The 57,671-nt window shown below is 56.7% G+C and carries 42 protein-coding genes (1 of these 42 running past the window's edge); 14 read left to right on the forward strand and 28 right to left on the reverse strand.

The features are described 5' to 3' along the window. The first annotated feature begins 147 nt into the window (after positions 1 to 147). From VFX97_07080 to VFX97_07090, 3 genes are read left to right on the forward strand one after another with little or no spacing between them, the layout of a single operon-like run. The gene (locus VFX97_07080) at positions 148 to 849 is read left to right on the forward strand and encodes a nucleotidyltransferase family protein (GenBank protein HEX5702945.1); all 702 of its coding nucleotides are present in this window, start codon (positions 148 to 150) and stop codon (positions 847 to 849) included. A gap of 40 nt (positions 850 to 889) precedes the next feature. Then, positions 890 to 1,405 carry a TlpA disulfide reductase family protein gene (locus VFX97_07085; GenBank protein HEX5702946.1) on the forward strand — a complete coding sequence of 172 codons (516 nt, stop codon included), beginning with the start codon at positions 890 to 892 and terminating at the stop codon, positions 1,403 to 1,405. Positions 1,406 to 1,439: 34 nt separating this feature from the next. Further along, positions 1,440 to 2,843, forward strand: coding sequence for a pitrilysin family protein (locus tag VFX97_07090; protein HEX5702947.1), 1,404 nt, complete (start codon positions 1,440 to 1,442; stop codon positions 2,841 to 2,843). Positions 2,844 to 2,955: 112 nt separating this feature from the next. On the opposite strand, the gene VFX97_07095 is transcribed toward VFX97_07090, so the two are convergent. From VFX97_07095 to VFX97_07150, 12 genes are all read right to left on the reverse strand, one after another. Next, positions 2,956 to 5,139 carry a bifunctional (p)ppGpp synthetase/guanosine-3',5'-bis(diphosphate) 3'-pyrophosphohydrolase gene (locus VFX97_07095; protein HEX5702948.1) on the reverse strand — a complete coding sequence of 728 codons (2,184 nt, stop codon included), beginning with the start codon at positions 5,137 to 5,139 and terminating at the stop codon, positions 2,956 to 2,958. Positions 5,140 to 5,307: 168 nt separating this feature from the next. Beyond that, complete coding sequence (locus tag VFX97_07100; GenBank protein ID HEX5702949.1) at positions 5,308 to 6,147, reverse strand: hypothetical protein; 840 nt, start codon at positions 6,145 to 6,147, stop codon at positions 5,308 to 5,310. Positions 6,148 to 6,241: 94 nt separating this feature from the next. Next, positions 6,242 to 6,733 (reverse strand): biopolymer transporter ExbD, encoded by a 492-nt coding sequence (locus VFX97_07105; protein ID HEX5702950.1) that lies wholly within the window; start codon positions 6,731 to 6,733, stop codon positions 6,242 to 6,244. Positions 6,734 to 6,765: 32 nt separating this feature from the next. Next, positions 6,766 to 7,242: a biopolymer transporter ExbD gene (locus tag VFX97_07110; GenBank protein HEX5702951.1), complete on the reverse strand. Its 477-nt coding sequence runs from the start codon at positions 7,240 to 7,242 to the stop codon at positions 6,766 to 6,768. Between the two features lie 86 nt (positions 7,243 to 7,328). Next, a complete protein-coding gene (locus tag VFX97_07115; protein ID HEX5702952.1) occupies positions 7,329 to 8,102 on the reverse strand; it encodes a MotA/TolQ/ExbB proton channel family protein in 774 nt (257 codons plus the stop codon). A 92-nt stretch (positions 8,103 to 8,194) separates the two neighbouring features. Continuing rightward, the gene (locus VFX97_07120; GenBank protein HEX5702953.1) at positions 8,195 to 8,983 is read right to left on the reverse strand and encodes a TonB family protein; all 789 of its coding nucleotides are present in this window, start codon (positions 8,981 to 8,983) and stop codon (positions 8,195 to 8,197) included. A 405-nt stretch (positions 8,984 to 9,388) separates the two neighbouring features. Beyond that, entirely contained in the window at positions 9,389 to 10,435 is a 1,047-nt protein-coding gene (secF, locus tag VFX97_07125) for a protein translocase subunit SecF (GenBank protein ID HEX5702954.1), read from the reverse strand. 17 nt (positions 10,436 to 10,452) lie between these two features. After that, on the reverse strand, positions 10,453 to 12,153 hold the full coding sequence (gene secD / locus VFX97_07130; GenBank protein HEX5702955.1) for a protein translocase subunit SecD: 1,701 nt from the start codon (positions 12,151 to 12,153) through the stop codon (positions 10,453 to 10,455). Between the two features lie 15 nt (positions 12,154 to 12,168). Continuing rightward, a complete protein-coding gene (gene yajC / locus VFX97_07135) occupies positions 12,169 to 12,462 on the reverse strand; it encodes a preprotein translocase subunit YajC (protein ID HEX5702956.1) in 294 nt (97 codons plus the stop codon). 94 nt (positions 12,463 to 12,556) lie between these two features. Further along, on the reverse strand, positions 12,557 to 13,732 hold the full coding sequence (tgt, locus tag VFX97_07140; GenBank protein ID HEX5702957.1) for a tRNA guanosine(34) transglycosylase Tgt: 1,176 nt from the start codon (positions 13,730 to 13,732) through the stop codon (positions 12,557 to 12,559). Then, positions 13,729 to 15,162 carry a ribosome biogenesis GTPase Der gene (der, locus tag VFX97_07145; protein ID HEX5702958.1) on the reverse strand — a complete coding sequence of 478 codons (1,434 nt, stop codon included), beginning with the start codon at positions 15,160 to 15,162 and terminating at the stop codon, positions 13,729 to 13,731. Before der ends, tgt begins: the two co-directional genes overlap by 4 nt. Positions 15,163 to 15,304: 142 nt before the next feature. Further along, positions 15,305 to 15,955: a hypothetical protein gene (locus VFX97_07150; GenBank protein HEX5702959.1), complete on the reverse strand. Its 651-nt coding sequence runs from the start codon at positions 15,953 to 15,955 to the stop codon at positions 15,305 to 15,307. Positions 15,956 to 16,202: 247 nt separating this feature from the next. On the opposite strand from VFX97_07150, the gene pdxH reads away from it, so the two are divergent. Together pdxH and VFX97_07160 are read left to right on the forward strand one after the other, a co-directional pair. Next, the gene (gene pdxH, locus VFX97_07155; GenBank protein ID HEX5702960.1) at positions 16,203 to 16,820 is read left to right on the forward strand and encodes a pyridoxamine 5'-phosphate oxidase; all 618 of its coding nucleotides are present in this window, start codon (positions 16,203 to 16,205) and stop codon (positions 16,818 to 16,820) included. Between the two features lie 62 nt (positions 16,821 to 16,882). Beyond that, positions 16,883 to 17,086, forward strand: a complete 204-nt coding sequence (locus VFX97_07160; GenBank protein ID HEX5702961.1) for a hypothetical protein — start codon at positions 16,883 to 16,885, stop codon at positions 17,084 to 17,086. Positions 17,087 to 17,294: 208 nt separating this feature from the next. Here VFX97_07160 and VFX97_07165 read toward each other — a convergent pair whose 3' ends face one another. Next, positions 17,295 to 18,365, reverse strand: coding sequence for an SDR family oxidoreductase (locus tag VFX97_07165; GenBank protein HEX5702962.1), 1,071 nt, complete (start codon positions 18,363 to 18,365; stop codon positions 17,295 to 17,297). A 245-nt stretch (positions 18,366 to 18,610) separates the two neighbouring features. Here VFX97_07165 and VFX97_07170 point away from each other — a divergent pair, with 245 nt between their 5' ends. Together VFX97_07170 and VFX97_07175 are read left to right on the forward strand one after the other, a co-directional pair. Beyond that, complete coding sequence (locus VFX97_07170) at positions 18,611 to 20,185, forward strand: 5'-nucleotidase C-terminal domain-containing protein (GenBank protein HEX5702963.1); 1,575 nt, start codon at positions 18,611 to 18,613, stop codon at positions 20,183 to 20,185. 2 nt (positions 20,186 to 20,187) lie between these two features. Next, entirely contained in the window at positions 20,188 to 20,841 is a 654-nt protein-coding gene (locus VFX97_07175) for a hypothetical protein (GenBank protein ID HEX5702964.1), read from the forward strand. 9 nt (positions 20,842 to 20,850) lie between these two features. Here the strand turns inward: VFX97_07175 and VFX97_07180 are convergent, their stop codons facing one another. From VFX97_07180 to VFX97_07195, 4 genes are all read right to left on the reverse strand, one after another. Continuing rightward, positions 20,851 to 22,635, reverse strand: coding sequence for a hypothetical protein (locus VFX97_07180; protein ID HEX5702965.1), 1,785 nt, complete (start codon positions 22,633 to 22,635; stop codon positions 20,851 to 20,853). A gap of 85 nt (positions 22,636 to 22,720) precedes the next feature. Then, entirely contained in the window at positions 22,721 to 23,083 is a 363-nt protein-coding gene (locus VFX97_07185; GenBank protein HEX5702966.1) for a hypothetical protein, read from the reverse strand. 236 nt (positions 23,084 to 23,319) lie between these two features. Further along, positions 23,320 to 23,529: a hypothetical protein gene (locus VFX97_07190; protein HEX5702967.1), complete on the reverse strand. Its 210-nt coding sequence runs from the start codon at positions 23,527 to 23,529 to the stop codon at positions 23,320 to 23,322. 185 nt (positions 23,530 to 23,714) lie between these two features. Then, entirely contained in the window at positions 23,715 to 25,061 is a 1,347-nt protein-coding gene (locus VFX97_07195) for a matrixin family metalloprotease (protein HEX5702968.1), read from the reverse strand. Positions 25,062 to 25,312: 251 nt separating this feature from the next. Between VFX97_07195 and VFX97_07200 the strand changes: the two genes are divergently transcribed. The 3 genes from VFX97_07200 to VFX97_07210 all read left to right on the forward strand — a co-directional run bounded on the left by VFX97_07200 (position 25,313) and on the right by VFX97_07210 (position 32,518). Further along, positions 25,313 to 26,449, forward strand: coding sequence for a glycosyltransferase family 1 protein (locus VFX97_07200; protein ID HEX5702969.1), 1,137 nt, complete (start codon positions 25,313 to 25,315; stop codon positions 26,447 to 26,449). 359 nt (positions 26,450 to 26,808) lie between these two features. After that, positions 26,809 to 30,057 carry a Calx-beta domain-containing protein gene (locus VFX97_07205; protein HEX5702970.1) on the forward strand — a complete coding sequence of 1,083 codons (3,249 nt, stop codon included), beginning with the start codon at positions 26,809 to 26,811 and terminating at the stop codon, positions 30,055 to 30,057. Positions 30,058 to 30,145: 88 nt separating this feature from the next. After that, entirely contained in the window at positions 30,146 to 32,518 is a 2,373-nt protein-coding gene (locus VFX97_07210; GenBank protein ID HEX5702971.1) for a M12 family metallo-peptidase, read from the forward strand. Between the two features lie 96 nt (positions 32,519 to 32,614). On the opposite strand, the gene VFX97_07215 is transcribed toward VFX97_07210, so the two are convergent. The 3 genes from VFX97_07215 to VFX97_07225 form a co-directional block, all read right to left on the reverse strand. Then, a complete protein-coding gene (locus VFX97_07215; protein ID HEX5702972.1) occupies positions 32,615 to 34,807 on the reverse strand; it encodes a PA domain-containing protein in 2,193 nt (730 codons plus the stop codon). Position 34,808: 1 nt separating this feature from the next. Then, positions 34,809 to 35,318 (reverse strand): hypothetical protein, encoded by a 510-nt coding sequence (locus VFX97_07220; protein HEX5702973.1) that lies wholly within the window; start codon positions 35,316 to 35,318, stop codon positions 34,809 to 34,811. A gap of 613 nt (positions 35,319 to 35,931) precedes the next feature. Further along, positions 35,932 to 39,489 carry a choice-of-anchor Q domain-containing protein gene (locus VFX97_07225; GenBank protein ID HEX5702974.1) on the reverse strand — a complete coding sequence of 1,186 codons (3,558 nt, stop codon included), beginning with the start codon at positions 39,487 to 39,489 and terminating at the stop codon, positions 35,932 to 35,934. A 285-nt stretch (positions 39,490 to 39,774) separates the two neighbouring features. Between VFX97_07225 and VFX97_07230 the strand changes: the two genes are divergently transcribed. Further along, positions 39,775 to 40,749 carry a hypothetical protein gene (locus tag VFX97_07230; protein HEX5702975.1) on the forward strand — a complete coding sequence of 325 codons (975 nt, stop codon included), beginning with the start codon at positions 39,775 to 39,777 and terminating at the stop codon, positions 40,747 to 40,749. A 57-nt stretch (positions 40,750 to 40,806) separates the two neighbouring features. On the opposite strand, the gene VFX97_07235 is transcribed toward VFX97_07230, so the two are convergent. The 3 genes from VFX97_07235 to VFX97_07245 all read right to left on the reverse strand — a co-directional run bounded on the left by VFX97_07235 (position 40,807) and on the right by VFX97_07245 (position 45,360). Then, positions 40,807 to 41,508, reverse strand: coding sequence for a polyprenol monophosphomannose synthase (locus VFX97_07235; protein HEX5702976.1), 702 nt, complete (start codon positions 41,506 to 41,508; stop codon positions 40,807 to 40,809). A 149-nt stretch (positions 41,509 to 41,657) separates the two neighbouring features. Next, a complete protein-coding gene (locus VFX97_07240) occupies positions 41,658 to 43,571 on the reverse strand; it encodes a hypothetical protein (protein HEX5702977.1) in 1,914 nt (637 codons plus the stop codon). Between the two features lie 13 nt (positions 43,572 to 43,584). After that, positions 43,585 to 45,360 carry a glycosyltransferase family 39 protein gene (locus VFX97_07245; protein HEX5702978.1) on the reverse strand — a complete coding sequence of 592 codons (1,776 nt, stop codon included), beginning with the start codon at positions 45,358 to 45,360 and terminating at the stop codon, positions 43,585 to 43,587. Between VFX97_07245 and VFX97_07250 the strand changes: the two genes are divergently transcribed. The 3 genes from VFX97_07250 to VFX97_07260 all read left to right on the forward strand — a co-directional run bounded on the left by VFX97_07250 (position 45,360) and on the right by VFX97_07260 (position 50,487). Next, complete coding sequence (locus tag VFX97_07250; protein HEX5702979.1) at positions 45,360 to 48,323, forward strand: YfhO family protein; 2,964 nt, start codon at positions 45,360 to 45,362, stop codon at positions 48,321 to 48,323. The genes VFX97_07245 and VFX97_07250 overlap by 1 nt on opposite strands. A gap of 8 nt (positions 48,324 to 48,331) precedes the next feature. Further along, positions 48,332 to 49,714: a hypothetical protein gene (locus VFX97_07255; GenBank protein ID HEX5702980.1), complete on the forward strand. Its 1,383-nt coding sequence runs from the start codon at positions 48,332 to 48,334 to the stop codon at positions 49,712 to 49,714. Between the two features lie 74 nt (positions 49,715 to 49,788). Continuing rightward, positions 49,789 to 50,487 (forward strand): methyltransferase domain-containing protein, encoded by a 699-nt coding sequence (locus VFX97_07260; protein ID HEX5702981.1) that lies wholly within the window; start codon positions 49,789 to 49,791, stop codon positions 50,485 to 50,487. Positions 50,488 to 50,490: 3 nt separating this feature from the next. Here VFX97_07260 and VFX97_07265 read toward each other — a convergent pair whose 3' ends face one another. The 5 genes from VFX97_07265 to VFX97_07285 form a co-directional block, all read right to left on the reverse strand. After that, positions 50,491 to 51,612: a DUF1698 domain-containing protein gene (locus VFX97_07265; GenBank protein HEX5702982.1), complete on the reverse strand. Its 1,122-nt coding sequence runs from the start codon at positions 51,610 to 51,612 to the stop codon at positions 50,491 to 50,493. A gap of 8 nt (positions 51,613 to 51,620) precedes the next feature. Continuing rightward, entirely contained in the window at positions 51,621 to 54,245 is a 2,625-nt protein-coding gene (locus VFX97_07270) for a methyltransferase domain-containing protein (GenBank protein HEX5702983.1), read from the reverse strand. Between the two features lie 132 nt (positions 54,246 to 54,377). Next, positions 54,378 to 54,914, reverse strand: coding sequence for a hypothetical protein (locus VFX97_07275; protein HEX5702984.1), 537 nt, complete (start codon positions 54,912 to 54,914; stop codon positions 54,378 to 54,380). A gap of 28 nt (positions 54,915 to 54,942) precedes the next feature. Beyond that, positions 54,943 to 57,189, reverse strand: a complete 2,247-nt coding sequence (locus VFX97_07280; GenBank protein ID HEX5702985.1) for a hypothetical protein — start codon at positions 57,187 to 57,189, stop codon at positions 54,943 to 54,945. After that, positions 57,186 to 57,671, reverse strand: partial view of a glycosyltransferase gene (locus VFX97_07285; GenBank protein ID HEX5702986.1) — the 3' portion only. The gene runs 453 nt beyond the window's last position; the window shows 486 of its 939 coding nt (coding positions 454-939); the start codon falls outside the window, past its right edge; its stop codon occupies positions 57,186 to 57,188. Before VFX97_07285 ends, VFX97_07280 begins: the two co-directional genes overlap by 4 nt.

Here is a 57,671-nt window from a genome sequence, read left to right on the forward strand (position 1 = left end):
TTAGGTCTTAGGTCTTAGGTCTTAGGTCTTAGGTCTTAGGTCTTAGGTCTTAGGTCTTAGGTCTTAGGTCTTAGGTCTTAGGTCTTAGGTCTTAGGTCTTAGGTCTTAGGTCTTAGGTCTTAGGTCTTAGGTCTTATATTGGCAGACATGGAAGACCGGTCAACCAAAATCAAAGACCAAAGTCCAAAGTCCAAAGACCGAATTGCAGCCATCATTCTGGCCGCCGGCCGCTCGCGCCGGATGGGCAAATTCAAACCGCTTCTTCCTTTTGGCCACCAGACTGTAATTGAGTCCTGCGTCAGCAACCTGCGCGCAGCAAGCGTCGCTGAGATCGTTGTCGTGCTTGGACATTCCGCTGAAGCGGTGCGTTATCAACTTAGCGCGGCTTCAGTGGCGTTCGTCACCAATCCGAATCCCGACAGTGAAATGAGTGCTTCGATTGTGCTCGGCGTCGATGCCCTCTCCGACATGGCGCGAGCCGTGTTGATTACGCCGGCTGACCATCCTGCCATTCATCCCGACACGATCAGACTGTTGATGGAAAAATGGCGCGGCGGCGCCCAGCTCATCCAGCCTGAGTTCCAGGGGAAAGGCGGACATCCGGTGTTAATCGACCTCAGCTATCGCGACGAACTGAAGCGCCTTGATTCCGGCGCCGGCCTGCGCGGCTTCTTCAACAAACATCGAGCGGACGTGCTTCGGCTGCCCGTCGATTCGCCCTTTGTTGCGCGGGACATGGACACGTGGGAAGATTACTCCGCCTTGCACACGGACTTTTTTGGCCGAAAGCCTGAGGAAATCACGGACCTTAATGAGCCAACCAACGGCAAACCGAAACGCCTCATCTAAGTCCCTGTCAGCCGTCCCGGGCGACGGCGGAGGAAAGAAGATGTTAACCATCACCCGAAAGGCCACCGCTATTGCGGTGTTTATTTTTGCGCTGAGTTTCGCGCCGGCAACCGTCGCGCAGGGCGGCGTCGAGTTTTCGATGCGGGCCATTGACGGCGAGTCCGTCACCTCCCAGAGCTTGCGCGGCGAAGTCGCGGTCCTGGCCTTCGGCGCCTCATGGTTGCCTTTGACTCGCACACAACTGGAAGGCGTGAAGAAGCTTGCGGATCAATACGCCGGAAAAGGCGTCGCCGTTTATTGGGTGAGTGTTGATTCGGACAATCCCAAATCAAAGAACTACGTTCCCGATGACCAACTGCGCGATCTCGCGCGCAAATACAAAGTCACAATCCTGCGCGATCCCGACGGCGTCGCCTCGCGAAAAATGAACGTCGATCAGCTGCCGTCGGTCGTCATTCTCGACAAACAAGGAAACGTGGCGGCCTCAATGGGCGGCATGGATCCTAATGCCAACTTGACAACACAACTCGCGGCGCGGTTGGATAAGATTCTATAGTAATCAAATCCAATTAAAGTCGTGAGTTGATTCCGTGCAAACTGCTTCCGAAATTCTTAACGCCGATCAGTCTTCAGAAACATTCCGTCGTCACAGTCCGCCGCCGCTCCAGTCGCGTCCACTGAACATTCCCGCGCCGGTCGAACTAACGCTCGATAATGAACTCCGCGTCGCCGTCGTAAGCGATAACCGTCTGCCGATCGTCAGCTTTCGTTTGGCATTTGTCGGTGGGGACTCGAATGATCCGCCCGAGCTCGCCGGCCTGAGCGACATGATGTCGCACCTGATGAGCGAAGGGACCACGAGCCGGACAAGCGTGCAAATTGCCGAAGAGGTTGAGCGACTCGGCGCTACCTTAAGCGTTAACTCCGGTTCGGACTTTGTGACCGTGGGAGCATCTGCGCTCTCACTTTACGTCGATGAGATCCTCGAGTTGATGGCCGACGTAACTCTGCGTCCTTCGTTTCCGCAAAACGAAATCGATCTGGCGCGCGAGAACACGAAGCAGATGCTCATCCAGCAGCGGGCCCAACCAAACTTCCTCGCGTCCGAACGGACCGCGAAAGTGATGTTTGGCAATCATCCTTACGCGCGCATCTCGCCGACCTCGGCATCCCTGGACGCCATGAACCGGGACATGTTCGTTGACTTTCACCGCACGCGGCTCGTGCCAAACAACGCAGTGATGCTGGTGGTCGGAGACATTGAAGTTGATGAGATCGTCGCGAAAATCGAAAAGCTGTTTGGTGCCTGGAAACGCGAGACCCTGGCGCAATCAAACTTTCCTGCGTTGCCGCAACTCTCCGCGCGGAAGGCGTTTTTGGTAGACCGGCCGGGCTCAGCCCAGTCGAACATCGTCATCGCGAATGCCGGCATCACCCGCACCAGTCCGGATTACTTCCCAATGCTGGTGATGCATACAGTACTGGGCGCCAACGCCTCGTCGCGGCTCTTCATGAACCTGCGCGAAGAAAAAGGCTACACCTACGGCGCGTATTCAAATGTTGATGCGCGCCGTCTGGCCGGCACCTTCCGCGTTTCCGCCGAAGTACGCACGCCCGTTACGGGCGCGTCGCTGCATGAGTTTTTTGTTGAACTCGAACGCATTCGCAACGAGCGTGTTCCGGATGAAGAACTGGGGAATGCGAAATCCTATCTGGCCGGGGTTTTTCCGATTCGCATCGAAACGCAGGATGGCTTAATCGATCAACTTACCGGAGTGAGGATGTATGACTTGCCATCCGATTACCTGCACACGTATCGCGATAAGGTTAATGCCGTAACCGCAGAGGAAGTTCAGCGCGTCGCCCAGCAACATGTGACGCCTGACCGCGCGGTGATTGTCGTGGTGGGCGATGCGGCCGAAGTTGAAAGCCAGCTGCGCGACTATGCGGATCAGATTGAGTTTTACGACACAGAAGGAAACAAAACGAGGTAGGACGCAAAACGGTAGGAGCCAAGAGGTAGGTGCAATGGAGTAAAGCTCTCGGCTCTTAGCTCTTACGTCTTCGCTCTTGCCTCTTTGCGCTTGCCTCTTTGCTTCTATCCGCCTACACCGCTCCCTGAAGACGCTCGACATCAAGCACGCCGGGAACGCTCTTGATTGAACTTGTCACCTTGTCCAGGTGCTTCACGTCGAAGACTTCCACAGTCACTTCGATACGGCCCTTCTGATCAGGCCCAATGGATGCGCGGGCGTCGCGGATGCCCGTTCTCATGTCCGAAATCGCGCCCGTGATACCGGCAATCATGCCGGTCCGATTCTCCGTCGTCGCCAATAGTTTCACCGCATAGGCCGTCTTTTCGGGCCGCGAAGCCCATTCAACGTTCACGATTCGTTCAGGGTTAATCATGAGTTGTTGCACGTTCTTGCAACGCTTGGTATGCACCGCCACGCCCTTGCCGCGGGTGATGTAGCCGATGATGTCCTCGCCATGGAGCGGATTACAACAGCGGGCGCGGTTTACCATCAAATCCTCAACGCCACGCACGACGATCGCGCCATCGCCGCCGAGCAACCGCCGCACCGCGCGCACGCCGCTCCGCAGTTTTGATTCTTTCTGTTGGGCCAGCGCCTCGAATTTTTCAGGCCCAAGATACTTCGCAATGATGTTCCGCGGCACGATCTTTCCATAACCCATCGCCGCCAGCAGATCGTCCGTGCGCCCGTAACCGTATTCGCCGGCGATCCGCTTCAGGTCGCCGTTACTGTCCGCCAAGAGTTTCTTAAAGGGGATTTGGAACCGACTCGCCTCTTTTTCAAATAGCTTGCGGCCGATTTCGATCGACTCAGCGCGTTGCTGATCCGCGACCCAGTGCCGGACGCGGTTGCGTGCGCGGGAGGTGACGACGAAATTCAGCCAGTCGCGCGACGGGTGAGCGTTCGGACTAGTCAGAATCTCAACCACGTCGCCGTTCTGAATTTGCGTTCGCAGGGGCACCATCCGCGTGTTGATGCGCGCGCCGGAAGTGGTATTTCCGACCTCCGAGTGAATCATGTAAGCGAAATCGAGAGTGGTCGCGCCGCGCGGCAATTGGATGACTTTGCCCATCGGCGTGAAGGCATAGACGTCTTTCGGATAAAGATCCAGCTTCAGCGCGTCCATGAACTCGCGCGAGTCTTTCACTTCCTGCGTCCACTCAATCAGCGAGCGCAATAGCGTCATGGCTTCGTCGTCGTCACGCGCGCCGCGCTTCCCTTCCTTGTATTTCCAGTGCGCGGCCACGCCTTCTTCGGCCACCAGGTGCATTTGTTCAGTCCGAATCTGGACTTCGAACGGTTGCACTTTAGAGCCGATGACAGACGTGTGCAGCGACTGATACAGATTGTCGCGCGGTGTCGCGATCCAATCCTTGAATCGACCCGGCACCGGTTTCCACGAGTGATGAATCACGCCCAGCGCGGCATAGCAGTGGCGAATTTCGTTCGGCGTAATCACGCGCGCCGCCACCAGATCGTAAACTTGATCCAAATCAATGGCCTGGGCCTGAAGTTTTTTCCAGATTGAGTAGATGCGCTTCACGCGCCCTTCAATGCGCACGAAGGGAACATCGGCTTCGCGCATTTGCTGCTCGATCGTCGCGGTCACGTCGTTCAGGAACGCTTCGTTAGCCGCGCGCCGTTTCTCTAACTGCACAGTGATTTCCCGGTAGTCCTCAGGATGCAGATTGCGGAACGCGAGATCCTCAAGCTCGCCGCGCAATTTACCCATACCGAGCCGATGCGCAATCGGCGCGTAAATGTCCATCGTCTCCTGGGCGATGCGGCGGCGTTTTTCGGGGCTGAGAAACTCGAGCGTCCGCATGTTGTGCAGGCGATCGGCCAGTTTGACCAGCACCACGCGCACATCATCGACCATCGCGAGCAGCATCTTGCGCACATTCTCTGCCTGCTGCTCTTCCCGCGAGACGCTGCTGATGTGCGCAATTTTTGTGAGGCCTTCAACCAGATGAGCGACTTCTTCACCGAAGTATTCGCGAATCGTTTTGGGATCGGCGAGCGTGTCTTCCACCACGTCGTGCAGCAGACCGGTCGAGACGGAAACCGCATCCATGCGCATGTCGGCGAGGATATTCGCCACTTCCAGCGGATGAACGAGGTAGGCTTCGCCCGAAGCGCGCTTCTGGCCCTTGTGCTCGCGGGCCGAGAAAAGATAGGCGCGCCGCAGCAGATTAAGGTCCGCCTGCGGATGGTTACGCCGTACCTTCTCAACGATTTCTTCGATGCGAACCATAAAAAAAACAAAAACGTCAGTCGTCAGGTGTCAGTGGTCAGTTGATTAAAAGCAGAGGGCAACTGACAACTGACAGCGGACTACTGACGCCCGATGCATTATAGCAAGAGGTGACGTTCGACTCGAACGAGTCTTACGTCACCTCTTTGGTTTCAGATGAAATAGGAACTATGGAGTCGGCGAGGCCGCAGCCGCTTCGGCTGCTTCTTCCTTCTTCCGCCGTTCGTCAGCGAGCTGCGACGCGCGTTTCTGCGCCGTTTCCGCCTGACGTTCGTATTGTGACGCAGCGGTCGAGTCGCTGTTCATCTTGGCGATCTTGGCGGCTTCAATCAGCAGATTGGTCTTGTAAGACCACGCTGATTCGCTGTTCGGATCGTATTTGATGGCCGTCTCAGCCTGTTCCAGACCCCGGGTCACGCACTGTTGGATCTTGTCGAAGTCCTTCGGGTCTTTCGGCTTCTGATAGTTGGACTTGCCCTCCGCGATAACCTTCACGTCCGGCAACTCGGTAATCTTGAACGAGCAATCCCAATCCTTGCCGGCCAGGATCGCGTACGCCTCGGCCCGCTTTTCATTCGTCTGGGTCGTGTCGTTAGCGCGCTTCAGAATCCAGTCGCGCAGGTTTGTCTCGTCCTTAATTGCCGAATACAAAACCGAGATTGCCTTGTAAGCCTCGTCGTTGTTCGGATCGTTTTGCAGGAGGTGCTTGTAAGCCTCGATCGCGTCGCGGGCGCGCTGCACGTTCTCAGGTGAATCAACGCCTGGCTTGTACTGTTGGTGGATGATGCGCGCAATAAAGATCGGGGCAGTCTTGTTGCTGGGATCGAGCGCCAGCGCGCGTTTGGCATGTTGTTCCGCCTGATCGAAGTGGCCTTCTTTATAAGCTTTGGCCGCTTCGTTCAGTTCGTTCTTCGCCCGAACTTTGGCGATAAGGTTGCAGCCCGATCCGACGCTGACGAGCAAAACCAGGATCGCGATAGCGCAGATCCTGGATTGAGACAATCTCATTTCAGTTCGCTCCATTTGTGCAAACGTGACGGCGCTTGAGTGCGAGCGAGCCAGGCGAGCGGAAAATTACGGCGCTGGACGTCACGTCGCGTGATTATGGTAAATCGTCAACCTGCAAGCCGACTGGATTTGCGCCCGCGCCCTTAATCGCATCAATCACCTTCACCACGTCGCCGTACTTCAGGGACCGGGGGGCTTTCACAAACACAGTCTTCTCAATCTTCTGATCTTCGGGAAGGTTCGAAGTCTCCATGCCGACTTTGTATGCGCGCATTGATTTGCGCAAGTCAAAAGTCTGTTGCAGCTTCGCCGACAGCGCGCTCGGGTCATTCACTGAACCCATCACGTCCTGATTCAGTTTGAGCTGCAAATCCTGACCGATGGTCACGACCAGCGTCAGCGGATTCGGTTTCAACTGGCTAACATCCTCGTTCGGATCCCGTTGGGTTGGAATGTCAGCTTTGAAGCGGCTGGGCTTCAACGGCGTCACGACCATGAAGATGATCAGCAACACCAACAGAACGTCGATCAGCGGCGTCACGTTGATATATGGTTCCGCTTGACCCTTGGCAGTTTGCATTGACATAGCGTTACCCTCTAATTACCTCAACCGGCGTCTTAGGTCGCCGCGCCTTTCTTCTTCTTGTCCGCGACCAGCCCAATCTTGTCTATGCCTTTTTCGCGGACCGCGTTGATGACCTTGACTACCTCGCCGTAGCTCACGTTGACGCCGCTCTTGACGTAAACGATCCGGTCTTCTTCCTTCTTGGTCTGCAGCGCTTTTTCGACCTGCGTCTTCAGGTCATCCATGTTTACCTTCTTCTTGCCCAGGTAAACCTCAGTCGCTTCCGGCGTACACTGCGGACTGTCCGGCGGCCGGCAAACCACCGACACGATCACGGACGTCTCTTTATTGATTGCCTGATCCTCGTCAGGGTTCTTCAGGTCGCGCGGAATCGGGACCGTAATGCCCTGTTGCAAGAACGGCGTCACCACCATGAAGATGATCAGAAGCACCAACATGATGTCGACCATCGGCGTGACGTTAATCTCGGATTGAAATCCGCTCTTGTCGCCTCCAGCCTGCATGCTCATGGTAAATCTCCTTTCGCCGCGAACGTCGCGCGGCGCAAAGGCCAGCCCGGCCGACGCCGCGCTGACCAGCTTCCTTCAGACTTCAACTACGGATTGAGTTGCTTGGTGCGGTTCTTGATGAAATAGTCCACCAGCTCAGAAGCTGAGTTGTCCATCTCGACCACGAAACCATCAACCTTGCCGGTGAAGTAGTTAAACAGCCACACCGCCGGCACCGCGACTACCAGACCAAGCGCCGTCGTAAACAACGCTTCCGAAATTCCACCCGCGACGGCCGCGATACCGGCCGATTCGGCGTTCTTCATGCCGCGGAACGCGTTGATGATTCCGAACACCGTGCCGAACAGACCGACGAACGGCGCCGTCGAACCGATGGTCGCGAGGCCCGACAAGCCACGCCGGAACTCTGCGGTCTTGATGGCAATCGCCCGCTGTAAAGCGCGCTTCGAAGCCTCGATCTCATCGCCCGAAATCTCAGACGACTGCTCGTGGGCGCGGAACTCCTGCAGGCCGCTGTTGACGACCATCGCCAGGTGCGACTTGCGATGCTTGTCGCTGATGTTGATGGCTTCTTCGATGCGGTTATTCTTCAGCGCCTGGGCCACGCGCGGAGCAAATTCCCGCGATTGCTTCTTTGCGGCCGTGTAGGTCAGATAACGCTCGACCATGATGGCAATCGAATACACCGACATAATTAAAAGAATAACCACGACGACGATCGCGACGGCTCCCATGTTCTTGACCATTTCAGTTAGCGTGAAGTGGTCAACTGCGGGCGCCGACGGCGCCGGAGTGGCTTGCCAAAGAACGAAAAGGAAGCTGAGCGCTTTCGTTCCGAGGATGCTTGTTAGAATAGTCACGGTAGATCCTCCAAGGAAATTAGGTTCAAAACTGAATCTTTTTTACAGCAGGTCGTGGCCGCCGCCAGGGTTACCGGCAGCGACCGCGATTATTACTGCGCCACGAAGTTATAGATGATGACGCCGGAAACTTTAACCGGCATGCCTGACAGCTTCGTAGGCGTAAACTTCGACGCCCGCGCCGCTGCGACGGCCGCGCCTTGCAGAAGCGGATGGCCCGAAACCGGCGCCGCGGAAACCACGTTGCCGTTTTCATCGATGACGATTTGCACCCTCACCTGACCGGCCGCCCGCGCGCTGCGCGCAATCGCCGGGTAAGGCGGCTGCACCAGTCGCACTGCTTTGCCGTTAAGCACGCCGCCGGAGATCGGAGCTTTCGGCGGTGTTGGTTTCGGTGGCGGCGGCGGCGGCGCATCCGCAACGTCAACCTTTGTAGGTCCAGTCGAAATGACGCTGCCGGTTCCAGAGCCCGGCGCGACCGGCGCAATCGCGTTAGTGTTTCCACTGCCCAGCATCGTTACCACGCCCTTGCGAACGGGCGGAACGTCGCTGGCTTTAGCAGAAACTTCTTTCGGCACCAGGTCAGCGCGCGAGACGTCGGCGATCAATTCCCTGCGAACGTCAACGTTCTTGCTCACGTCCATCTTTTCAGGCTTCGCCTCTTGCTTCTGCTCCTGTTGCTGTTGCTGCACCGGGACCGGTGCAATCAACGCGGTCAGCTCTAACGTTTGCTGATCGATGAAGGCCGGCGCCCACAAAATACCGGCAATCAATCCGGCGATGATCAGCACGACGTAAATTGCCGTGAAGCCCAGCAGAAACGAACCCTTGCGTTTAATGTCTTCCGAGTGCGAACCCGACTCGACTAAATGTTCGAACATCTTCAGTCCTCCCTACGTGGTGCCAAAAGGGTCAGATCCAAGATCTATTCGAGAGCGATTCAAAAAGGAAACTATTGCAAATCAATAACACAAAGTAAGCGAATTCCTTTTGACCGCGGAAAAGAAAGGAAGCCGCCGCGTGCGTTGCGGCCAGTTCGAGAGACAAAATAAACTGGCCGCTTAACGTACTACCATCGTGCTTTCCGCAACTACCCTGACGCAAAGGCACGATCAAAAACGTATTTAATTGGCCAGCAACGGGTGCAGTCTATGCCGCGAATACGCGCAAAGTCAAGAGCAAACAAAGCCGTGTTTTCACGTGTTTGCGACACTTCACGCCCCATCACCTGCAACAACACGCTCAGTTAGAAACCGAGCCGGAGGATTATGTTCCCGCCGATTACGCTACGCTGCGCGTGAAGGCTTCCCGACATTCTTGCGCCCTGCGTCAGTGCGCTTTGGTTGGAAACCTGAACGCGCACTAGCGGTCGTTGCAAGCTTGTTAGCAGCTTCAATCTTCCGCTCCCACCAAACCATGATGGGGCTGGCGATCGCAATTGAAGAATAGGTGCCGACGATGGTTCCGATGAGCAGCGCAAGTGAGAAAGCGCGCAGAACCTCGCCTCCGAAAATGACCATCGCGAGAACTGAAAGAACGATTAGGCCCTGGGTAATGACCGTTCGCGATAGCGTCTGATTGATCGAGTCGTTGGTAATTTTGTAAAGCGATTCACGCCGATGCAGTTTCCGATTCTCGCGCACGCGGTCGAACACCACAATGGTGTCGTTAACCGACGCGCCGACGAGCGTCAGAAACGCCGCGATGACCGTGAGGTTCACTTCCCATTGGAAAATTGAAAAGAAGCCCAGCGTCACGAGCACGTCGTGGAACACCGCGATCACGGCCGCGGCCCCGTATGTCCATTCGAAACGGAACGCGATGTAGACAAGCATCCCCACCAGCGCCGCGAGCGTGACCGCGATGGCCTTGTTTCTCAGCTCGGCGCCGGCGACCGCCCCGACAGCATCCGTGCCGATGATTTCGTACGCGGATCCTTCGGGACCGATGGAGTTGAGCGCCGTGCGAACTTTGGTTCGACCCAACTCGACGTCCGAATCCGATTCGGTGGAGCCGGCTCCCGCAAGCGGAAGTTTGATGAGAAACGTATCAGGTCGATCAACCACCGGTTGAATGACCGCTTCGTTAAGACCCTGCGCGCCGAGCGTGGCGCGGATCTGTTCAGCCGTCGCCGCCTGCTTGAAGCGCGCGGTGACTACGGTACCGCCCCGAAAATCAACGCCGAGGTTAAAAGCGTTCGTTCCGTTCGGATGCTTCCACTCGCGGAAAATCGCCGAGCCGAGACCGGCAACCATCAGCAGGACTGAAATTCCAATAAAGATCCGTCGCCACTTCAGCCAATCAAAATTAACTGCTTTGAAGATTTGAAACATTCGTCAAGTATCGTTAACTAAACGCTCAGTGTCTGGGCGCGACGCTTCCGCCGCAGCAGCCACATGAAAATGGTCCGCGAAACGTAAACCGCCGAGAACAGATTAATTACCAGACCGAGAATAAGAGTCACCGCAAAACCGCGGAGCGGGCCGGTGCCAAAAACAAACAGGAACAAGGACGACACCACAGTGGTCACGTGCGTGTCGATAATCGTCACGATCGCGCGATCAAAGCCCTGATCGACCGCTGAGGGGACAGTTTTCCCGGCTCGTAACTCCTCCCGAATGCGCTCAAAGATCAGCACGTTCGAATCGACGGCCATACCGATCGTAAGAATCATGCCGGCGATGCCCGGCAGAGTCAGCGTCGCGCCAAAAACAATCACGCCCGCCAGCATCAGGATCATGTTGAGCAAGAGCGCGATGACGGCGTTGATGCCTGAGCCCCGGTAGTAGAAAAGCATGAAGGCGACTACGAACAGTAAGCCGTACAGCGAAGCCTTGACGCCGGAACGAATTGAGTCGGCTCCCAGGCTCGGGCCCACCGTGCGCTCTTCCTGATATTCGATGTCGGTCGGCAGCGCCCCCGAGCGCAATGTCAGCGCGAGATCCTCTGCCGATTTTTGTGTGAATCTTCCAGTGATTTCACCTTGATCGTAAATCTGGCCCTTAATATATGGCGCTGATTTAACTTCGTCGTTCAGCACGACACCCATGTACTCGTTGATGTTCGCGCCTGTCCATTTGCTGAACTTGTCGGCGCCCGAAGGCTTCAGTGCAAACGAAATTTGATAATCGTTAACGCCGCCACTCGCCTGCACTGCCGTCGCATTCCGCAATTCGGAGCCATCGATAACCGGCGGGTTCTCGACGACAACCCAACGCTTCTCTTTTTCAGTTTGTGGCTGGGTCGGGGTGTCACCCGCCGACGCGGGCTCGTCCCGTTCCGAGTACGGCAATACACGCCGGTTTTGAGGAATAGTTCCGCCTGAACCGAGGGTCGCCAACGCTTCTTCTCTGGTCCCGTACGACTGCAAACCCGACGGGGCCGGTGAACTGATCACGTGAACAAGTTCAAGCCGCGACTGGGCTTTCATCAACTCTTTGACGCGTTCGGGATCCTGAATACCCGGCATCTGCACGAGAATGCGATAAGAACTTTGCGAGCCGTGTCGCTGGACCAACGGCTCAGCAACGCCAAATTGGTCTAAGCGTCCTTCAATGATTCGCTGCGCTTGTACCGTTGCCTGCTCTGCCAATAACCCCTGCGCGGTCGCCGGCAGCGTCCACGAAATCGTGCTGCCGCTGATCGAGGAGGTCCAGCTCGAGACGTCAACTTTCTGCTTTACGGCGTTTTCAATTTCGCTCAGTTTTGCCGGGTCCGCAGCTTCCACAACGAACCGGTATCCGCCGGTTGTTTCAGCGCGTGCGTCCTTAATTTGAAATCCGGCGTCCTCAGCAGCTTTCCGCGCCGCGGCAGCATTATCCGTAGTCAGCTTCGCCAGATACTTATCGACGCGGACGCGCATCACCAGATGCGATCCGCCCTTCAGATCCAGACCGAGCCGAATATTGTTCGCGAGATTGGCTTTCACGCCCGACCACGTAAAGTCGTTCAGCCGGGGCCGCCGGCCGCGCGGGCCGATGACAAGATAAATTCCGACGATCGTTACGATAGCGATGATGATCGTGCGCTGAATTACGTTCTTTTTCTTCATGGGAACTGCAGCGTGTTACTTCTGCTCTTCGTTGTCCACGCCGGCTACCGCCGAGCGCGCAATCTCGAGGATCGTTTTGTCGGCGCTGCGCACCAGGAAGCTTGTCTCTTTGACGGTCGTGATGGTGCCGATGACGCCGCCGGTGGTGACGATCTTGTCACCAGCTTTCAGGTCGGCGATTTGGGCTTGCAGTTGACGCTGTTTCTTTTGCTGCGGCCGAATCAATAGTAGGTAGAAGACACCAAACACCAGCAGCATCGGAATGAGAAATCCGAAACCGCCCGCGCCTTGAAGTAATAGAAGCAACATATTTGTTGGTTATGAACCCTTCTGATCCCGTCACTACCACACCACGCGAGCTGCTCGCGCGGGGACCCCGGTTTGCTCCGGGTTCTGACACAAGCTATTCCAAACCAGAGCTGAGTTGCTCAGTGAACTCTCGCCGGAATTGTGCGAATTGGCCAGACCGGATAGCTTGCCTGACGTGTCTCATGGTGTCAAGGAAGAACGCCAGATTGTGATGCGTCAGAAGGATGCTTGCGAGCATCTCGCCCGCAAGGTACAGATGGCGAAGGTAAGCGCGTGAATGACGCCGGCAGACTGAACACGGGCAGGCTTCGTCCAGAGGTCTTTTGTCGGCCGCGAATCGAGCATTTTTGATGTTCAGTTTTCCGCGAGAAGTGAAGGCCTGGCCCGTCCGGCCGTTGCGCGTCGGGAGCACGCAATCGAACATATCGATGCCCCGCGCAACTGATTCAACCAGGTCTTCCGGCGTACCGACACCCATCAAGTATCTCGGCTGGTCGACGGGCATGCGCGGCGCGATGTCTTCAATGATTTCGAGCATCACCGGTTTTTCTTCGCCGACACTCAGACCGCCGATTGCATAGCCGTCGAATCCGATCTCAACTGTCCGTTCCAGACTTTCGCGTCGCAGATCCAAATGAGACGCACCCTGCAGGATCCCAAAGAGTGCTTGACCTTCCGAAAGCGCCGTCCCGACGGCGCGGGACTGCAGTTCTAAATGCGCCTCCTTCGATCGCTGCGCCCAACGTAACGTCAGCTCCATGCTGCGCCGGGCCGCGTCAGGATCGATCTGTCCCGGCGGACACTCGTCGAACGCCATGGCGATCTCGGCCCCCAGCACGGTTTGCACTTCCATCGAAATTTCGGGCGAGAGAAAACAAAGCGCGCCGTCGATGTGAGAACGAAACTCAGTTCCCTCTTCGGTGACTTTGCGGATTTCTGCGAGACTCCAAACTTGAAACCCGCCTGAGTCGGTGAGCATCGCGCGCTCCCAGCCGATGAAGTTGTGGAGGCCGCCGCAAGCTTTGATCACTTCAATGCCGGGCCGCAGCCAAAGGTGATACGTGTTGCCAAGGATTATCCGGGCGTCGAGATCAGCCGCTTCAAGTTCTTCGAACCGAATCCCCTTCACCGTGCCCGCCGTCCCGACCGGCATGAACACTGGCGTCTCGATTTCGCCGCGCCGCGTAGTGAGAATTCCCGCGCGCGCCTCACCGTCACGGGCCTGAACTTGAAACTCGAGGGTAGAGACTTGAGGCTTGAGGCTGGTCATCTGCGTCTCGTTTTTGACTTGTGCCTTTCAATGATTCGGATTGGCGTCGCATAAAAGTCGAACTCTTCCCGCATGCGGTTCTCAAGGTGCCGCAGAAAGGAAAAGTGCAGACCGGCTTTGCCGCCCGAAGTGAAGACAACGAACGTTGGCGGACGCACGCCGATTTGCGTGATGTACTGGACGTGAAGCCGCGAGCCGCGAAACGTTTTCGCCGGCGTCACCCCCGAGCGCTGGCGCACTTCACGTTCAAAGAAATCGTTAAGCCGCGAAGTAGGAATGCGCACGCTGCGAACAGCATTCGCGCGAATCGCGAGGGGCAGAAGTTTCTGCACACGTTGGCCGGTCAAAGCAGAGGTGGTAATCACGGGCGCCCAACTAAGAAACTTCATTTCCTGGCGGACCTTTTGTTCGAACTTGGTGCCACTGGCAGTGTCCTTCCCTTCCAGCAGGTCCCACTTATTCAAAACGAGAATGATGGAACACCCCTGCTCGAGCGCATAGCCGGCAATCGCCGAATCCAGCGCCGTCACTCCTTCTTCCGCATCCAGCAGCACAATCGCAACGTCGGCTCGTTCCAGGCTTTTGCGCGCCATGACGACGGAAAGCTTCTCAGCCATCGCTGTGGTTTTTCCTTTGCGACGAATGCCGGCCGTGTCGATGATACGAAAAGTGTGTTCGTCGGTTTTGAGCAGGGTATCAACGCTGTCGCGCGTCGTGCCGGCAACGGGCGAGACGATTGCTCGCTCTTCTCCGAGCAGCCGATTGAGCACAGACGACTTGCCCACATTTGGACGGCCAATGATGGCGAGACGAATCTCACGTGCCGGGAGCGCGGGCATCCCTGCCTGCGGTTCACCGGCATCCGTGCCGGTTTCTGGCACACCAGGCCCGCCCGCTAACGCAGGCGGTTCTGACTTCTCGATCAACTCCACCAGCACGTTCAGCAGTTCGCCGAGCCCATTTCCGTGTTCAGCCGAAACCGGCATCACATGCAAAAATCCAAAACGATGAAAGTCGCTCGCTTCATCTTCCAAACGTGCTGAGTCAACTTTGTTAGCCGCGAGCAGCACGGGCTTTCCGGTTTCCCGCAACAACAGCGCCAGCTCTTCATCCAACGGCGTGACGCCTTTACGCGCATCGACTACCCACACCAACGCCGCTGCCTGGTTGATGGCGACTCCTGCCTGCTTGAAAATGTTCGCGGGAATTACCGCCTCGTCGTCGGGCACGATTCCGCCGGTGTCGACCAACGAAAAGCTTTTTCCCTTCCAATTGGCTGCGCCGTAAATGCGATCGCGCGTGATGCCCGGCTCGTCGCCGACAATCGCGCGCCGCTCGCCGATCAATCGATTGAACAGCGTCGACTTGCCGACGTTCGGCCGGCCGACAATTGCGACCAGCGGCAGTTCAGGTGGGTGCGAAGTGCGCATGACGTATAACTGCCGATGATACCTCGGCAGGATGAATTGCTCGGAATGTTCCGTTACAGAGGATAAGCGAGAGCGGAGTTCAGTCCCGAATTCGTGGACATCTTACAACCGGCGACAGACAGGATTTCAGTCGAGCCCCTGCTCAGTCGTAGAGAAAACCCATCAGGAAATCATAGCCTTTGCCGGCAAGCGCGGAGTACTGGTAATGCCAGAATTCTCGTTTATTCCAATTGCCTTTCTTCTCCCACCCCTTTTGCGCGGGAATCCGCTGCCAACCCATGGAAGCGGCCAGCTCGGTAAAATCCAGCGCCCACCCGTTGAACGCGCCGCCTTGGGTGACGGGCAGGTGACGAAGGGCAACAAATTCGGAATCAACCTGTTTGGCAGGGTCAGTGATCTTCAGGTAGGTATGCCAATATGTGCGACCGTCGATCGATTCGCGCACGAGGACTAAAGCTTTCTCGCCCTGGTTGTAATCAATCGCCACTCCACACTTATGAAGGGATCTGGTTACAGATCCAGGATTGTTTTTAGTGAAAGTCTTCGCCCGAAAACAGTCTCCCAAAACCGCTAGAAAATCTATTCCGGTCAGGTTCAGCGTGGCGGCGCGCAAGGCGTCAAAGGAGTCAGCCGCCTCGAGAATTAAATAAGGCTGGCCAACGTTAACTGAAGCAAGGGCGCGTAATTTTGCACTCGGAAGTGGCATGTCTAATCCTTCCCATTCGTATTTTTGTATGCGGCAGCTCTTTAAGGTTGCAGCGGCATGGGATCGCGATGGTCGATCTCCCGTCAATGATTGAACGTCTTGACGCCAGCTTCACCCGCGCGCAGCATCGCTGGTCCGGCGCAGGTTAAGCCGTGAGAACCGGGGTGTCAACGTTCTGCGGACTTGGCTTGCAGAGAGCCTTGTGCGTCGCGCGCCACGCGCAAGGGATCTACAAACGTTCGTCTCAATTGTTTAATATCCCGAAAACCCAATGCGCCGCCACGGTCGCGCCGAAAGCAGCAAACAAACGCGGCCTGAGATATCCTTTCTAGAAATGACTGATAAAGTTGCCCTAGCCAAAGCCACCGCTGACCCGAATCCCATTCGTCAATTTGAACGCTGGTTCGCCGACGCGAAGGCGACTGGCATGTCCGAACAGGACGCCACGTCAATGACGCTCGCGACCTCCGACAAAACCGGCCAACCGAGCGCGCGAATAGTGCTGCTCAAGGATTTCGACGAGCAGGGTTTTGTCTTCTACACGAATTACAACAGCCGCAAAGGTGAAGACTTAGCCGGGAACTCGCGCGCGTGTCTGCTTTTCTATTGGTCTCCGCTGTGGCGACAGGTTCGGATTGAGGGCGCAGTCGCGAAGGTTTCTGAAGCTGAATCAGACGAGTACTTCCATTCGCGCCCGCTGGGCAGCAAGCTCGGCGCCTGGGCTTCAGATCAAAGCGAGCCCGTTGAAAGCCGCGAGCAATTAGAAAAACGATTCGAAGAGTTTAATAGGAAGTTTGCCGACAACGTCCCACGCCCGCCGCATTGGGGTGGCTATCGAGTAAAGCCTGAGGTCATCGAGTTCTGGCAAGGCCGCGAAAACCGCTTGCACGATCGGCTGCGATACAACCGTCAGCCGGATGGTAGTTGGATCATTGAACGACTGGCACCCTGAAGGTACGCACGCCTCCGGCGTGCCGTGCTCATTTTATGGCCGTCCTGTGGTGTGAAGAGTGTATGAACGTGATTGGGCATAACGCACCACGCGTGCAACGCGTAACGATCGCCGTCAAAATGGAGCAAAGAATCCTCGATCACTTTGGCGAGTCTTTCATCACGCAGGGCGCAGGAGCCATATCCGCTGTCGAGAAACTCGTGAAATCGCTTTCGCCACTCATGATTCTGCTCCGCGCTAACGCTACCGGCGTCGGCTGCAACTGATGCGTTCAATTCGGCTCGAAGCTGCGACAAGAAGCGTTGAGGCAACGAATCGCATAGATGAAAGCAAACATGTTGCGTCATTCCCTGGCCATCAAAATGCGGAAAATATCCTCGAGAGTACCACCCTCGAAACCATCCTGTTTCGGCAAGACCAGTCGGTCTTTGTAAGTACTCTTCATGAGAGAAAGCACGCCGGAGGCGTGCGTACCTAAAGCCCCGGCTGCTTCTCCACAAACTTCACTAACGCACCCACGTAATCCGGAAAAGCTGGACAGTTAATTCCGTGCGGCTGGAGCAACTCACTTACTCGACTCGTGTCGTAAGTCTGCTCAAGAAAGAAGTACGGCACGGCTGAATGCGGCAGGCCGGTGATCTTTGGCGCCCCCGGCGCCATCAGCACCGGATAGACGATACGCCGCGGAACCGTCAGCCACGATTCACGTCCGCCGACTGTTTTCGCAATCTCGTCAAACAACTGTTCGGTCGTGAGGGGCGTGGGATCGGCAATTTGCACGGTCGTCCCAATCGCGCGTTCATCTTTTGCGAGCGCAACCATCGCTTCAATTACATAATCGATGGGTACAAGGTTCAGACTGACTTTGCTATTGCCGATGTTCAATAGCGTCAGTCCGCCCGGCCATCGGCGCAGGTAGTGAATCAGATAATAAATGCCGTCGTACTTCGGGGTCTCACCCGTGCGCGAATCGCCGACAACCACAGCGGGGCGATGAATCGTGACCGGCATTTCCGATTTCAAAGCGGCGACGGAAAGCTCGGCGAAGTACTTTGACTCTTCATAGTGATTGCGAAAGCCTGCGGCGTGTTCAAGTTCGTCTTCCCGAATTAATCCCGAGCGACGACCGGCGACATAGCAGGTCGAGACATAGTGGTAACGCCGCAGGTTCGTAATCGATTTTGCGAACTCGTTCACATTTTGCGTGCCCTGAACATTGACGAGTTGCGCCACTTCATGCGCGACGGCCAAGTCGTAAGCCGCCGCCAAATGAAACACGGTGTGAGTTTCCGCGCGCGCGCGTTGCAAATCCGACGGCGTCAGACCCAAGTCTGATTTCGTTATGTCACCTTCGACGATTGAGAAATTCCCAGCCGGCGCGCCCGTTTCGGCGACGATCTGCGCGACGTCCTCGTAAGCACGCTTCAGCAGGGCCGGTTGCACCAGCAAAGTGAAACGAACCCCATCGCGCGCCAGCCGCTCAACCAAACGTCCCGCAATGAATCCGGGAAAACCGGTGATGAAAATTGATTCGTTAGCCAACATTGGGAATCACATTCACACATCCATTACTCGACCGGCTCCTGGAAAGGAGGTGTGAATTAGATTGAATGACGTATCCGACTCACTGCGCCTCAAGTATAATCCCGCGAAAGTGCCAGAACCGCGAGCGGTAGCGACCGGATCCACGCTCAAGGTTTTCGCCAAGACGCGCTCGGTTATCTCAAGGCTTAGGCTGATCCGGTCGCTACCGCTTGTTCTGACACAATCATTTGTAGAAAGGTTTGTTCATGACTGCCAATGCCAAACTGCTTTTCCGGCGAGCGCTCTTAGGGCTATTTCTCGCGGCCTTTTTGATTCAACCGCAGCCCGTCACCGCGCAGACCCAAACCGAATGTCCGGTCCGAATCACACTCTTGCAGGTCAATGACGTCTATCAGTTCGCCCCAGTAGACGGCGGCACGCGCGGTGGCTTGGCGCGCGTGGCAACTTTGCGAAAGAAAATTCTGGCTGAGTCGCCGCACACTCTGTTCCTGATGGCCGGCGATACGATTTCGCCGTCGATCGAATCGAACACCTATAAAGGCGCGCAGATGATTGAAGCCTGGAACGCGGCGGGTTTGGACTACGCCACGCTCGGGAATCACGAGTTTGATTTCGGCCCCGAAGTTCTGCTTCAGCGGATGGGCGAATCGAAATTCAAATGGCTGGCGGCAAACGTGCTCGACAAGAAAACCGGAAAGCTCTTTGGCGACACACCTGAGTTCATCGTGCGGGAATTCGAAGGCGTGAAGATTGGCATGTTCGGCATTCTGTTGCCTGAGACTACTTCAACTTCTCGGCCGGGCCCGAATGTGGACATCCTTGACCCCTGTGAGACGGCTGGTCGAGTCATTCCCAAAATTCGCGCGGCGGGCGCACAGGTCATCGTCGCGCTGACGCATCTTTCCATGGCTGAAGACAAACAACTCGCTCGCTGTTCAGGCGTCGATGTGATCATCGGCGGTCACGAACACACTTTGCTCGAGTCGATGGCCGGGCGCGCTCCCATCTTCAAAATGACGGCCGACGCGCGCGAGATGGGTCGCATCGATCTCAACATCGATAAGAAGACCGGAAAACTCGAGAGCATCGATTGGAAAGTCATCCCGGTCACCAACGAGTACGAAGACGATTCGAGCTTCGCCGCGCTCAACGAAAAGTACGGCCCCCTTTTGAAGAGTCTGGAGCAGCCTGTTGGCCGCACGGACGTCCCGCTGGATATGAAAAGCGAGAATGTCCGCACCCGCGAGACGAACATGGGCAACTTCATCGCTGACACCTACCGGCAGGCCACGGGCGCGGACGTAGCGCTCGTCAACGGCGGATCGATTCGCGCCGACGCGCTCATCCAGCCAGGAGTGTTAACCAAGCGCGACGTGCTTTCCATTCTGCCGTTCAATAATAAGGTCCTGAAGATCGAGTTGACCGGCGCCACCCTGCGCGCGGCACTGGAACACGGCGTGGGATCAATCGGTGTCGAGGCCCAACCCGGCCGCTTTCCACAAGTGTCGGGCATTCGCTTCACCTACGACGCTACGCGCAAACCGGGAGAACGCGTTACGAACGTGACGGTGAACGGCCGCCCGCTGCTCGATCGACAGAAGTACACTTTGGCGGCGACGAATTATGTAATTAAGGATGGCGGCGACGGCTACACAATGTTCCGCGACGCAAAGGTTTTGGTCGGGGCTGAGCAAGCGCCCAGCGAATCAGACATTTTGGAGAAGGCGATCACGTCCGTTCGTCCGATCGCGCCGAAGGTCGAGGGACGCGTAACGCGAGTCGATACGCCGAAGGATAAGCGTTCGTGCCCTGAAGGTTAGCGATGCTTACTAAGAACCGGTTCAAACAGTTGACGGCGTTGCTGGCGTTCATGTCGATGGTCGGCGGCATAAGTTCGTCCGGACAATCCGGTAGACGCGGTTCGAAGCCCAACTCGAATCCGCCGCCGGTTGCTGCTCCGTCGCCTGCGAATTCACCGGCTGAGAGCTCTGATCGAACCGCGCGCCTGAAACTGGATTTGTTGGTGGCGGCCGATTACTCCGGTAAGAGGCTTCCGTCTGAAGCGCGGGTTTATGCGAGTAATTTGATTCGCTTGCGCGAACTTAGCGACGGCTCGATCACCGACCTCGGTGAATTGGGGACCAGCGAGGTCATAAAACGGGCGAAACAAGAGCAGACTGTTTACGTGGCACTATTGAAGTTCGAAATCGATGCCGTGCAAGACGGGAAGCTAATTCTGAACTCGCAAAATCTCGAGGTCCAGTGTCACGTTTATGAGCCAAAGACAGGGAAACGGATTGTTAAGGATAAAACCTACTATCAACCGGTCGGGCCCTTCGGATCGAGAACGCCAGGTGAAATAGGATCGGGAGCTCCACCCGTCAAGCTAACCACTGAGGCAGCCGGCGCCTCAGTCGCCGATCAAATCCGGCATGGATTATTGTTGGCTCTGCGCGAGCGATCATCCGTCGAGTAGCTGCGCGCATCACCGCAACTCAACTTCAACCGGCGCTGCGCCTTTTGAGTCGTAACCTTCGGGCCAGTTTGAGATGTTCACGCCGTAAAGCCAATCCGCCTGCGGCGTCACTTCGAATCTAACGGTAAACGGAAGGCCGCGAGCGGCGCGGAGGCGCGGTCCCCACGAATCAATCTTCCATTCCTGAATCTGCGGCGCTTTGGGATTCTCCCAGGTGATTAGCCGCGAATCGATTTCTGTTCCGTTCACAAACAACGTCACGCGCGTCCGAATCCAATCTGTTTTCGCGTCAGTCGGCAGAACGGGCTGGATGTGCGCGCGCACGACGATCTCGCCAACACGGCGACGAGTCTCGCGACCAGGTACGACGAACTCGAAGTAGCCGACACCTCCGCCCCAGATGTAACCGGATCCGCCGCCTAGCTTTTCGAACCGTCCGCGTACGACCGTCTCAGGTGCAAACTTATAGAGCACGCGTCCGTCCTGCTCGTAAATGATCTGCGGCCGCACGCTTTCATCGGTTTCGTTGCGCGCGAAGGCAAATTGCCGCGGCACGAGATGCTTGCCGGCGTCGAGCAGACCCGGTGGCGGCGTCGCGTTCATCAGCGAGGAGAATGCGTGCGACGCGCCGCGAATCTCCGCCAGCAGGGCGGCATCTCGATTCGTGGTGTAGGTCACGCCATAACCACGCGTCGGTTCGGGCGTGAGAATCCAGAACATGGCGCCGCTCGCGCCGTCGCGGGCCGAGTACTCGAAAAATGCCCGGTACCATTCAAGTAGTGACGAGCCGTTAAAGCCGTCGTGCGGTACGCCGAACTCGCCGAACACTAAAGGCTTCTGCAGCGTCGCGGCGGCGGAGACCCGGTTAGCGATGAATTCCCCGAGGGCCTTTGGGGTATCGACAAAACTGTCTTCGTCGTCCCGGGGATAGTTGTGAACGTCGACGTAATCGATATTTGCCAGCGCGTGATCCTTGAGCCACTCGCGGCGCTCGGCTGCAGTGCGATAGCCCCACACGCCCGGAGCCACCACGTGATTCGGATCGAGTGATTTCACATACGCGCTCATCTCAGTGATCCATGCCCGCCGCTCGTCCCAGCGACCGGTCAGACAGCGCGCTTCGTTCATCAACTCGTAACCAAAAATATTCGGGTCGTCGCGGTACATGACTCCGGTCACAGAGTTGCGGCGTCCAACAATTTTTTCGACGTGTTCGCGGTAAAGGCGTCTGGTGGTTTCGTTCGTGTAGAACAGCATCGCCTTTTCGTCGTTGATGCCAAACGGATAGTTGTCATCATCGGCGCCGTTGATTCCGGCCCAGCGCAGATACTGAGTCACGCCACCGGTGTCGCGCCACCAATTCGCCAGGCAAATCTGCACTTTCAAGCCGTGGCGGGCCGCTTCAGCAATTATCTGATCAAGAAAAACAAACTCAGCCTCGTTCCACTCAGTTGGGGTGCGGCGAAACCAGCGATCGCGCCGCCAGTTGTTGGCCGGCTGAACATCTTCCAGACCGCCTTCGCCAGAGGCCCAGATGCGGACTACTTTCATTCCCGACGACGCCGACACCCGCAGCATCTCAGGCATAGCCGCGCGCGTCTCCTTCTGAAACATGACATCGACGTTTGCGCCGACGAAGCGGAACGGCTTGCCATCGACTACGAAACGGACGCCGTTAGCGCGCACAAATCCGCGGCGCGCGGAAGTTGTGCCGCCGCGCCAACTTGAAAACGCAAACACAATCGCCGCGACTGCAAGCAAAGCAGACGCGGCGACAAATAATCGCTTACTCATCAAATTCGGTACGCACGCCTTCTGGCGTGCTGCACTTTATGGTACGCACGCCTCTGACGAGCGGCGCGCCGGAAGCGCGCGTAGCTCACCGCGGGTTCGTAAGTCGCACGAATCCGAAAATCGCGCAGACGGCGCCCACCACCACAAAGATATTCAGAAAAGCGCCGGCCACCAGCACTGAATCAAAGTCATTCTGCTGCGCGCCAATAATCGCGACGAACCCCACGATGACCCAATAGATGTGATACAGCAGGAGAGAGACGGCGGCAAAGCTGAACCAACGCGTCGAAGCTCCAAAGGCACGCGCCCGCGCAAATCCGAGGACCGCGGCAATCAGCCAGCCGATGCCGCCCGCGAACAGAAGGCCAACGAACACGGGCATGAAGTATCTCGGCTGGTTCGCCGTCATGCCTTCCTGAAGTAGCAAAAACGCAAAAGGAGTCAGCATAGATATCGACCTCTCGAATTGGAGCACCGGCTGATAATGTCAGCTGCGCTCCTCACAAAACGACCGCTTGCGCCGAGCGATCGCTGCGTTCGCAAACGGTCGTCTTTCCTGGAACCGGTTCGCCGCGCGAACTCAGGGTTCGGTGAAATCCACACCCACCATTCACTGCCGAATGTTCGTGACAAATAATGCCGACCCGGCGGCACTCTCGAAGCGTCACTAATTCCGGCAAGCGATTATTGGGTGATGTGAATCTCTTCTTCCTTATTAACGTGGCGCAGGAAGAGCAAAAGGGCGCAGGCGCAGAAAACGATCGCTAACGCCAGCGATGCCCAACCCATCATCTTGCCGCCGCTGGGCGTTGTGTCGGTGACGAATTTGTAGAACGTGAAAATCGCGCCACCCAGCGAGCCCAGACCTACAACTGACAGGAGAAGATCGACCATAAGGAAACCTCCGCGTCTAAGGTCTTTCGGATTAAACCCTACCAGAAAAAGCCGCTGCCGTATTCGCCTGCCTTAGCGGGCGAGTTGCTTTTTGAACGTCTGTCGGTTCGACGGCGGGAATGTTAACGCTGGCACTGTTCTAAAGGCAAGCCCCTTGGCTGGAAAATCGCACCTTAGCCTCGCAATCAGGGGCCTTCGATGGAGATCGCCCCGGGCAAAAAAGCGAGTTCCCCGCCGCGCGATTGCAGGCGAATCGTGTAGTCGCCCGGCTGAATACGTCCATCGACAGTAACGTCAAAGGCCATCACCGGATAACTCACCTCGAAGCCGGTATCGCGCAACGATTCAGGAATAATGCGGATATAGGACGAGCTGAACGAAATTCCTTCGAGGGAAACATCGTCGATACCTTCACCCGCGACATAGATCGTGAATGTCTCACCGGGTCGCACAGGTAAAGGCGCCGTGGACAATTCGCCGTTCATCCCGATCAGTCGCGGTGTTAACTCCGGCCCGACTGAAAAAACTGCGAAGCTCAACTTCAGATTTGCACTAGAACTGACGTTCAGCGATAGCGACGGCGTTGAGTTACTCGCGACAAAACTACGAAACGCCGGCGTGGTGGCCGTCAAACCAAGCGTTCTGCCGCTCGCGCCAAGGTCTGTCGCGGTGACGGGTCCGCCGAGCGGCTGCGCGAAGACGCGGTAGACGCCGGCGCGCAAGCCTTCGATCCGATACTGACCTGAAGCCGAGCTGACGCTGCTCGCCACGACGCGGCCGCTGGCCACATCTTCCGCGAAGAAGTGCGCGCCGAAGATGGTGCGCGCGCGACCCGCTGTGTTTTTCATCACTCGTCCGGCAATCGATGCGCCCGTCGGGCCATAGAGAGCGCGTGCTTGCGCTGCGTCGTCGTCCGACAAAGTGCGCTGACTGAACGCCGGCCGATCATAGGTGCCGTTCCTGGCCTGGCGCGGCTGCATTGTCGCGCCGATGACCGCTGAGTGTTCAAGGCCAAGCAAGTGGCCAATCTCATGAGCGAACGTCGATTCCAAATCGTAAGTGCCTACTGTTCCGTCGGTCGAGAACTGCGTGGTCGGATTCAACGCGATGTCGGCTTCAACGATTGCGCCTCCTGAATCATGAAACACGCGCGTCCGTGCGGGCGCGTCTGATGATTCAAACAGCGACGCGTTCGCGCTCGAGATGGAGATCAGATTGATCCCGTCGCCTTCAGCCGGCGGGCTGATTGTTTCGGCGCTCGAGGCAGTCTCGAAGAATTGTACGTCGGCAACCGCAGCCCAGCTTTGCAACGCTTGCCGCAGCGCGCCCGCGACGTCGCTGCCCGCCTTAATGTTTGACGACGGCACACTCAACGAACTCGAAAACGAAACGATGAGGGGGTTGCGCACCCAGCGATGCGCGCCGGGCCGCGCAGCTTCCAAAGATTCGGGTGATGAGGATGCAGGCGAAGGGATCAGCGCCGCCGTGACTGCGACCAGGAGGATAACGATGCCGGGTGCTCTGCGGATCATCTGACTGTGACTGAACGAGGCAGGTTTAACGCCGGGGAGCCCCGGCATCTTATCACGTCACGACGTAGTAATTGCAGAAGTTTCTTGACTGGAGCGCAAGCGTCTCGCTTGCCCTGTAAGCCCGGGTTATTGGCGATTAGCAGCGAGACGCTTGCGCCCCAGTCGAGGTCTGCGGAATCTTGCGCCGGCAGTGGTATTGTCTCGGAGCCGGAAACTTCCTGCGCAAGTCAGCCACTTACGCTACCTGAAGCATGCGGATTGGATTGGATGGCTATCCTCTGGTTTGGCCCAAAACGGGCGTCGCACACTATACGTTTGAGCTGGCTCAGGAGCTTTCGCGGCTCGCACCGCAGCATTCGTTTGACCTGATTGCACCGGCGGCCTACCCGCCCGAAGTCTCAGAGCAGGTCAACCAGATTCCGAATCTTGCGGCCGTTACTCTCCAGACGAATCTCATCACTCGCCGTTGGTGGGCGATCGGTTTGCCGGCTTACGTGCGGCGCGTCAAACTCGACCTCTTCCACGGAACGAATTATGAAGTTCCGCTTCGCAATCGCGAACGCAACGTTCTGACGGTGCACGACCTTTCGATCTTCAGCCACTCCGAGACGCACGACAAACGAATGGCGACCCGCGGGCGCCGGCGACTGCGAATCATGATCCGCTCTGCGGCGCGCATCATCACGCCGACCGAAGCCGTAAAGCACGAACTGATCGAGCGATTCCAAATGAACCCGGACATCATTGCCGTCACCCCGGAAGCTCCACGTATAGCCTTTCGGCCTATGCCCGCAGGTCAAACCGCCGAGGTAAAACAACGGCTAGGCATCGCGGATGATTTCATCCTGTGCGTGGGAACGATTGAGCCGCGCAAAAATCTTCTCACCCTCGTGAGCGCCTTCGCAGAGTTGCTGCGAAACACTGCGCACCAGCCGCAACTGGTTATTGCCGGACCAAAAGGATGGCTGACTGCTGAATTCGATCGCGTTGTCGCGGAAACAAATTTCGGCGAACGGCTGCGCTTGATCGGCTACGTCGGCGACGAAGATTTGCGCGCGCTTTATTCATCGTGCAAAGCGTTTGTCGCTCCTTCGTTGTACGAAGGGTTTGGCCTGCCGCCGCTTGAAGCCATGGCCTGCGGCGCGCCGGTAATCGCCAGTCGCATCGCGGCGCACGTTGAAACTCTCGGCGCCCACGCCCATCTGGTTGAGCCGACGGACGCACGCGCTCTGGCGAAGGTCATAGCCACGCTGCTTGAGAACCAAAACGAGCGCAACCGGCTGTCCCGATCCGGCATCGAACATGCCGCGCGGTTCACCTGGGAAGAGACGGCGAAATTAACGTTAAAGGTTTACGAGGGGCTGCTCGGAAAAACATTACGCGCGTGAGTCACCAGGTTGCGAATCCGAAGGGTTACCAGAGAGTAGCGGGGGGTCGCAGCGCAGCGTAGCCCCCGGGAAAGTCGGCGCAGAATTCGGCGTCCACATCGCTAAAACAGAGCTGTTAATTAGACTAAATCATGGAATTGAGCGGTTGACTTGTCCGCGACCGACCGCTAAAGTTTCTTTCGCAAATGCTCTCCGGGTCAGCGTCGCATCAGCGGTCGTCTGATTGCTCGAACTGGCCTTTGCTTTCCTGTTTTGACCCGGCTTTATTTGTTGTGAAATTATCGTTCCCTCGTAGTGTTAAAACGTGGCTGGTCGCAACCGTGTCGCTCACCGCGGTGGCCATGGTCTCCATCGCGCCCATGACGCGATCGCGCGCTCAAAGTCCACCAACGACTTACACGATCACGGACCTCGGCACCTTTGGCGGCACGGAATCTAAAGCTTTTGCGATTAACTCCTGTGGCCAAGTGGCCGGCTATGCAACAGATGCGGGTGGTTCGAAGAGACCGTTCTTTCGCCCGGCGAACACCCTCATTGACCTGGGTGTGCTGTCCGGCGACGGCACCGCGACCAGCTTGAACAACTCCGGCTACGTCGTCGGCAGTTCACCGACTCTCACTCCCACGGATCGTGCCTTTATTTGGCACGACGATAACGGTAATAACGCGAACGATCCCGGTGAAATGAAACAGCTGCTCCCAGTCGGTGCAGCCGGTTCAGCGGATGATATCAACGATAACGGCAAAGTAGTCGGATGGGTCATGACCGCAGGCTCCAGCGGCGGCACCGGTGGTTTTAACGCATTTGCCTGGGAAAATAATACGTTTCAATTTATCTCAGGCACACCCGCGCCCAGTTCTCCGTTGGCACACGGCATTAACAATGCGGGAACCATCGTGGGTGAGAATAGTGACGCGATTCGCGGTTGGGTCCTGCGCAATGGCGTTTTCACCACCATCGGCCTATTTCCTACCGCCAACGACCAGGGGAGAAGCGTGGCGTACGAGGTCTCGGAAGGGGAGCATGTGGTTGGCACCGCTGCGTTTAACTTTAGCAGCACGCATGCGTTTGTGTGGACCGACGCCAACGGCTTGAAAGATTTAGGCACGTTGATCGGAATGACGAACAGCATCGCCTACAACGTCGCGATCGTTAACTCGTTGGTGCAGGTGGTCGGAGCTTCGTACATCGGAGTAGATGAAGCCGGGCCAACCGCTCGGGCATTCGTTTGGCAGGACTTGAACAACGACGGCGATGGCAACGGAGTCGAAGATGTTGGCGAAATGAAGTATCTGTGGGATCTGATTCCCGCAGCGGACCAAGCAAACTGGGCGGGGCTGCAACAGGCTCGTTCCATCAACAGCAGCGGTCAAATCGTAGGTTTCGGCCTGAAGACTAACGGCGAGACGCATGCGTTTCTGTTGACGCCGCCCAGTGGTCCGCCGTCAGCATGCTTGCCGAACGTGAGCGTTTCCGTGTCGCCATCGGCGATCAACGAAGATGCGGCCGGCACGCTGACTTACACATTCACGCGCTCGATCACGACCGGCAGTCCGCTAACGGTGAACTTCTCGACGACCGGTACAGCCAACGGCAGCGATTACGGTATCTCGCACAGTGGAACTGTAACGATTCCGGCTAACCAGCAGAGTGCAACCGTAGTTGTCGATCCGACGACAGATTCGACATTCGAAGCGAACGAGACGGTGATACTGACAACCACCGCGGGGCCCGGCTACAACGTCGGTACGCCCAGTTCGGCAACCGGCACAATCAATAACGATGACACGACCAATGTCAGTGTCGCAGTTTCACCCGCAAACACTCCTGAAGATGGTGCGACGAATTTGGTTTACACCTTTACGCGCAACTCCACCTTCGGCAGCCTGACGGTAAACTTCTCCGTAGCCGGAACCGCCGCCCTAAACACTGACTACGGTCAAACGGGCGCGGCAAGTTTTACATCGTCCACTGGCACAGTCACCTTCGCGGACGGCAGCTCTACCGCAGCGGTTACGATCAACCCGAACACCGACGCAGCCGTCGAACCCGACGAAACTGTCAGCCTTACGGTTACCACCGGCTCTGGTTACAACGTCGGTAGTCCAAGTGCCGCCGAGGGCACGATCTCTAATGACGACACGAACGTGAGCGTAGCGGTGTCGCCGACACCTGTGACTGAGAACGGCGCGCCAAATCTGGTTTACACATTTACGCGCACGGGCGTCACGACAGGGGCGCTGACGGTAAACTTCTCCGTAAGCGGAACAGCCGACGCTGCTGACTATGGTCAGACGGGTGCGACTACTTTCGCCCCGCCTACCGGTACAGTAATCTTCGCCGCCGGCAGCCCGACAGCGACAGTAACTGTCGATCCAACCGCAGACTCAACAGTGGAACCCGATGAAACATTAACTCTGACACTGGCCGCCGGCGCTAACTACAACGTCGGTAGTCCAAATTCCGCCACGGGCACCATCACTAACGACGACGCGGACGTCAGCGTAACGGTGTCGCCATCGTCCGTCGCTGAGAGCGGCTCCGATAGTCTGTTTTACACGTTCACCCGTGCAGGTGTGATGACGGACGCTTTGACCGTGAACTTCTCAGTCGCGGGTACCGCTATCTTTAATACCGACTACACTCAATCAGGAGCCGCGACTTTCAGCTCATCAGCTGGAACTGTGACGTTGCCGGCCGGCAGCGGCTCTGCCACCGTAACTCTCGTTCCGACTCCTGATTTCATCGACGAAGGCGACGAGACAGTGATCCTGACTGTTACGACCGGAACCGGCTATAACGTTGGCAGTCCCGGCTCACAACAGGGCACCATTACCGATGACGATCCGACGCCGACGATTCAGATCACAGATGTGACCGCGCCTGAGCCGAGCTCGCCGACGTCATTCGTTTTCACAGTTAGCCTTACTAATCCGAGTGCGAGTCAAATCGACCTTAACTACACCACCGCTACGACCGGGGCAACTACTCCGGCCACCGGCGGCGCTGGTTGCACTCCAGGAATTGATTACGGGGACGCGGCCGCCACACTGTCGTTCGCACCCGGTGAAACGTCCAAACAGATTAACGTGACCGTCTGCAGCGACAGCACGCTTGAACCGGACGAAACCTTCTTTGTGAACCTGAGCGGCAACACGAATTCCACCTTGCCGCCCGGCACGAGAGGCATCGGGACGATAACTCCGCAGGTGCCGGTCCTTTGGACCGAAGTTGCCGGCCCCAGTTGTCCGAGCGGCACGTGTCTCGCTGCCATCGATTCCGTAACGTTTGTACGCGGACCTTTCAGACTTACGAACGAATGGAACCTGACGCCCAGCGACCGCGCGACCCGAATCATTCTGTTCACTTCGAATCTGGGAATGACTAACGCGAACCTGGCGAGCGGCATCCTCTCGGTTCACATCAACGGTTCGGCAATACCGCTGGCGAACATCGAGAATGTGGGAACGGTTACCGGAGTCTCAGGAATGGATGCGTCGTATGTCATCGTGAAGCTCCCGGCCAGCTTGCCGCCGGGGTCGAACACCATAACGGTGAATATGGGCAGCGTCGCAAGCAACGTAGCGGTTCTAAGTATCATCCCCTAACCCGCGCACGCTGACCTCGCCCGGTTCGGTGCGCACAACCTGTTTATCTTATAATGCTGCAACTTTAGTAAGCGGCATCCACACTTAAATGATCCCTGTAAATTCATTTCGTCATCAACATGCACGTATGCGAGTGGCGCTGGTCGCGCTCGTACTCATGGGAATCGTCGCGGCTTTAGCGTTCAGCTCACGCGATGTCTTGAGCCAGGGCGAATCGCAGCGACGCGACCTGGATCGGGTCTTCCGGCAACACGACCGGCTGAGTCTCGACCCAGGCCAGGTCGCGAGACAGGTAAAGCAGACAAGGTCGCTGACCCTCACCACCTCGCGCGGCACATTTGAAATGACGTTGGAGCCGTACGACATACGCACGCCGGGCTACGTGGCTGAGGCGTGGGGCGACAATGGCAGTGTGCGCGTTTTAGAACGCGCGCCGGTGCGGACGTACAAAGGCACAGTGCAGGGATTGCCGGGGGCGCAGGCACGCATGACGATCGACGAAGGAACCGTCGAAGGACTGATCGTCACGCCGCGCGAACTGTTCTTCCTCGAACCCAGCAAACGTTTTTCGGGAAGTGCCGCTAAAACAGATTTCGTTTTCTATGCGGCATCAGACGTGAAGCAATCCGCGGGCGAGTGCGGCATGACGATGAAAGAGCAGGTTGAGCAACATTCAGCGAATGTCAGCAGCCAATCAAAGGCGACCGGCCCAAAGCCGGAAGCTGTCTTCGGCCCGGCTTTGCAAATCGACATCGCGACGGAAGCAGACTTTGAATACTTCTCCAAGAATGAATTTCAGGTAGCACCCAATCCTCAAACGGCGGTGATAGACAAAATCGTCTCCATCATGAATCAGGTGGACGGTATTTATAACGTGCAGATGGGCTTGAAGTTCCTGGTGATGCATACGCGCGTGTGGACCACCGTGAACGACCCATATCAGTCGCCCGTCCCACCCGCGACCACGATTGATGCGTCAGCCGCGCTCAATGATTTTCGCCTTCAATATGCTGCGAACGCGCCGCCGCAAGCGGCGGGGCGCGACGCCGCGCACCTTTTCATGGGCCGCGATTTCATTGGTTCTACGATCGGCATCGCCTATTTAGGGAGCTTGGACTGCAGTTCGTCCGCTTTCGCTTACGGCATTTCGCAGCATCTGGAAGGCGTCAACGCGAATCTGGCAGGGCTGACCGCTCACGAAATCGGTCACAACCTGAATGCGAACCACGTAAACTCGGCCCAGGGCAGCGACTGTACCAGTTCGATCATGAACCCGAATATTTCGCCCAGCCAAAACTTCTGTCAGTTCTCGCGCGATGAGATTACCGACCACGCGATCGCAGAGAGCGGCTGTCTCACGAGTTTGACTCAACCCGGATGCACTTATTCACTTTCGCAAACGACGCAGAATCCTCCTGCGGGTGGCGGCAGCAACAGTGTCGACATCACGACTCAGCCGGGATGCAATTGGGCAGTCGCCGAGGGCGAAAGCTGGTTGACCGTGACGGGCGGCTCGAGTGGTACCGGCAGCGGGACGGTGACTTACTCAGTCACCTCAAACAGTATCTGCGGTGCGAGGTCCGGGCAGGTTAGCATTGGGGGGCAACTTCTCACCGTCAACCAGGCGGGCAACCCCAACTTCCTACTTGATCCGGCCACGGCTACTCCGATCTCGCCCTTCCAAGCGGTAAGCGGCGATCTCTCGTCGCCAGACTGCCCGACCGGACTAGCGGGCCGGGCGAACGCTTTCATGGACCGGTACAAATTCACCGGCATGGCGGGGCAAAAGGTTCGGATTGATATGAATGCCACCGCGCCCCAGCCGAACGGGCTGGATACGTATCTGTATTTGTTCGGCCCCGATGGATCTCTGGTTGATGAAAACGACGACATAGTGCTCGGCAGTCAAACGGATTCACGCATACCTTGTCCTAACGACGGTTGCGGGCCTAATTTCCGAACGTTGACTCAGACCGGCACGTACATAATCGTCGCCACTTCGTTCGGAAGCGGCGACACTGGCGGATACACCCTGACGCTTACGTCCGAACCTTTGCTGTTGACGGCGCAAGTCACAGACACAGTCGGCACCGGCGCCGCACTGAACTCAGTGACTTTTGCCCGAACTTCAAACGCGACCAATACGGCGTTCAGCATCACCGATCCGTACAACTTCAGTTCTGATGACATAACGCGTCTTATTCTCTTCACTTCAGACCTCGGTCTGATTTCACAGCAAAATCCCGATCCAAGTGTGGTGACGGTAAGAGCCGGAGGCACGGAATTGGTGGTTGAGAACGTTGGCCCCTTCTCGTTCCCCGGACTGAGTGGTTCGTATGTGGTGGTGGCGTTGAAACGTCGCGACGGACAACCAATGCTGACCGGCAGTCTGGCGTTTACTGTCACGGCCGCCAACGGCACGCTGACCAGCAACGCCGTGACGCTTACCATCGCGCCTTAGCCCGTTCAGCAAAGCTGTCTAAGCATAAAAGCCCGGGACGTCAGCCCCGGGCTTTTACTTTTCGCGCACTCCGCGCGCCGTTGATTCCTCTAAGCCTCAATTCGCGAAACGGTTGCGATACTCAGTTGAATCAAGGAACGCCTTGACCATCTCAGCGGCGACAAAGTTACCGTTAAACTGGTTGAGTTTATCGAGCCAGAATTTCCAACCCTCGAAATTGGTGTTCGGAGCGTCATCAGGATTTCGTCGCAGATAACCGTAGTATTGCATCAGGACGAACGCGCGATTCTTCTCGGCGTTACTTAGATCGGCGTCTTCGGCCACTGCCCGCACGACCGCCGCTCGCCGCGCGGGATCGTTGGGGTTTGGAGTAAGAGAAGAAATCAGTTGGCTGCGCTCGGCAGCCGAGAGCACCAGGCCCGCCCTTTGATCGAGTTGCGTCACAAACTGATCGGCGGTCATGCCCGCCGGATAATCAGTGGTGAATCTGGCCCGCTGCACAAAGGCCAGGGCAAAGGCCTGCTTGTTGGCTTCCAACTGAGCCTGCCAGTTGCCGACGTTTACCTGGACGCCCTGCGAAATTAACTGGGAGTCCGGCACCAACTCCTGACGGCGGATGATGGGGACCGTCCCGGCAACGCCGGGCGACGTAGTATCACCATAGGACGCTTTGTACATGCGGTAGACCAGATAGCCGGTTTCTTGAAACTCGATAGACTGGAAGAACGCGGCGGAAACGTTGATGTGTTTCACCTGATTACATCCAGCATCGATGCCGCACGAATATATTTCGTCGCTCCAAAACTGAAGACCACTCAGGTCCGGTTCACGGTTGAGAAAATCAAGATAGTGTTGGCGCACAAAAAACCGGTTGTCGCCTATGCGATTCCCCGTCCAGCCGAGGTCGCGAAACATCGAATATGTCAGGTCCCAGATCGGGACGACGCTGTGATTGAGATCGCCGGCAATGTTCGGTTCCATCAATTGGTTGGGCAGCAGGCTCGAATCCCAGTGAGAGACTGACGAGCCGCCCTCGACCGGATTCGGTGCGAACATCAAGGGACGCCGGTTCGCGTCAGTGCCTGCTAACGCGGATGTGTCCGCGAACAGGGTTGCGTTGACGCCGGCGCTAAGCTGACCTTTGATCGTACTGCCGTCGATCAATGTGATCGAAAGTGTGGGGATGACAATCGTGTTGTCCGTGCCGCCCATACCCGGCGGCGTCGCGGCTGATACGTTGTCAGCGATGATCACAGCCGTCGCACCGGCGTTTTGCGCGTTCTTTGTCTTGACGACAAAGTTGCAGTTGCCGCGATCGATCAGCGCAATCCTTCCCGAAATTGCATTAGTAATTGGAGCACACGCGTCGTTCGGGATTGTTTGCACGACATCCCCGGTCGTTCCCGCCGGGGATGGGGCCGGTCCAAAGCTGGCCGTGCCCACCTGATAATTGCCGGCGATTGCGGCCGGAGAATTGACTCGCAGTCGAGGTGTTCCAGACAAGACATTCGGAACGTCCGACACCACCCGTGGCCCAACCCACACCAGGTTTCCAGTATTGATGGTTGAGGCTACGCGTTCCGCGTCGGTCATCTGCGGCCAGGCCTTGGCTGAGGCGTTATCACATAGATACCGATCATAGATGCTTGGGAAGCGGCCACCTGTGTCACTGCCGGCCTGCAACCCTGTTTCTTTGTTCGTAAACGTTTGAAACCCGAGACCGTGAGAAAACTCGTGCAGCAGCACGCTGACGAGGTCGATTCCGTTCGCGCCGTGATTGTTATCGAGACCGTAGTACCAATGAGCGGTTTCCAGACAACCAGGAGTGCCGAGATTCACATTAAATTGGGCATTGATCTCATGCGTCGACCCATTCCGATCAATTCCCGATATGGCATTCGCGAGCGCGTTGCCGTACCAAAAACCAGGCTCGGCGCCGGCGAAGTTTCTAAAGATGCTCCCACTGTTACCTGCCGACCCCAGTGTGCCTGAGTTCGCGGTGCAGCCCAGAGCTGTCCACGTCCCGCGAATTGTAATCGTCGGGCTGCTGTTAAGCGTGGCGCCCCAAATGTTCGCCGCGAACTGAAACGCAATTAGTCTTTGCTGACCGACTGTCGTCCCATTGTTCCCACCGACCGGCGTTGCGGGAGTCGCATCGTTAAAACCCGCCCCCGCAGCATCGCCATTAAGAATGACGATATTCGCCTGGGCCGAGGCTTCGCCCGACACGAAGAGCGTGAGAATCAGCGCCAGCGCGAAGGCCGGCAGTTTCTTGATCAGGTACGGCATTTTAATTCCTGGTCCGCTGGCGAGCGGTGGGAGCGTTCTCAATCAGTTTCGGATCAATTCGGAAGAACTTGGCGGCGGCGCGCGGATTATCGACGCACGATTGCTCGATGGCCCCGTCGGCGCTGATGCGCGCGACCGTCACGTTCTGGAAGCGGCCTTGCAAATCCATCGACACCGATCCATCGGCATGGCGAACCTGGGTCAGGCCGTCCGTCGAGGTGTCCAACATCGGAGCGAGGTCGTTGGCTAGTCGCTGGGCTTCATCCTGCGTGAGCGGTTTCATTTCGCCGGTTTGCGTATTGATGTGAATGTCCTGACTACCAACCCGTCTGGTTACGAAAGCCGGCGCGGCCACTTTGTTTGGGTCACGACTTGCAGCCTGGGTTGCTCTTCCCTTCTGGCGCGAGATGACGGTAATCGCCGTAGCGACGAGAATGACGGCGACTACTACAACAAACAGCAGCCGTCGCCGACGGTTGGCAACATTGTGTTTTGAAGATCGTTTTTTCATGGGCGCTTTTTCGTTCCTTGAGGATTGTGGTGGACTGATGGTTCCTGGTTTAGCTCACCGGTCGGTGCTGAAAGCACTAAGGGGCTTTCTCAGATTAACAAACGGTATCTGCTGTTCGCATCAAAAATTTGTGAGCTGCTGTCGGAAGACAGCGTCGAGGCAGCAGACTTAGTCGTCCGCAGCGCCTTCAAAGTTGCCCCAGGAACCTGCTGCCAGAGGTTTTGCGCGAAAAAGTCTTAGGTGTCGTAAGCGCGCGCTCATCACGGAACATATGGCCGACAATACGCAACGAGCTGCGGAGCAGCGCCGGTAGTTAAGCCCAAGGCGAGGCTCTGCGAGCCTTGGGTAACCGGTGCACACAAATCGTTTGGAGCGGCGGAGCCGCGACCGATTTTGGAGTGCGCTGACTTGTCAGCGCTATCGGCACCCCACGCGGGCTGTCCGCGCGGCGACCCCGCAAGCAAGCGGTGACTAGTCGCCGGACTCCGAAGATGTCGCCCGCTTCGCGGGCTCGGTTGATTTAAAAAAACAGGTTACCCAAGGCTCGCAAAGCCTCGCCTTGGGCTTAGCTATGACCGCTGCTTCGCAGCTCGACTGTGAATTCGCCGGAAACTTAGAAAAGCAGGTCGATGAGGGGTGTCATAAGAAAGATAGCCAGCTGACTCGTCTTGGACTTCGCCGATGCCGCGGGAACACTCGGCGGCAGAACGATCGTGATGTTTGGCGTGTTTGTGCTATTGACGCCACGGACGCGAATGCCGAGTTGGTAAGTGTTAGGCGGTAAATCGGGCAGGCGGAAAACTACGTAGGAACCACAGGTGACTGAATTCGGCCCAACCGCCTCCACCGAGTACGAATTGCCAGCCATTTCTACGGACAAGGTGTTGAGATCCGGTTCCGTCAACTGGCCGAATCCGAGATCGGTCGCAAAGAAGACAATTCGCGTGCGCTTCTCTGAGCTGAAGTTGTGGTTGTTTACCAATGTGAACGGCCCGCGCACCAACGTCACAGAGTCCACTGCGGCCAGGTCGCTACCGTCCACGAAAAGCGCCGGTGCCACAGGGGCGGCCTGATGTTCGAATGCACCTATATCCACGGTGCCGTTCGAGATGCGGTTAAAGCCGGTGCCGCGCTGATCGGTCAGCAACGGACTGTTGTTCTGATCGACCGCGAGGGCGTTGCTACCCGCGTTCAGCGCGCGACTGCAAGCCAGCAGCGCGTGGGTCAGTGTCGGCCCGCCGTTATTAGCGAGCGGGCCAAGCTGTGGATTCACGTTCGTCACGTTGTGCGTTGTCGTGCCGGTAAACGTAGCGCCCGACGTGTTTCCAATTAAGTTGTAATCCTGCGAAACAAACGCACCCGAAAGATCGGGCCCGGCGCCGCCGGCTCCTAATGTGTTGGTAGCGACAATCGTATTTTTCAGCGTGACTGTCGTGGGGTTGAAAATCAGGATGCCGCCGCCATTGCCATTACTGGCAACATTTCCCGCGACGGTGCTGTTCGTCAGCGTCAATGGTCCAAAGGTAACAATTCCACCACCGTTGGCAGCTGTGTTGCCACTAATCGTGCTGTTGATGATAGTGGTGGATACGCCGCTGGCGCCCGTTGTGTAAATGCCGCCGCCGACATGGCCGAACGTGGTGCCAGCAGAGTTGCCGCTAATAGTGCTGTTTACTACGAAGAACACGCCTGAGTAATTGACGACACCGCCGCCAATGCCGGCGTTGGCGGTGTTGCCGGCGACTGTACTATTACTGAGAGTGACAACACCGGAATCAATGAATATGCCGCCGCCGCCCGCGCCGTTTATCGAGCTGTTGCCACTAACCGAACTGTGATTGATAGTCACCGACCCGCCAAAGACGTAGACGCCTCCCCCGCCACGAGAACTCTCCGTCGTCGAGTTCCCTGTAACTATCATGTTGGTCAAAGTTAATGTCCCGGCACTGGCAATGCCCCCTCCACTTCCGCTGATGTTGCCGCCGGAAATACTTAGTCCGGAAACCGAAGCTACTGCCGGGCTGAGAACCTGAAGAATACGAGAGTTCGGCGTACCGGGGGCAGTGCTGCGTCTGATTGTCAGCAGAGATGCTCCTGGCCCAGTTAGAGTAATGTTATGAGCGATGAAGAGTTGGCCGTTAACTAAGCTAATTTGACCCGTAATACTAAAGGTAATGGAAACAAGTCCGCAGTAACTGCGCGCGTTGGCTTCATCCAGCGCCGCGCGTAACGTGCACGCGCCGCCAGAGGTCGCGCATACGCCGTCGCCGATCGTCGCGTCGCCGGCATCGCCGGTATCGTTCACCACCAGTGTTGTCGCGCAAGGCGGTGGCGTTGGCAGTGGATCAGCCGGTGGACCGCCGGGAACAATTTTCGCCCACCAGGTCCCCCAACGGCTATTGCTGGTCGTGGTCAGGTTGTCGGCCGGATTTCGGGTGCTCGCATATTGCTGGATCGTCCAGAAGTCCACGTCGTTGTCCGGATCAACCACCGTGTGACTGTAATCGCCCCACCGATTGCGCGTGCCACTAAAACTCTTGGAGTAGTAGTCTTCGCCTTCCTTGATCAGCGCGGGATCGCGCATCGAACTCTCTCCGTTAAGCCGCATCGCGTACGCCGCGCGCGCGAAGTGCCGCCAGCTAAAGTTCGAAAAGCCCACCAATACATCACCGTTCGCATTCACGGCAATCGACGGATACGCATAGAACTCTCCATTCGTTGGTGTGGCGTTCGGATCATCAATTCGTCCGCCCTCAACGAAGGCGCCGCTGGTGTCGAGGCGAGTCCATTGCGCCGCCGTGTGCGTCATAGGTCCACCGGCTGGTGCTGGAAGACCGATCGTTTGCGAGTAAAAAATGTTTCCGCTCCGAAAGACGACATTGGAGCGAAGATGTGAATCGCCAGAATCAATGGATCGCAGCGCAGGCGGACAGGTGAGGCCGATGGTTCCGACACAGGTCTGCGGAAGGATGTCACCGCTCGGTTGAATCCAGCCACCACCGGGGCGACTTCTGTTTACAGAGTCAAAGTTAAAAACGGGCGCGCCGGCGGTTCCGGTAATCCGATGTAACCGGTACGTTGCTCCCGCGCTGGAGAAGTGTGCGGGAACGTAAAGGGTTTCTTCAGTCGCGGAGAGCGTGGTTGCCGGATGCATGCAAACTCCCTCGCCTGGGTTGGCCGTAAAGATCATGCTCGTCGAGGTTCCACCGACCAACGCCGGATAGTCCAGAATCAACATCTTGCCGGCCACAAAACTTCCAGCACCGCTGGTGCGAAATTGATTCCATCCGACCGCTATCCAATTTTTATTAAAGCCGAGCATCGGAAAGTCAGCGTATTCGCCGTTCGCGTCGCAGCCCTCCGCGCCGGCGGCACACCCGACCACAAAACGATAAAGCGTAAATGTTCCCTGAGGATCTGACGTTGCAGAAATGCCCACCAGCACTGACGCGCTCGCTGTCCGGCTGTTGGAAATAGCCGCGACGATCCAACGGCCACCACTTTTGTAAGGGTCGTATTGAATCCGTGGATCGAAAACGCCCGCCACCGGTGAGGGTTGGGGGGAAGGCCCGGGTGTGGCTGAATTTAGCGGCGCCCAGAATGCATCGATCGACATCGTCGAAAGCGCCGCACCGTCAGCCTTGTTTTGAATCCGGTAGTTCGTATTGAGAGTCGAAAAGATCCTCGTCGGCCCCACCGCGCCGGTTGTGTCGGGAGGAATTGCGCGCGTGGCGGTGCCTGCCTTCGGCTCGTCCAGTTGGGCCACGAAACTGGCCGCGGGTGCCGGCGAACCAATCAAGTCGCCACCCGATTCAAGCCGGGGAACGTCTAAGGGCGGTTTCGCCAACTCGGCACTGCTGAAAGGTACATCCGGTTCGGGAATCGTCATGGGCGGATGGATTTCCAGCGACTCGGCTTCTGATTGGCGCGCGCTGGGGCGTCTCTTTTCCGCGCGTGCCAGCTCTTCAAAGTTGACTGTCACGACCGCGGCCGGCCGAATGGGCCGCATCGGCGTCTGAACGTTCGGCTTATCTTGAAAAATCTGCGGTTGCTGACGCGCTTCACGACTTGCCGAGACGTCCAGCGCGGACGCCAGAAGTCCGAGACTCGCGATGGCCAGGATCAACGCGCCGAAGGCTTTTGCGAACGGGTGTTTGGGCGATTGATTCACTGCTAATCCTGGATACCCTGAAGAGGCGAAATTTTAATAACACAGAAGCTTTAAGTGCGCTACTTTCGGGCAGAACCCCACCAGGAACAAGATAATAGTCTCGTGGCGCCGGGGTTTGGAGAAAAATAGGGCTAATTTTGTGGCGGGATACGCTATTGTCTTGACGATAATTGTTACGAAGCATTAAACTTTACGCCTTGCCCAAGCGTCTAAGCGATTGACATGGGCGTCTGCGTTTTTCGAGGCCCTAATTCCTCAAAAGATATTTATAGCCAGGAGTAGAAGATGAAATTAGTCATTGCTTTATTAATCACAGTCTTAGCAACTCTGACAGTTGCGGCGCAGCCGACGCTGCGAATCGAGACTGAGATTCCGGGCCTGCCTTCCCAACTGTTCTACGGCAACGTCAAAGTAAAGCCGGTGCGGTTGCGACCGGGTACAAACACGCCGATTACCATCGTCGATAACGACTTTTTCGTCCAACAACAATACCTGGACTTTCTGCTTCGCTTCCCGGATCAGAGCGGCTTCAATTTTTGGCACAATGAGATCACCAGCTGCGGCGCAAACCCGGGGTGCATTGACGCCAGACGTACCAACACGTCTGGAGCCTTTTTCCTGTCCATAGAATTTACCGAGACCGGAACCCTGGCCGTGCGCACGATGAAAGCGGCGTTTGGCGACGCGACCGGAAACTCGACATTGGGTGGAGCTCATACACTTCAGGTCCCAATTATTACGCGCAGCCAGTTCTTACCTGATCAGCTCCAATTGAGTAACGGAGTAATCGTCGGGCCGAATACGGGATGGGAAGCCACACTCGAAGCTAATAAGGTTACTTATTTTAATGGTTTTGTGACGCGCTCTGCCTTTACTTCGGCTTACCCAACCAGTCTGACTCCAGCGCAATACGTTGATGGCCTGTTCACCAAGACCGGCATTACGCCATCGACCGGCGAGCGTGATGCGGCCATAGCTGAGTTCGGCGGGGCGGGAACTACGACGGATAATGCAGCACGTGCGCGAGCGCTGCGGAAGGTTGCGGAAAACCCGACGTTTGCTGCCGCCGAGAAAAATAGGGTGTTCGTGCTGATGCAGTATTTCGGCTATCTGCGCCGCGATCCAAACGGAGGCCAGGACACAGACCATACTGGTTACGAGTTCTGGCTACAGAAGCTGAACAGCTTTAACGGTAACTTTCACCAGGCAGAGATGGTGAGATCGTTCCTCGTTTCCACGGAATACATCGACCGCTTCTAAACGTTCGGGCGAGCGCGATGGTTTTGCGAAAGGCTGGACTACAAAGTCCAGCCTTTCTTATTTGCGTAAGCGCATGCGCAAGACGCCCCAGAGAGCTTCGGTGATGATTCCAACATTGAACTTTGAACGGCCCAGCCTCCGTTCGACAAAGACGATCGGGACCTCACTAATTTTAAATCCCTTACGGAACGCCTGATACGACATTTCGGCAAGGAATACATAGCCATTCGACCAGAGCTTGTCTAAATCAATCGCCGCGAGTACGTCACGGCGCCACATCTTAAAGCCACTGGTGCCGTCTGTCACCGGCATGGAAGTCACCATGCGAATGTATGCGGTTGCCGCTTTACTCAGAATTAGCCGTTTGAGATCCCAGTTAACGACGCTGATCCCATTCAGATAGCGAGAGCCGACCACCAGATCACTGTCGGCGATCTTTTCGAAGAACTGCGGAAGAAACTTCGGATCGTGAGAGAAATCAGCATCCATGTGCATGATGAGATCGTAATCGCGGGCGAGCGCAAACCTAAACGCTTCGACGTAGGCCGGCCCCAGACCTTCCTTGCGCGGGCGATGAATCACGAAAATCCGTTCGGGCTGGGCCGTGCTTAACTGATCCGCAAGCTGGCCGGTGCCGTCCGGCGAATTGTCGTCTACGATCAGCACGTGCGCTTCGGGAGCGAACTGCTGGATACTCTCGACTATTGCCGAGACATTCTCACGCTCGTTGTATGTGGGCACGACGACGAGGGAACGCATCTCAGGTCTTGCTCTCCTGCGTCGTGAGAAAGAAGCGCTTCATGGCGAGGGGAGCATCATCGCACACGGAACACGTAAAATGGAATTTTGCTAATCGCGCCATAAAGAACTTGCGGACAAAGAGTGCGACCGCGGAAAGCCCGTAAAGTTTACTTGACGAGCACCGTGCCTCTCCAAAAATTAGAGCCGCGCAAACCGAACCACGTTACGCCTTCCTGGAGCATATCGATTTCCAGGATGTACTCGCCCGGACGATGCGGCGCGTTGATTACCAGCGGAATCGTTATCACCTGCCCCGGGGCAAGATCTCGCGCCAGCGGACCGCGCCCGTCATCGTTGCGCACAAGATTTCCGTTTGCCTCAAGCCAGTGATTACCGGCATAGAGCTGAAACGGCGACCCGCTTCGCTCACGCGCCGGCCAAACGGCGTCGCTGGCATTCTTTACCGTCACTTCGATGGTCGCCTGCTCGCCGGGCCGCAGCCTCGTGACTGGATTTGCGACCTGAACCTCTGCCCTGAAGGCGTTCTCCGGCAGGCGCGCCAGTTCTCGTGGGACGCCTCGGGCGATGTAGGCGGAATAAGGTTCACTCTGCGCCAGCATGTTGCAGCGCGGACAGCTGCTCTCAGTGGTTATTACCACCGCCCCTTCGGGCGCCGACTTGTCAAAGCCGAGCGACACAAACTTTTCGTGCGGAATGTTTTGCAACAACGCATACCAGTAGGCCTGGATGTAACCCGGACGCGCGGGATCGTCGGCCAGGTAAATCGGAGCGGCGCGAGAGTGCGCCAGCGCCATGGGCAAAATCTTCGCCGGGTAATCCGCGTCGAAAGTGTGCAGCCGCTGAGACGAGCGGCCGTCGGCATAGTACTGCCATTGGAAAAACAGACCTTGTCCAAGTCCAATGACTGCGACGACGATCAGTAACGCGCGGCGAGTGCGTGACGGCTGTTCCAGCAGCCAGACAAACGCGGGAATTGCCAGCACGACCAGAAATACAGGCAGCGCCGCGAGCCTAAGCATGTGAAAGTGTTCCCGCGTCAATGATGCAGGCACGACTGACACAAGCAAACCGTATAGGATGAAGAGCCACCAGCGGCTGATCTGCTTGCGATAGCCAAGCAACACCACGGCACCGACCACCAACAGAATTGTGATCGTCAGCATCGCCGGCGCACCGTCCAGGTGAACGAGTTCGTTATCCTTCGACTGCTCGGCGATGAACAAACGCCACGGATTGAGATTGGCGACATAATGCCGCACAAACTCCCCAACGATTTCACTTGCCGTGCTCTCCGAGCTGAGAAAAGTGAGGTAGTTAAAGCGGCCGGTCAGTACGTGCGGGTGCCTCCACCACACGACAATCATCGGCACCAGCGTGACCGCGTAGGCGGCGAGTGTTATCAACAACCCTCGTAATCTGCCCCGCACACTGAAAACAAAAAGGCCCAGCGCTAAAAGCGGTCCCACGAGTCTGCCAATCGAGTACGTATAAGTCAGCAGCGCCAGCGTCAGCGACAGGCAAACTATTTCGGCAATGCGCCACGCCGGCTTTTCTGACGCGCGCCGAACGGCAAGCAGAAACAGCGCCACCGCCAGTGGATACAATGCGACCTCCAGCACCAGTCGACTTAATTCGAACAACCACGGAGTCAACAAAGCGAGGACGCCGACCATTAACCCGGCGCTGCGGCGGCGGCTAACTTGCGCGCCTAACACACCCAAAGCTACTGCCGTGGTGATCCCCATCACGCCGCTCAATGCACGTGCGGCGAATATGCCTGGACCGGTTATCTTGAACAGCGCCGCCAACAGATAGATGTAAATCGGGTTCTTGTACTCGCCGAAAGCGCGAAAGAACAGCGGCCAGGCGTTACCAAACTCATCGCGACCGGTTTGGGCGATCGTGTGAGCGTTATACGCGACTGAAGACTCGTCGATGAAAAATCCAGGAGGGTTCCGCGCGAGGTCGAAGACGTAAAGAAAGCCACCGGCCGCAATCGCGAACAGGACTGCAATCGCAAACTGGTGGCGAATTAGAAACTCGCGATTGAGCTTCGGCATCTTTTGAGAAGGCTCAGTGACCGGTCTGCCGGTACAAATAAATCGAGCCCCCGATCACAGCTTCGGGCACACGTTGCCGGTATTCAGAAAAGAAATTCACGCGGTCAGTATCGGTCACGTTGGGACCCGGCGGAAAAGGAATAGTCGAGCCGTTCAGATAACTGGCCCCGATGGCGATGTACCGGGGCGGATTTTCGGGCGGCGTTGCGGCCAAAGGATCGACTCGGTCGATTCCGTAGAAACGCAGCGTGGCCCAACCTCCGAGCGTGGCATCCGTAACTCGCGTTTCTCCGCGCGCATGCAGTTCTTGAGCGAGCAAACGCGAGTCGTCTCCCCATTCGACATTTGAATCAGAAAGATACCACCAGGGCGGAGCGCCGCTGGCCAGCTGATTCATGTAAGACATGTGATGCGGAAACGCGCGCACGGCTTCAATCGCCACCCATCCAAGCAACGCGACGGTTAAGACCACAGCCACAGTCCGCGCGCGGGTGGATTTGAGTAGTTGATCGAGCAGGCCTGCTCCCAAAATGATAAGGAACGGATACGCCGGCAGATAATATCGAACTCCGATGTTGATGTGGCTGAACAAAACGAACACCGTATACAGCACAAAGGGGACAATCAGCCACAGGTAAAACCAAACCCGGCGTCTGAAGGTTTGGTATATCGCCCATGCCAGGGCCGTGAGCGACAGCAGGAGAAAAGGCAAAGTTGCTTTTAAGGCGAAGGCGACCGGGAAGTAGTACCACCACCCTTTTTGGCTATGCATTCCGAGGAACCCGGCCCAATGGCCACTGCTGTTATGACGAAGTTGGAAAAGAATGCCGAGGACAAAATCCTTTGGCAGCCAGAACGAAAAGAACGTGACTGCCGATGAATCGAACCGCGTCAGGGCAATCGTCGGGTCGTTAACCCAAGCTATCTCCCCAGGCATTAGCGCCGGCCGCTGAAAGAAATAGGCCCCGTTAATGACGACCACAGTAACCAGTAGCACCAGCGCCGCTAGAGTCAAAATTCTGCGACGGCCGATGCTTCCTGGACGCCATAGCTTAAAAACAAAGAACGGCACCAGGACGGGCCCGACCAACAACATCGAAAACTTCGCGAGCACCGCGACCGCGGTGGCGGCGCCGAGCCAAACCGCACGTCGCAACGTTGGTTCCCGGTTAAAGTAGTAAAGCGCGACGAAGAACAACAGGTATCCTAACGCCGCCGGCACGTCGGTTTGCACGACCCGTCCATGCGCGAGGAACGTCGGTTCGAGCGCGAACAAACCCACGGCAATTACCGCCGCGCGATCCCCGAATAGTTCGCGCCCAAAGCGAAATATCAAAATGCCCAGGGCGAGGGCAAGGAAGATCATCGCCGCCCGCGGCCAGAAGCTGAGTGTTTCGAAGCGATCGAAATTGTTATCCCAAATAGCCGCCTGAGTTTCCCACTTTGCTTCGGTCGTTCCAGGCGTGTGAAGAATCTGATCGGGACGCACTTCATTCGGCTGCACAAAAAGAAGCGGCAAGCCCGCAACGATTTTCGCCAGCGCCGGATGTTCGTTGACTAGTTGGTAGTTGCCCGCACCCAGATGGTAGTATGCGGCGGGAATCATAACGACCTCGTCGATAGCGATGCTCTTGCGCCAAATAACGGCGAACATCTGCAGCGCCATAACCGCAAGCAGCACTCCGCTCAGTAATGCCGCCGCATGAGCGCGCGCGAAACTGTTCAGCCATGCGAGCGCCCGGCGCGGATCGATCTCAAGATACGGCACCTCTGCTGGCTTCTGACTCAATGACTCGTCCATTCGATCCCCGCTTCAGAATAAAATCTGAACATGCCGCGGCCCTGAGTATCACGCTAGCGCCGGTGATCTATTTCCTGCCCGCAATCCTCAGTGGCCGGGTGCTGTGCCCGGCTGACGGAATAATTCAAAACGTGCCGTTCCGCGCGACTTTCGCACAGATGCTGCGTACCGGTCATCTGCCGCTTTGGGATCCTTACATTTTTGGCGGCATGCCGTTTCTGGCTGCCGCGCAACCGGGTGTGCTGTATGCACTGAACTGGTTTTATCTATTTTTTTCTCCCGCCGTCGCGACGAACCTAATGGTGGTCGCGACCTACATAGTCGCCGGGCTCGGCGCATTTCTGTACGCGCGCAAAATCGGCACGTCGCTAGCCGGAGCGATGATCACAGCCCTTGTTTGGCAATTTGGAGGCGCCACGATTGGCCAGATCAGCCACATTAACATCGTGCAGACGGCGGCGTTATTGCCCTGGGTGCTCTGGTCGCTCGAAGCTTATGTGGAGACGGCCAGCTTCAAGCGGGGCACGTTAATCGCCATCTTCATCGCCGTGCAATTTTTTGCCGGCCATCAACAGACCTTTGTCTATTCACTGTTACTGGTGATCGCGTACTCGATTGCGATGTCGTTTGCCGATCGCAGCAGGCAGAAGCGCTACTTTTCAGCAATAGCATTCGCCGGAGTCGGCATCGTGCTCGCAGCCGTGCAAATCCTACCGACGTTCGAGTTGCTGCGCAACAGTGTCCGCGCTTCAAGCTCGTACGAATTCTTCACTTCGTACTCAATGCCGAAACGTTTTGTGTTTGCACTGTTCGCGCCGTACGTGATGGGCGGCGGCGATGGCCGGCTGTTTCGCGCGCCGTATGTCGGGCCGCCGTACTATCCAGAGATGATCGGCTACGTTGGTTTGCTCGCCATCATGCTGGCGATCGCCGCGCTGGTGATTAAGCGCGACGCGCGTACGAAATTCTGGGCGATAACTTTTGGGGTATGCCTGCTGCTCGCGATGGGACGCTACGCGCCGCTGCAAATTTACCAGCTCATCTACTTTGTTCCCCCTTTGAATCTATTTCGCGTGCCCGCGCGCCATTTGATGGAGGTCGATTTCGCCCTGGCCGTGCTGGCCGGTCTCGGCCTGACGCGACTTCAACGCGCGCGACAGCACGGGCCAGTCCTGTTGAAGGTCGCGCTCATCGGTATTGGAGTTTTCATGGTTACGTTGCTGACCGTAACCTGGCTGCGTCCGGCAGAGTTTCGACTCGACCGCGATCTGCCGGTTACGGTTCTGCGCGCTGCCGAATTGTTCCTGCCGATCCTGATCGCGGCGGCAAGTGCCTGGGCCCTTTGGCGATTTGGCCGGCGGCGCAGGAGCGCACTCCCACTACTATTTGCCGTGCTTTTAATTGATCTCGTTATATGGGGACAGTCGAGCGGTTGGTACCCGGAGAGCCCGCGAAGTAATGAAGAATACTGGCGCGTTCCTGAAGTCGTGCAGACCCTGCGCCGCGCCGCGCCGGGCGACGCCGCTTCCTTCAGAATCCTGACCGTGCCACATGTTTTCGACCCGTCGCAGCCGGTCCCCTCAGCCAAGCCGGAACATGCGAGCACCTGGACTCAAGCTGACGTTTACATGCCGCACGGAATTCACAATGCCGCTGGTTATGACGGATTTGGACTTGAGCGCTATCAAAAAATGGCCGGGGCGATGAAGGTGTGGGGGGAATTGACCGATCCGGAAGCGAGCCTGCGCGCCGACAGCCGTGAAATCGATTTACTAAACGTGCGCTTCGTCATTACGTCGCGCCAAACGTCGGCGAAGACAGGCTCCGCATCGGCGGCGAATGCTTTCGCGCAACCGCTTACTGAGTTCGGCGGTTATCGATTCGCCGCGAATGATTTTGGGTTGCCGGCTATAACCAAAGACAGGCAAATTCACTTCGAAGTTCCGTCCGTCGAAATAGATAGGATCGCGCTGGTCACAAATCTCGCCTGGTCAGAAAATGTTCCGGACAATGCGATCGTGGCGCACGTGCGATTAGAGGCTGCTGACGGCCGTAATTTCGATTTGCCACTGCGCGCGGGCGCAGACACCTCTGAGTGGGCTCACGATCGCGCTGACATTCGCGCGCGTATTCGCCATCGCCGCGCCACAGTCGCCACGAGCTACGACGTCGATGATGCGGCGGGCGCTTATCAGGGACACACGTTTGTCACGGCTCTGTCTCTGCCGGAAAAAATAAAAGTTGTTGGCGGAGAAATAACCGTCGCCGCGAATCCCGGGTCGCACGATCTGTCATTGGGTCTCTTCAGAATTTCGCTGGTCGAGTCCTCGCAGTCACAGACTTATGCGCTCAAACGTGATTCCGTTCGCGTCCAAAGCTCCACCGGACCGGCGTCAGACGCCGTTTCATCGCCGTCAGCCGAGCGCTGGAAATTCGTCGGGCAGACAAGCGACACGAGAATTTACGAGAACGCGCGCGCGTTGCCGCGTGCGTGGTTGGCGTCAGATGTCCGCGTGCTCGACGACAATGCGATGCTCGAGGTAATCCGCAGCGGAAAATTTTCCGATGGCTCGACCTGGGATCCTGCGCGCACCGTGCTGATCGAATCGGACGTCGCGCAAAAGCCCCACAGCTTTTCTCAGGGCGTCGCGTCAATCACTAAGTACGAACCCAACCGCATCGAGATAAGCGCCAAAGCCGACGCCCCTTCGATCCTCGTTTTAAGCGAGAACCACTATCCGGGCTGGCGCGCGTATGTTGATGGCCAGTTCGTCGAGACTTTGCGCGTCGACTACAACCTGCGGGGCGTGGCCTTGCCCGCGGGAGAACACACCGTGCAGTTCGTCTATCGCCCGAAGTCGGTGATTGTCGGATTTTCCATGTCACTCCTAACAGCGCTCGGCCTTATCGGATGGGTGGTAATACGTAGAAGACGCGGGCGCGCTAACTAGAACGGCGTATGGCGAATCATCCACGTATTCAACCAGCGCCGGCGCGGCTATACCTACTGTTTTTTCTGGCTTTGTGGTTCACCTATGGCGTCCTCATTAATTCCGGCAATCTGAACGCCTTCGGCCTGCAACACGCTGGAGTTGATGCCTACGTGGCGCGCCATAACTTCTATCTGGAAGGCGCGACTGATCCGCGCCTGAAAGTTGAACCAGTGGTTGATGCGTTTCTTTTCAATGGCCATGTTTATCCCGCGAAGCAACCGGGACAGTTTATGCTCGGCGCTCTGGTTTATTTTCCCCTCCACACCCTTGGCCTAACCTACACGAGTAATTATTTGTTGACGGCGGCGCTCGTAACCTTCTTCACTGCCGGGTTCGTGGCAGCCTTGTCAGCCGTAGTTGTGTTCAGCTTGGCGCGACGTTTCGCGACTTCGTCAGGAACGTTTTGGCCGCTTGTGGTCGCGCTGTCTTACGCGCTCGGGAGCACCATAGCCGCTTATTCCGGAATTGCCTGGCATGACACGCTGGCCACCGGCTACCTTGTCATGGCTGTTTACTTCATCGTTCGGCTGGCGCGCGAGCAACAGCCAGGTCGGGCCAAATTCTTCGCCGCGGGCGCCGGTGTCTTTCTGGGCCTGACAATCACTACGTCAATGCTGCCTTTCCTGATGACGCTGGTCGCGGCTGCGTATTTCTTATCGCTAAGACGCTGGAAGCTGCTGGTTCCCTTCATTTTAGGAGGCGCGCTCGGAATTGCTCCGCTGCTGATCTACAACATAATCTGTTTCGGTAATCCGCTGCTGGTGCCGAATCTGGCCGGCAATTATAGCGATACGTTTTTCCGGCCAACGCTGTCGAACCTGTTGAGCAAGCTACAATTCTATCCGCGGATGATCACCCTGTATGTGCCGGTATTCTGGGCCGGATTGGCGGGACTGCTTCTTTTTCCGGCGCGGCTTCGACGTGAACAGATTTTTATCGGAGCAAGCCTGGCCGCGTTGTTCTTATACGTGCTTAATATAGAAGCGACCGGGACATGTCAGTACGGGCCGCGCTATCTGCTGCCGGCGATGCCATTTGCTTCGCTGGGTTTGATTGGGTTCAGCTTTGTTAGTCGAAAACCGATCAAGATTCTGGCGTCCGCGAGCGTATTAGTGGTCCTGCTCGCCTCGGCCGGCATTAATGTTATCGGTGCGATGCATGGCTCGATGCTTTGCGACTATCCGCATTCGGCCTGGCAGCTCTATATTGCGGAGATGATGAATGGCCAGATGAGATCGTTTCCGCTGGCGAAGTGGTTGTTCCTGCCCATGGTGGCGTCAATCAGCCTCTTTGTCTTCACGATCATATCTACCAGCAAGCAGGCTGGTTCCAACGGAGAGACAATCTGAAAACTTCAGTCACAATCGAATTTGTTGAACCGCGTCAGGTCGACAATGTCGCCGACTGCTACTTCTACCACACGATGGATCTGCCCGGCCTCGGCGTGCAAAAAGGCCATTGGGACTTGCGTGACCGTTTCACAGATTACGTTGGCGGCGTTGACGTCAAAGGCAAATCAGTTCTGGATATTGGCACGGCGACCGGCTTTCTCAGTTTTGAAGCTGAAGCGCACGGCGCGGCGCGTGTTGTGTCACTCGACATGAGCGACGTGCGGCAGCAGGCTTTTGTTCCTTTCCGCGGCGGGCAGTACCACAAAGATTACGAAGGTTGGATTCGCGAGTATGGTGCGCGCATCGAGAAGTGGAAGAACGCTTATTGGCTGTCTCACCGGTTGCTGAATTCGAAAGCCGAAGTCTATTACGGAGACGTTTACGCGCTTCCGCCAGAGCTGGGGCAATTCGATATCACGATCGTTGGCGCCGTGTTGGAACATCTGGTCGATCCCGTGTCCGCGCTGATTTCCATCGCGCGCCTGACGCGCGAACGCCTGGTGCTGGTGACGCCTTTGATTGAAACCGATGAAAAGATCGCGCGCTTCGAACCGAGCGCCGACCGGCCGGACGATGACTTTACGTGGTGGACTTATTCAGTTGGGTTATATCGCGAGCTACTGACGATTCTCGGCTTCACAATCGAAAGGGTTACTCACGCCGATTACTACCACGAATACGCTGGCCGAATGGAAGAACGCGCGACTCTGGTTGCCGTCCGGCCTGCGTAGCCGTCACACAACTTCGATCGATTGCTTCACTGTCGCTGATCCCAAATCCTCGAACCACGCCAGGTGCTCGGAAACCATGTCGAACATGAGAATGTAATTGCCGGGCTGTGCCGGCGCGGGCACTTCGATGTCAATCTCAACTGCTTCGCCGGGCGCAATGTCGCGCGGCAGAAACGCTCCGGCGTGATACCACGATAGGGGCTCTTCATTTTCGTCGAGCACATGCGCGACCAGATGTACGGCTCCCTCTTCGCTGGCGCTCTCGCCCTTTAACCAGCGCGCGTAACCAATATTTTCGACGTTAAAACGAAAGCGCAAAACTTCGCCCACCCCCGCCGTCGTTGGCGCGGAAGACAAAGTGAGCCGTGCGGCAAGATAGTTCACCGCCCGGCTGTCAGGATAAGGCTCGCTTTTATGACAGGCAGCGATGACGCGATCAGCCTGCACGCCCGGGAAAATTTCCACGCGTTCGAACCCCACGCTCTTCAATAGCGCCGTGAGCGCATTCACGCTCGGGACGAACCAGTTATAAATTGCTTCTTTCGCATCGGCGGTATTTTCAATGTACGCGAGGGGATGAAGCGTCGGGCGGCTCCCGCCTTCGTCGTACTCAAATGAATCGGGAACCTTCTCAGGCGGGTAAACAGCGGTTTCAATCACGAGCAACTCGCGCGTAATCGCGAACAGTTTCTCCAGCGCCAGCACCGGATGCTTGCAGTGATAGATCAGCCCGAGTGCCAGGGTCACGTCGAACTGGCCCATCTGAATGGGATCGAGATCATAAACCGACCGCCGCTCATATTCGACATCGGCGCCAAGCACGCGCCGGACGAACTGCGCCTGGCGAATTAAGTCCCGTTGCGAATCGACTCCGAGCACGCGCGCCGCGCCGCGGCGCTTCATTTCAATCGAATAAAAGCCCGCATTGCATCCGACATCGAGCACGCTTTTTCCGCTTAAATCATCGGGCGTGCAAACCTGGACAGCTTTCCAGGTCGGCTGAGGATGTTCGACGGGTTCACCAATGGCGCTCCGGGTTTTTGTGCGGATTCCATCACCCAGATCGATGCAATGAAACCAGGGTTTAAGTCGCGCCAGTCCGAGTAGAATCTCTTCTTTGGTCATCCGTGATATCAGGCGACCTGGAATGCAATCACCAGGGGCTGCGATCCTCTTTGCTCGAACCAGCAAACGTGTTGGTCGACGAGATCAAGTTTAAGCGAGTATTGGCCGCGGCGGTGTGGAGCAATGCGCTTGAAGTTAAGCGTGAGACTCTCTCCGGGTGCGACTGCGTGCGGCAACACCGGTTCTCCGTGAACTTCGCTCACCAGAGTACCAGCCTCATCTGTGATTAGCGTGGCCGGCATCACAATCCCGGTGCGCGGGTCGGCGCCCGCCAGCCACAACGTGTCGCCGGTGTTCTGTATCGTAACCGTAAGCTCAAACTCCTCACCCGCTGACAAGCCGGCGATCGAGCTGGTTGTCGTGATGCGCGCCTGCAAATCGTTCGGACTGCGGCTGTCGGGGACGGTTGCCGCATGCGCGCCATCCGCGACTTTTTTACAAGCAATGTAATGAAAATTCGTATCGACACTACGTAGCGACAGTTGTTGCTGATGGTTCAATTCGTCGCGTGGAAACAGGCCGTTCACGCTGACGTAATCACCGGTGATCGCAAAACCGTTTTCTTCCAGGAGCTGCCGCAGGTACGGATAATCAAAGGGAGCTTCGAGCGTGCCAAACTCGCGCATCACGTCGTGTAATTCGTTCTCGCTCGCAGACCCTGTATGCGGGCGGTCACCCTCGAGAATGAAGAGCAGTCCGCCAATGCCCATCATCTTGGCGGCATGGCGGATCACCGCCGCGTCGTCTTCGAAATGATGGAGCGAGTCATAACAAATCACGGCATCGAACTTTTCCGGGAGCGGCGCCAGCTCAACGTCATGCACTTCGAAGGTGCAACGCAAGGGCGTTTCATGATCAGCGCCATACGGAACACGAGCAACACGTTCGCGCGACATCTCGATAAGGTCGGGGCTTATGTCGATTCCCTTCACCACATAACCCAGACGTGCAAAATATTCGCTCAGCCATCCCGATCCACACCCAAGGTCCAGAATGCGACTACCGGGAGGCAGCGCGAGCGTCACAGCGATGTTGGCAAAGTCGCAGAAGTGGCGATGCGTGTCTTCGTCCATGGCGAAGTTCTTGTACTTCGCAGGTTTGTTAGCCAGATTGTAAAAAGGCTTCGTGCGGAGGTGATGACGCCGCTCATCACTGATCCTGCTTAAGTACTCGCGGGCGCCACGTTTGTAATCGATGCCCTCAATTTTTCCACCGCGGCCAGGTGCTGGATCTACGGGATCATTGCCGTGGCCGTTTTGAGTTATGGGGGTTTCAGACGTTATTTGCCCGGGACGAAGAGAAGTATCTATCACCGAGCTGGCAGACGCGGGCGGAGCGAGCAATGCAACCTCCGCCGCCATCGATCGCAAGAGCTGATCATCTGAGGCGCGCATACCAACGGTCGCTAATTCATTCGCGACGTCGTCCACCAACCGCCGTCTGGAACGGCTGGCTATTACGCGGTGAAGGAACTCGATGTACTTCGTGGCGCTATCTTCAATCCGGTGCTCGGCCAGAACATGGGCGCGCGCGTTTCGGCCTATTTGGGCACGAAGCGGCTCGTCCTCGATCAGCTTTCGCAGATACGCCTCGATCAGCGCATCGGTTGCGTTCTCATGCTCAACCTTGACGACGGCGTCGTTCGGAAATTCCGAGAAGGCGCCGATATCTGAAACGATGGCCGCCACACCCGCAGCCATAATGCGGCACAGGCTTCCTGATGTCGCGCCCACTGAACGCTCGCGCAAACAGATCGCGATGTCCGTCCGCGCAATCCATTGCTGAAACTCTTCGAGCGAAACGTGTCCGGTCACCGAAACCCGATCACTTAGGCCGTAACGCGCGATTATCTGTGGCAGCTCAGGGAAGTTGCTATCCGATCCGACCAGCGTGTATCGAAAATCGTAAACGCTTTTTAGTTTGGCCAGTATTCGTAAGGCCCGTTCTATGCCCTTGTCCGGCGTAATCAGTCCAAAGGAAGCGATTTGCACTGGACCAGTCGCGGAACGATCGAGGCGCGGCGCCGCCGCGGCGGCTTCGCGGGTGATGTGATGGTTGATTCGGGCGCAGGGGACGCCGGGCGCGAGCTCCGCGAAACGTTCTGCCTGCCAGGCCGAATGAACGATGATTCCTTCGGCGGATTGGGCAATGCTGCCGTTGAGCGGAAACTCGAGTGGCTTGTTTGCGATGGCCGGCGTCGCGCCTCGCGAAAGAAGTTCAGCGGCTTCGTCGCGCGCTTTCCAGCCGTAGCAACGTTCCACCTCGTTCAGATACACCCGCAAGTCGTTGCGGTCTCGCGCCAGACCAAGAAAAAAGTCCTGCAAAGCGAAATCGTGAAAGACCACCACGCCCGGACGAGTTTGCATCGCCTCCAACATGCCTGCGTGATAACGATGATCGTTGCCCATGTGATAGATGACAATATCGAAATCAGCAAGCTTCCCCAGGTGTGAACGTTTCCGGCGATAATCAAACACTTCGAAACGCGAAGTCAGCTCGCGATTCATCGGTTGAAAGCCATCGACAAACAGAGTGACCTCAGCGTCCGCTGCCAGCAGCGGAAGCAGCTCTTCGCTGTAGTCTGAAATTCCGGATCGCTGTGGCGTGAGCGGACTGAAGTAGGCGAGACGCATGGAAAGTGTCAATTGTCAGTTGTCAGTCGTCAGTGATCAGTAGTCAGTTGTCAGTTGTTCAGTTCTTCAGTTGTTTAGTCGTTATGCCGCGATCAACTCCAAACTACTGACAACTGACTACTGACTATCTCATTATCGAACCACCGACAAATTTGTTCTGGCCGTCGGTGATCCTTTATCGCTGAACCACGTGACGCCTTCCTGGACGACGTCGATCTCCAGGATGTAATCGCCCGGATCTTTCGGAGCGGTAATCGACAAAGGCACTTCCTCTTCCTCGCCCGGCTTCAAATCCTTCGCTATTCCGTAGCGTCCGTCCATGTCGGTCAGCTTCGAGCCGTCAGCTTTCAGCCAACGATTACCTGCCGCAACGTAGAATTTGTTGTCCGGCCGCGTGTTAACGGGCGCTCCGCGGGCCCACCACTGAACGGTGCTGGCGTTTTTGATCCTCACTTGCACCACTATTTTCTCGCCGGCGCGCAGTTTGGTTGGCGGACTAACGAAAGTGATTTGCGCCTTGTAGGCTTCGTTCGGCAACTCGGCCGGCGTTGTAGGAAGTGATGCGCGCTTTTCCGGGTTCACGGTGGTCGCCGGTCGACTGCCCGAACACGCCGATGTGCCGATGGCGGCGCCGAGCACGACTATTAAGACAAATTTTGAGGTCGTCATGAAGTGGTCCTCTTGCTTAGTTCATTGATCAGTTGACTGTAACCTTTGCACGAAACGTGGTGGATCCGCGATCGCTGAACCACGCCACGCCTTCCTGAATAACGTCCAACTCTAAAACATATTCACCCGGCGTCGCGGGAGCCGTAATTGTGAGTCGCAACGTTGCGCTCGTTGCCGGCGGCAAATCGTCAGCCAAAGCCACACGGCCATCCACGTCCGTGACTTTTTGTCCGTCTTCCGTGAACCAGCGATTCCCGACGGTTATTTGATACTGCCACGTCGGCTGCTGTCCAGGCCAACGAATGTTGCTCGCATTTTCCAGGCTTACCTCCAGAACGTATTTCGTTCCGGCTTGCAAAGTCAAAGGCACCTGCGGAACTCGAATTCTCGCGTTGAAAGCGCTGTCCGCCAGCGGCAAGCCTCTTGGCGCAGAGTCACCTGCGTTCGAGGTTTCGCGCGAAGCGGGAATAACTTCGACGAGCAACATGTCGAATGTCGTCCGGCGCGAAAAGTACGGAATTGAAAATGGCCGCACCGAGCCGGTCGCCAAACCACGCTTTGCCAAGACTTCGCGCGCGCTTTGAAGATGCGCGGCTTCAGTCAACGTAAACAGGCGTTTGCCTTGTGCGGCGGAGATAGTCTGATCAAACTTTTCGCGACCGCTTCTTGTTACAAAGTATTCCTGTGTTCGAGCGCCTAACGTGGGAATGTCTGGCTTCAGCAGGGCCATAAATGCCGTGGTCTTGTAGGTGGTCTCGATCCAACCGTCCACGTCATTAAGCGCGAATTGATCATCGGCCGAAAGATAGGTGCGGAGGTCTCTGTCACGCAGCAGTTCACGCGTTTCGGTCACCGTGTCTCGTATCGATCGAGCGGTCAGGGGCGCGCGCATGCTCCACTCATACTGATTACCATAGGCGAAGGCGAGCCCAACCTGCGCCAGCAAGAGCGCGCAAACCGCGCCGGCTGTCAGCCATCGCAACGGCCTGGCAGATTTTGCCAACGCCATCCACAGGTCGTGAACCAACCGCACGATAATGATCCCGGTGGTGATTTCGACAAAGATCGCATAACGGCTGTAGCCGCTGGCCGCGCTCCAAAGCAAAGCGCCCAACAGAGTAATAAAGCACAAGGCGCGAACCGCCCCATCTTTCCTTGCGACTACCAGACAGATCAATGCAGCGATCACGCCCAGGGACATGCGCCCGCTATAGACCGGAAGCTCACAGAATCGCTCAGGCTTGAAGAAAACGACTATCGGCCACGATAAAGTCTCAAGCAGTCCTTGCGGACCCCAGCGCGGGTCAAACACGTTCGTGTTGGGCCAATAAGGCGATTTGAAGATGGCGTTGTAGAACGGGAAAAACGCGTTCCCTGTCAGGCGGTACACCAAAACCGAAAATGGGACCAACGGCGCCAGAAAAACCGCACCGAAAACGGCGAGGACTTTAGCGACCGTTGTCACGGTCAGGCCTCGATACGCCGCGGCGATGTTAATGGCAAAAACGAGCGCGATGGGGATGGCGAAGACGAGGTTCGCCAGTTTGAAGGTGACGCTAATTCCGAGGAACAGAGAGATCACCAAACTGCGGCGAACGAGCCACGCTGGTTCCACCCGCTGCAAAGCTTGCCTGGTTGCTTCCAGCAACAGTGGCAGCGCCAGCAGATCGATCATGTAGTTGTTTAGCTGGAAAAAGATCTGCTCGGTGCAAACAATCAACAGAATTGCGACGGCTCGCCACCACCGGCCGCGAACGAATTGAAGCAGCATCCGATCGAGAATAATTCCCAGCCACACAACCGCCGCCAGATTTGAGATCGTCCCCAGCCGATAACCCAGCAAGTAGCGGTAGAAACCCGTAAGCAGATCAGGCGCCGGATTGAAGAACGCCGGCGTCGGAAAAAAGTCTGAAGGCTCCACCAGCGGTCCGCGCAACGCGTGCTCGGTTTGGAAAATGTGATAGTTCAGAACGTCGAAAGAAATATCCGGATAGAGCGCGCGCAGAAGATAGATGCTCACCAGCGGCACAAAGACCACGATCCAAAATGCTCGCGAAGGCGATTCGTCATCCGGCGATTTGATTAAGACGTACGCGCACCAGACCGCCAGAGCCGCGACGGCGGCAAGCGTCCATCCAATGTAACGATTGGGAAGTCCGCAGAAAAATTGCCAGGTGACTACGAGCAAATACGGCGCGAAGATCACATCTTCGAGTTTCAGTTGCCGAAGAAACCGTTTGCCCAGAGATTTGGTGAAGGGTGAGTCGCTGATCATTTGGACTGGCGGACAGCGTCACGAACTTCGTCGATCATTACCTGCACCTGATATTCGAATTCCTGCGAACGCCGCGCAATTGAATGCAAGATCAGGCCAACTGCCAGCAGCAGCAGACCGCACAGCACTAATCCAACAGACAATACTGCCAGCAGCGGTCGTTGCGTTGACTGGCGTTGGAGGATCTCAAAAAGCACGACTAAACCGGGAATGATCCCAAGCACCAGTAAAAAAACCGCCGGCAGGCCAAAAAATGTGAGCGGCTTATAGTCGCGGAACAGCGCCAGAATCGTGTTAATGATCAGGAAGCCGTCGCGAAAGAACTTAATTTTTGAATGACTGCCCTCAGGCCGCGCCGTCAAAGGCGTGGGAATCTCGACAATGCGAAAGCCCCGGGCGATGGCTTTGATGGTGAGTTCGGTTTCTATTTCAAATCCACCGCCAAAGACTGGTAGTGACTTCACGAACTTGCGATTAAAAGC

The organism is Pyrinomonadaceae bacterium, from assembly GCA_036277115.1.
GTDB lineage: Bacteria > Acidobacteriota > Blastocatellia > Pyrinomonadales > Pyrinomonadaceae > UBA11740.

Excerpts from the sequence above, each read along its gene's own strand:
- VFX97_07095 (HEX5702948.1), bottom strand. The coding sequence starts at position 5,139 with ATGGTTCGCATCGAAGAAATCGTTGAGAAGGTACGGCGTAACCATCCG.
- der (HEX5702958.1), bottom strand. The coding sequence starts at position 15,162 with ATGCGCACTTCGCACCCACCTGAACTGCCGCTGGTCGCAATTGTCGGC.
- VFX97_07190 (HEX5702967.1), bottom strand. The coding sequence starts at position 23,529 with ATGGTCGATCTTCTCCTGTCAGTTGTAGGTCTGGGCTCGCTGGGTGGC.
- VFX97_07110 (HEX5702951.1), bottom strand. The coding sequence starts at position 7,242 with ATGAGCATGCAGGCTGGAGGCGACAAGAGCGGATTTCAATCCGAGATT.
- VFX97_07265 (HEX5702982.1), bottom strand. The coding sequence starts at position 51,612 with ATGACCAAAGAAGAGATTCTACTCGGACTGGCGCGACTTAAACCCTGG.
- secD (HEX5702955.1), bottom strand. The coding sequence starts at position 12,153 with ATGAAGAAAAAGAACGTAATTCAGCGCACGATCATCATCGCTATCGTA.
- VFX97_07105 (HEX5702950.1), bottom strand. The coding sequence starts at position 6,733 with ATGTCAATGCAAACTGCCAAGGGTCAAGCGGAACCATATATCAACGTG.
- VFX97_07100 (HEX5702949.1), bottom strand. The coding sequence starts at position 6,147 with ATGAGATTGTCTCAATCCAGGATCTGCGCTATCGCGATCCTGGTTTTG.
- yajC (HEX5702956.1), bottom strand. The coding sequence starts at position 12,462 with ATGTTGCTTCTATTACTTCAAGGCGCGGGCGGTTTCGGATTTCTCATT.
- VFX97_07275 (HEX5702984.1), bottom strand. The coding sequence starts at position 54,914 with ATGACGACCTCAAAATTTGTCTTAATAGTCGTGCTCGGCGCCGCCATC.
- pdxH (HEX5702960.1), top strand. The coding sequence starts at position 16,203 with ATGACTGATAAAGTTGCCCTAGCCAAAGCCACCGCTGACCCGAATCCC.
- tgt (HEX5702957.1), bottom strand. The coding sequence starts at position 13,732 with ATGACCAGCCTCAAGCCTCAAGTCTCTACCCTCGAGTTTCAAGTTCAG.
- VFX97_07280 (HEX5702985.1), bottom strand. The coding sequence starts at position 57,189 with ATGATCAGCGACTCACCCTTCACCAAATCTCTGGGCAAACGGTTTCTT.
- VFX97_07080 (HEX5702945.1), top strand. The coding sequence starts at position 148 with ATGGAAGACCGGTCAACCAAAATCAAAGACCAAAGTCCAAAGTCCAAA.
- VFX97_07235 (HEX5702976.1), bottom strand. The coding sequence starts at position 41,508 with ATGCGTTCCCTCGTCGTCGTGCCCACATACAACGAGCGTGAGAATGTC.
- VFX97_07200 (HEX5702969.1), top strand. The coding sequence starts at position 25,313 with ATGCGGATTGGATTGGATGGCTATCCTCTGGTTTGGCCCAAAACGGGC.
- VFX97_07260 (HEX5702981.1), top strand. The coding sequence starts at position 49,789 with ATGGATCTGCCCGGCCTCGGCGTGCAAAAAGGCCATTGGGACTTGCGT.
- VFX97_07205 (HEX5702970.1), top strand. The coding sequence starts at position 26,809 with ATGACGCGATCGCGCGCTCAAAGTCCACCAACGACTTACACGATCACG.
- VFX97_07170 (HEX5702963.1), top strand. The coding sequence starts at position 18,611 with ATGACTGCCAATGCCAAACTGCTTTTCCGGCGAGCGCTCTTAGGGCTA.
- VFX97_07185 (HEX5702966.1), bottom strand. The coding sequence starts at position 23,083 with ATGCTGACTCCTTTTGCGTTTTTGCTACTTCAGGAAGGCATGACGGCG.
- VFX97_07255 (HEX5702980.1), top strand. The coding sequence starts at position 48,332 with ATGGCGAATCATCCACGTATTCAACCAGCGCCGGCGCGGCTATACCTA.
- VFX97_07180 (HEX5702965.1), bottom strand. The coding sequence starts at position 22,635 with ATGAGTAAGCGATTATTTGTCGCCGCGTCTGCTTTGCTTGCAGTCGCG.
- VFX97_07210 (HEX5702971.1), top strand. The coding sequence starts at position 30,146 with ATGATCCCTGTAAATTCATTTCGTCATCAACATGCACGTATGCGAGTG.
- VFX97_07250 (HEX5702979.1), top strand. The coding sequence starts at position 45,360 with ATGACTCGTCCATTCGATCCCCGCTTCAGAATAAAATCTGAACATGCC.
- VFX97_07270 (HEX5702983.1), bottom strand. The coding sequence starts at position 54,245 with ATGCGTCTCGCCTACTTCAGTCCGCTCACGCCACAGCGATCCGGAATT.
- VFX97_07165 (HEX5702962.1), bottom strand. The coding sequence starts at position 18,365 with ATGTTGGCTAACGAATCAATTTTCATCACCGGTTTTCCCGGATTCATT.
- VFX97_07085 (HEX5702946.1), top strand. The coding sequence starts at position 890 with ATGTTAACCATCACCCGAAAGGCCACCGCTATTGCGGTGTTTATTTTT.
- VFX97_07220 (HEX5702973.1), bottom strand. The coding sequence starts at position 35,318 with ATGAAAAAACGATCTTCAAAACACAATGTTGCCAACCGTCGGCGACGG.
- VFX97_07215 (HEX5702972.1), bottom strand. The coding sequence starts at position 34,807 with ATGCCGTACCTGATCAAGAAACTGCCGGCCTTCGCGCTGGCGCTGATT.
- VFX97_07240 (HEX5702977.1), bottom strand. The coding sequence starts at position 43,571 with ATGCCGAAGCTCAATCGCGAGTTTCTAATTCGCCACCAGTTTGCGATT.
- VFX97_07120 (HEX5702953.1), bottom strand. The coding sequence starts at position 8,983 with ATGTTCGAACATTTAGTCGAGTCGGGTTCGCACTCGGAAGACATTAAA.
- secF (HEX5702954.1), bottom strand. The coding sequence starts at position 10,435 with ATGTTTCAAATCTTCAAAGCAGTTAATTTTGATTGGCTGAAGTGGCGA.
- VFX97_07175 (HEX5702964.1), top strand. The coding sequence starts at position 20,188 with ATGCTTACTAAGAACCGGTTCAAACAGTTGACGGCGTTGCTGGCGTTC.
- VFX97_07230 (HEX5702975.1), top strand. The coding sequence starts at position 39,775 with ATGAAATTAGTCATTGCTTTATTAATCACAGTCTTAGCAACTCTGACA.
- VFX97_07195 (HEX5702968.1), bottom strand. The coding sequence starts at position 25,061 with ATGATCCGCAGAGCACCCGGCATCGTTATCCTCCTGGTCGCAGTCACG.
- VFX97_07160 (HEX5702961.1), top strand. The coding sequence starts at position 16,883 with ATGAACGTGATTGGGCATAACGCACCACGCGTGCAACGCGTAACGATC.